This window comes from Lachnoclostridium sp. An118, assembly GCF_002160985.1.
In the GTDB taxonomy this organism is placed as follows: Bacteria; Bacillota; Clostridia; order Lachnospirales; family Lachnospiraceae; genus Claveliimonas; species Claveliimonas stercoravium.
In genome coordinates, this window is record NZ_NFLQ01000002.1 from 1 (window position 1) to 57671 (window position 57671).

54 protein-coding genes (1 of these 54 running past the window's edge) are annotated in these 57671 nt (G+C 53.3%); 50 read left to right on the forward strand and 4 right to left on the reverse strand.

Going from position 1 to position 57671, the window contains the following annotated elements:
- Positions 1–261: 261 nt before the first annotated feature.
- From istA (B5E62_RS01725) to istA (B5E62_RS01740), 3 genes are all read left to right on the forward strand, one after another.
- Complete coding sequence (gene istA / locus B5E62_RS01725) at positions 262–1875, forward strand: IS21 family transposase (RefSeq protein ID WP_143468790.1); 1614 nt, start codon at positions 262–264, stop codon at positions 1873–1875.
- Positions 1862–2599 (forward strand): ATP-binding protein, encoded by a 738-nt coding sequence (locus B5E62_RS01730; protein ID WP_087173043.1) that lies wholly within the window; start codon positions 1862–1864, stop codon positions 2597–2599. Before istA (B5E62_RS01725) ends, B5E62_RS01730 begins: the two co-directional genes overlap by 14 nt.
- 641 nt (positions 2600–3240) lie before the next feature.
- A complete protein-coding gene (gene istA / locus B5E62_RS01740) occupies positions 3241–4776 on the forward strand; it encodes an IS21 family transposase (RefSeq protein ID WP_087173045.1) in 1536 nt (511 codons plus the stop codon).
- Here istA (B5E62_RS01740) and istB read toward each other — a convergent pair.
- On the reverse strand, positions 4764–5540 hold the full coding sequence (gene istB, locus B5E62_RS01745) for an IS21-like element helper ATPase IstB (RefSeq protein ID WP_087173046.1): 777 nt from the start codon (positions 5538–5540) through the stop codon (positions 4764–4766). The two genes, istA (B5E62_RS01740) and istB, sit on opposite strands and share 13 nt — an antisense overlap.
- Positions 5537–7099: an IS21 family transposase gene (gene istA / locus B5E62_RS01750; protein WP_087173047.1), complete on the reverse strand. Its 1563-nt coding sequence runs from the start codon at positions 7097–7099 to the stop codon at positions 5537–5539. The genes istB and istA (B5E62_RS01750) overlap by 4 nt, the downstream gene beginning before the upstream one ends.
- Before the next feature lie 223 nt (positions 7100–7322).
- Here istA (B5E62_RS01750) and B5E62_RS17390 point away from each other — a divergent pair, with 223 nt between their 5' ends.
- From B5E62_RS17390 to B5E62_RS01800, 12 genes are all read left to right on the forward strand, one after another.
- Complete coding sequence (locus tag B5E62_RS17390) at positions 7323–7451, forward strand: hypothetical protein (RefSeq protein WP_275532570.1); 129 nt, start codon at positions 7323–7325, stop codon at positions 7449–7451.
- Entirely contained in the window at positions 7441–8178 is a 738-nt protein-coding gene (locus B5E62_RS01755; RefSeq protein WP_087150789.1) for an ATP-binding protein, read from the forward strand. The genes B5E62_RS17390 and B5E62_RS01755 overlap by 11 nt, the downstream gene beginning before the upstream one ends.
- A gap of 712 nt (positions 8179–8890) precedes the next feature.
- Entirely contained in the window at positions 8891–9193 is a 303-nt protein-coding gene (locus B5E62_RS01760) for an ATP-binding protein (RefSeq protein ID WP_143468791.1), read from the forward strand.
- Positions 9180–9755, forward strand: a complete 576-nt coding sequence (locus B5E62_RS01765; protein WP_143468792.1) for a hypothetical protein — start codon at positions 9180–9182, stop codon at positions 9753–9755. Before B5E62_RS01760 ends, B5E62_RS01765 begins: the two co-directional genes overlap by 14 nt.
- 90 nt (positions 9756–9845) lie before the next feature.
- Positions 9846–10460 carry a GerMN domain-containing protein gene (locus B5E62_RS01770; protein WP_087173050.1) on the forward strand — a complete coding sequence of 205 codons (615 nt, stop codon included), beginning with the start codon at positions 9846–9848 and terminating at the stop codon, positions 10458–10460.
- Positions 10461–10477: 17 nt separating this feature from the next.
- Positions 10478–11659 carry a MerR family transcriptional regulator gene (locus tag B5E62_RS01775; RefSeq protein WP_087173051.1) on the forward strand — a complete coding sequence of 394 codons (1182 nt, stop codon included), beginning with the start codon at positions 10478–10480 and terminating at the stop codon, positions 11657–11659.
- A gap of 142 nt (positions 11660–11801) precedes the next feature.
- A complete protein-coding gene (gene rfbA, locus B5E62_RS01780) occupies positions 11802–12698 on the forward strand; it encodes a glucose-1-phosphate thymidylyltransferase RfbA (RefSeq protein ID WP_087173052.1) in 897 nt (298 codons plus the stop codon).
- A 44-nt stretch (positions 12699–12742) separates the two neighbouring features.
- Positions 12743–13774 (forward strand): dTDP-glucose 4,6-dehydratase, encoded by a 1032-nt coding sequence (gene rfbB, locus B5E62_RS01785; protein ID WP_087173053.1) that lies wholly within the window; start codon positions 12743–12745, stop codon positions 13772–13774.
- Complete coding sequence (gene rfbD, locus B5E62_RS01790) at positions 13774–14715, forward strand: dTDP-4-dehydrorhamnose reductase (protein ID WP_087173054.1); 942 nt, start codon at positions 13774–13776, stop codon at positions 14713–14715. Before rfbB ends, rfbD begins: the two co-directional genes overlap by 1 nt.
- 15 nt (positions 14716–14730) lie before the next feature.
- Positions 14731–15339 carry a dTDP-4-dehydrorhamnose 3,5-epimerase gene (gene rfbC / locus B5E62_RS01795; RefSeq protein WP_087173055.1) on the forward strand — a complete coding sequence of 203 codons (609 nt, stop codon included), beginning with the start codon at positions 14731–14733 and terminating at the stop codon, positions 15337–15339.
- A gap of 59 nt (positions 15340–15398) precedes the next feature.
- A complete protein-coding gene (locus B5E62_RS16870) occupies positions 15399–15554 on the forward strand; it encodes a hypothetical protein (protein WP_162610243.1) in 156 nt (51 codons plus the stop codon).
- A gap of 186 nt (positions 15555–15740) precedes the next feature.
- A complete protein-coding gene (locus B5E62_RS01800) occupies positions 15741–17348 on the forward strand; it encodes a glucosyltransferase domain-containing protein (protein WP_162610244.1) in 1608 nt (535 codons plus the stop codon).
- A gap of 2 nt (positions 17349–17350) precedes the next feature.
- Here B5E62_RS01800 and B5E62_RS01805 read toward each other — a convergent pair whose 3' ends face one another.
- Positions 17351–18331, reverse strand: a complete 981-nt coding sequence (locus tag B5E62_RS01805; protein WP_087173057.1) for a glycosyltransferase family 2 protein — start codon at positions 18329–18331, stop codon at positions 17351–17353.
- Between the two features lie 240 nt (positions 18332–18571).
- On the opposite strand from B5E62_RS01805, the gene B5E62_RS01810 reads away from it, so the two are divergent.
- The 33 genes from B5E62_RS01810 (at position 18572) to B5E62_RS01970 (ending at position 53909) form a co-directional block, all read left to right on the forward strand.
- Positions 18572–19975, forward strand: a complete 1404-nt coding sequence (locus B5E62_RS01810; RefSeq protein WP_087173058.1) for an undecaprenyl-phosphate glucose phosphotransferase — start codon at positions 18572–18574, stop codon at positions 19973–19975.
- 24 nt (positions 19976–19999) lie between these two features.
- On the forward strand, positions 20000–21127 hold the full coding sequence (locus B5E62_RS01815) for an LCP family protein (RefSeq protein ID WP_087173059.1): 1128 nt from the start codon (positions 20000–20002) through the stop codon (positions 21125–21127).
- Between the two features lie 9 nt (positions 21128–21136).
- Complete coding sequence (locus B5E62_RS01820) at positions 21137–22471, forward strand: O-antigen polymerase (protein WP_087173060.1); 1335 nt, start codon at positions 21137–21139, stop codon at positions 22469–22471.
- On the forward strand, positions 22455–23369 hold the full coding sequence (locus B5E62_RS01825) for a glycosyltransferase family 2 protein (RefSeq protein WP_087173061.1): 915 nt from the start codon (positions 22455–22457) through the stop codon (positions 23367–23369). Before B5E62_RS01820 ends, B5E62_RS01825 begins: the two co-directional genes overlap by 17 nt.
- Positions 23370–23451: 82 nt before the next feature.
- Complete coding sequence (locus tag B5E62_RS01830) at positions 23452–24909, forward strand: LCP family protein (protein ID WP_087173062.1); 1458 nt, start codon at positions 23452–23454, stop codon at positions 24907–24909.
- Between the two features lie 48 nt (positions 24910–24957).
- Entirely contained in the window at positions 24958–26556 is a 1599-nt protein-coding gene (locus tag B5E62_RS01835; protein ID WP_087173063.1) for a cohesin domain-containing protein, read from the forward strand.
- A 140-nt stretch (positions 26557–26696) separates the two neighbouring features.
- On the forward strand, positions 26697–28523 hold the full coding sequence (gene glmS, locus B5E62_RS01840) for a glutamine--fructose-6-phosphate transaminase (isomerizing) (RefSeq protein WP_087173064.1): 1827 nt from the start codon (positions 26697–26699) through the stop codon (positions 28521–28523).
- Positions 28524–28564: 41 nt separating this feature from the next.
- Positions 28565–29665 carry a UDP-galactopyranose mutase gene (gene glf, locus B5E62_RS01845; protein ID WP_087173065.1) on the forward strand — a complete coding sequence of 367 codons (1101 nt, stop codon included), beginning with the start codon at positions 28565–28567 and terminating at the stop codon, positions 29663–29665.
- A gap of 112 nt (positions 29666–29777) precedes the next feature.
- Positions 29778–31040: a S1C family serine protease gene (locus tag B5E62_RS01850; RefSeq protein WP_087173248.1), complete on the forward strand. Its 1263-nt coding sequence runs from the start codon at positions 29778–29780 to the stop codon at positions 31038–31040.
- Positions 31041–31218: 178 nt separating this feature from the next.
- Positions 31219–32454 (forward strand): serine hydroxymethyltransferase, encoded by a 1236-nt coding sequence (gene glyA, locus B5E62_RS01855; RefSeq protein ID WP_087173066.1) that lies wholly within the window; start codon positions 31219–31221, stop codon positions 32452–32454.
- 64 nt (positions 32455–32518) lie between these two features.
- Complete coding sequence (locus B5E62_RS01860; RefSeq protein ID WP_087173067.1) at positions 32519–32797, forward strand: metal-sensing transcriptional repressor; 279 nt, start codon at positions 32519–32521, stop codon at positions 32795–32797.
- Positions 32798–32946: 149 nt separating this feature from the next.
- Positions 32947–33240 (forward strand): spore coat associated protein CotJA, encoded by a 294-nt coding sequence (locus B5E62_RS01865; RefSeq protein ID WP_164488596.1) that lies wholly within the window; start codon positions 32947–32949, stop codon positions 33238–33240.
- Positions 33240–33512 carry a spore coat protein CotJB gene (locus B5E62_RS01870; protein ID WP_087173249.1) on the forward strand — a complete coding sequence of 91 codons (273 nt, stop codon included), beginning with the start codon at positions 33240–33242 and terminating at the stop codon, positions 33510–33512. Before B5E62_RS01865 ends, B5E62_RS01870 begins: the two co-directional genes overlap by 1 nt.
- A gap of 3 nt (positions 33513–33515) precedes the next feature.
- Entirely contained in the window at positions 33516–34118 is a 603-nt protein-coding gene (locus tag B5E62_RS01875) for a manganese catalase family protein (RefSeq protein WP_087173068.1), read from the forward strand.
- A 159-nt stretch (positions 34119–34277) separates the two neighbouring features.
- Positions 34278–35483, forward strand: a complete 1206-nt coding sequence (locus tag B5E62_RS01880) for an FtsW/RodA/SpoVE family cell cycle protein (RefSeq protein WP_087173251.1) — start codon at positions 34278–34280, stop codon at positions 35481–35483.
- Positions 35484–35587: 104 nt separating this feature from the next.
- Positions 35588–36427 (forward strand): DegV family protein, encoded by an 840-nt coding sequence (locus tag B5E62_RS01885; RefSeq protein ID WP_087173069.1) that lies wholly within the window; start codon positions 35588–35590, stop codon positions 36425–36427.
- A 58-nt stretch (positions 36428–36485) separates the two neighbouring features.
- Positions 36486–36728, forward strand: a complete 243-nt coding sequence (locus B5E62_RS01890) for a hypothetical protein (protein WP_087173252.1) — start codon at positions 36486–36488, stop codon at positions 36726–36728.
- Between the two features lie 257 nt (positions 36729–36985).
- Positions 36986–37426, forward strand: coding sequence for a division/cell wall cluster transcriptional repressor MraZ (gene mraZ, locus B5E62_RS01895; RefSeq protein WP_087173070.1), 441 nt, complete (start codon positions 36986–36988; stop codon positions 37424–37426).
- An 11-nt stretch (positions 37427–37437) separates the two neighbouring features.
- The gene (gene rsmH / locus B5E62_RS01900) at positions 37438–38373 is read left to right on the forward strand and encodes a 16S rRNA (cytosine(1402)-N(4))-methyltransferase RsmH (RefSeq protein WP_087173071.1); all 936 of its coding nucleotides are present in this window, start codon (positions 37438–37440) and stop codon (positions 38371–38373) included.
- A gap of 37 nt (positions 38374–38410) precedes the next feature.
- The gene (locus B5E62_RS01905; protein ID WP_087173072.1) at positions 38411–38968 is read left to right on the forward strand and encodes a hypothetical protein; all 558 of its coding nucleotides are present in this window, start codon (positions 38411–38413) and stop codon (positions 38966–38968) included.
- 57 nt (positions 38969–39025) lie between these two features.
- Positions 39026–40843: a peptidoglycan D,D-transpeptidase FtsI family protein gene (locus tag B5E62_RS01910; RefSeq protein WP_242957685.1), complete on the forward strand. Its 1818-nt coding sequence runs from the start codon at positions 39026–39028 to the stop codon at positions 40841–40843.
- A gap of 76 nt (positions 40844–40919) precedes the next feature.
- Complete coding sequence (locus B5E62_RS01915) at positions 40920–42644, forward strand: peptidoglycan D,D-transpeptidase FtsI family protein (protein ID WP_087173074.1); 1725 nt, start codon at positions 40920–40922, stop codon at positions 42642–42644.
- A gap of 83 nt (positions 42645–42727) precedes the next feature.
- A complete protein-coding gene (gene mraY / locus B5E62_RS01920; RefSeq protein ID WP_087173075.1) occupies positions 42728–43684 on the forward strand; it encodes a phospho-N-acetylmuramoyl-pentapeptide-transferase in 957 nt (318 codons plus the stop codon).
- A 22-nt stretch (positions 43685–43706) separates the two neighbouring features.
- Positions 43707–45065: a UDP-N-acetylmuramoyl-L-alanine--D-glutamate ligase gene (gene murD, locus B5E62_RS01925; protein ID WP_087173076.1), complete on the forward strand. Its 1359-nt coding sequence runs from the start codon at positions 43707–43709 to the stop codon at positions 45063–45065.
- Between the two features lie 13 nt (positions 45066–45078).
- A complete protein-coding gene (locus tag B5E62_RS01930; RefSeq protein ID WP_087173077.1) occupies positions 45079–46164 on the forward strand; it encodes an FtsW/RodA/SpoVE family cell cycle protein in 1086 nt (361 codons plus the stop codon).
- Between the two features lie 53 nt (positions 46165–46217).
- Positions 46218–46961 (forward strand): cell division protein FtsQ/DivIB, encoded by a 744-nt coding sequence (locus B5E62_RS01935; RefSeq protein WP_087173078.1) that lies wholly within the window; start codon positions 46218–46220, stop codon positions 46959–46961.
- Positions 46962–47130: 169 nt separating this feature from the next.
- Complete coding sequence (gene ftsZ, locus B5E62_RS01940; RefSeq protein ID WP_087173079.1) at positions 47131–48360, forward strand: cell division protein FtsZ; 1230 nt, start codon at positions 47131–47133, stop codon at positions 48358–48360.
- Between the two features lie 229 nt (positions 48361–48589).
- Positions 48590–49378, forward strand: a complete 789-nt coding sequence (locus B5E62_RS01945) for a sigma-E processing peptidase SpoIIGA (protein WP_087173080.1) — start codon at positions 48590–48592, stop codon at positions 49376–49378.
- A gap of 23 nt (positions 49379–49401) precedes the next feature.
- Entirely contained in the window at positions 49402–50142 is a 741-nt protein-coding gene (gene sigE, locus B5E62_RS01950; RefSeq protein ID WP_087173081.1) for an RNA polymerase sporulation sigma factor SigE, read from the forward strand.
- Between the two features lie 50 nt (positions 50143–50192).
- On the forward strand, positions 50193–51800 hold the full coding sequence (locus tag B5E62_RS01955) for an MBL fold metallo-hydrolase RNA specificity domain-containing protein (protein WP_087173082.1): 1608 nt from the start codon (positions 50193–50195) through the stop codon (positions 51798–51800).
- Positions 51801–51988: 188 nt separating this feature from the next.
- Entirely contained in the window at positions 51989–52768 is a 780-nt protein-coding gene (gene sigG, locus B5E62_RS01960; protein WP_087173253.1) for an RNA polymerase sporulation sigma factor SigG, read from the forward strand.
- A 128-nt stretch (positions 52769–52896) separates the two neighbouring features.
- Entirely contained in the window at positions 52897–53556 is a 660-nt protein-coding gene (locus tag B5E62_RS01965) for an HAD family hydrolase (protein ID WP_087173083.1), read from the forward strand.
- Positions 53557–53645: 89 nt separating this feature from the next.
- Positions 53646–53909 carry a glyoxalase gene (locus B5E62_RS01970; RefSeq protein ID WP_087173084.1) on the forward strand — a complete coding sequence of 88 codons (264 nt, stop codon included), beginning with the start codon at positions 53646–53648 and terminating at the stop codon, positions 53907–53909.
- Between the two features lie 46 nt (positions 53910–53955).
- Here the strand turns inward: B5E62_RS01970 and B5E62_RS01975 are convergent, their stop codons facing one another.
- Positions 53956–54384 carry an FMN-binding protein gene (locus B5E62_RS01975; protein WP_087173085.1) on the reverse strand — a complete coding sequence of 143 codons (429 nt, stop codon included), beginning with the start codon at positions 54382–54384 and terminating at the stop codon, positions 53956–53958.
- Between the two features lie 144 nt (positions 54385–54528).
- Here B5E62_RS01975 and pth point away from each other — a divergent pair, with 144 nt between their 5' ends.
- Together pth and mfd are read left to right on the forward strand one after the other, a co-directional pair.
- On the forward strand, positions 54529–55113 hold the full coding sequence (pth, locus tag B5E62_RS01980) for an aminoacyl-tRNA hydrolase (RefSeq protein ID WP_087173086.1): 585 nt from the start codon (positions 54529–54531) through the stop codon (positions 55111–55113).
- 4 nt (positions 55114–55117) lie between these two features.
- Positions 55118–57671, forward strand: the 5' portion of a protein-coding gene (gene mfd, locus B5E62_RS01985) for a transcription-repair coupling factor (protein WP_087173087.1). 785 nt of this gene lie beyond the right edge of the window; 2554 of the gene's 3339 nt are visible here — the first part of the coding sequence; it begins with the start codon at positions 55118–55120; its stop codon lies off the right edge, out of view.

Consider the following 57671-nt stretch of genomic DNA (forward strand, 5'->3'; position numbering starts at 1 on the left):
GAAATGATACAGCAGAGATGCCGGATCAAATCGAAAAGTTGAAGTTGGAGCATTTTACTTTAATAAATATTAAATGAATGCTTCATAAAAAGGTAGACGGCATTTTATAAAGCGCTTACGGCTCAAACAGACGGTTTTGCGGAGCAAAACGGATGCGATGCGGAGCGAGCGGACTTAACCTGTAGATATTGAAATCTGCGGGTACCTTATAATGATTAAGGCCATTGGAAAATGGTACGAATCATTTAAGGAGGATGCCTTATGTTAGATTACAAGAGCATCATTATCAAACGGTACGCACTGGGCCTGAGCTACAAGGAACTGGCTGAAGAATTCAGTGCAAGCAAATCTGGAATCAACGACTTCATCCGCGCTTTTGAAAGGTGTGAGAAGCTGTCGTATCCGCTTCCGGAAGGGATCACGAATTATGCAATCTACGAGCTGGTATACGGCCATGACCCAGGTACCAACAGACGGAATGACAGTTATGAACAACCCGATTTCCCAACTATCTTTAAACAGATGAATGAGCGGAAGAACATGACGCTCGTTTACTTGTGGAGCCGCTACCAGAAAGACTGTATAGCAAAAGCGGCAAAGCCATACCAGTATCGACAGTTCTGTGAACTGTATGGTCGCTGGTGCAGAGAGAACTGTGAAACCCTGCATATCCAGGCTGTAATCGGTCAGAAGATGGAAGTTGATTTTGCAGGTAAAACCTTTGAGTTGATCGATAAACTTACTGGCGAGATTACGACCATTGTTGTATTTGTAGCTGTTCTGCCCTATTCGCAGTACATCTATGCAGAAGGGATGGTATCTTCCTGTGAACCGCAATGGATTGAGGTCAATAACCACGCTCTTGCCTATTTTGGCGGCGTGCCTACGATTGTTGTTTGTGATAATTGTAAACAGGCAGTTTCCGCCAATAAAGACTGGATCGATCCGGATTTGAATAAGGATTATGCTGCATGGGCTGATCATAACCACACCGTGATACTGCCAGCCAAAGTCCGTAAACCGAAGTGGAAAAGCAGTGTGGAAAATGCTGTAGGTATTCTTGAAAAAGGCTTTTTCCATGATTTAGAAGAAAACCGCTACTTTTCTCTGGAGCAATTCAACAAAGATCTCTGGGAGAAACTGGATGCTTTGAACCATGAAAACTTCAAAAAGAAGGATTACAGCAGATACGATCAATGGCTGGAAGAACGCAGTGAGCTGCTTCCTCTTCCGGCTGTCCCCTACGAATACATGGAAAGACGGACTGCAAAAGTATCAGCGGATTTTCATGTGCGCTTCGATAATGCTTATTACAGTGTGGATAAAGCATATCTGCACAAGAGTGTTCTGATTGCTGCCTCTGCAACAACAGTTAATATCTATTCCATGAAAGGCAAACTCATCGTCAGCTGGCGAAGGGCTTCCCGCAGGGGTGAATGGCTGACAGATCCTGCACATCTGCCCGAAAGCTACAAACAGATGTCAGAATGGAATGCTACTTATTTTACCAGGAAAGCCATGACAGTAGGTCCGAATACGGTCAAAGTCATAGAACACATACTGAGAAGCCGTGAACATGAAGTTCAGACGTACCGCCTGTGTATAGGTATCCTCAACTACACAAAGAAGTACAGCAAGCTTGCTTTGGAAGATTGCTGCAAGCTGGCAATTGATACGAATCATATCTCGTATTCCTTTATTAAGAATTCAATTGCTGCCGTTGCTGAAGAAATCGGAAGTGCCGGTTTCAATACAAAGCTCAACGAAGAACGTAACAAAGGGGCGTTTGTCATGAGCCCGCATGCCGGGGACATTGACCGGCTTCTTTCCAAGAGCAGTAAACTTGCCGGGGAGGTGCGCGATGAAGAAGCTTGATCGAATCAATGAACTTGTAGATGAGCTCAATGAACTGAAGCTTGGATGTATGGCCGCTTCGCTTGATTCGCTGTATCACTCGAAATCCTTTGATGAGTTGGATGCCGTGTCATTGCTAGAGCAGGTGATCGGACCGGAATACCAGAACAAAACATCGCAGAGATTTCAGAACAGACTGAAACGGGCGCATCTTGCAGGAGGACCTCAATCATTGGATAAGTGTAAAGATTCTACAGAAAGGGTCTACCTGCCTTCCGATATCAACGCTACGCTGTCATCGCTGGATTTTATCCGTGAAGGTCTCAACGTCTGTATTCTCGGCCCCTCCGACAGCGGAAAATCGTATCTGGCCAAAGCACTTGGAATACAGGCCTGCCTGAATTACAGAGCAATGTATCACCACTGTGAAGAATTCCTTGAAACGATGGTTGCCCTGAAACAGGCTGACTATTCGAAATATCAGAAGAAGGTACGCTTCTACTTGAAGCTGGATCTGCTGATACTGGATGATTTCCTGCTTCACACCATAACAGATGAACGCGAGATCAAAGTTCTCTTTGAAGTCATGGAAAAACGCAGTGAATTGTCAAGGTGCACGATTGTATGCTCTCAGAGAGAGCCGAACAGCTGGGCATCGATGATCCTCAATGACGAGGTATCAGCCAATGCGATACTGAAACGGGCAACGAAGCACTATACCGTAGTGATCCAGCCCAGGAACTAATTTATAATAGCAAGTGTTTCAGGGCGTCCGTTATGCTCCGCACAGCGTCCGCTCTGAAACGCATCGGAGTCCGCTAGGCTCCGCAGAATGCAGTAAATTACTATATTCTAGGAGAATGGTTCTTGGGTGCAATTATATTACTGTATATTTTATACCCAATATTACTGTGGGCCTTTAAAAAATCAGAAATTTTGACAACGGTTATCATCTTTTGTTTGTATATATGGGTACTGTATACAGATGTTTTTCGGATAGATAGTTTCAGAAATCTGATATCCTGTGTACTTAGCTTTGAAGTTGGTATGCTTTTAATGAAATACTTTCATATCGTCCAGAAAAATTATTTATTTAGTACATCTGTATTGTTTCTGGTATTGATTTGCCTTGTCCGCTTTCCGTTTGGAACTAACGTGGGCAATCATCTGTTTGGCATATTGCTTTTTATCATTTTATGTTGGAGTGGGCAGCGAATCATGAAGGTTGCAGATTGTCGGGCTAAACGGACACCTGTGCCATATTCGGCGGACAGTCTGAGACATAATTAGCGGACAAGTAGGGACACATTAACCGGACAATAGATCTTCAGATATAATAAGCGCATCTCCTTAAAATGGAGAAATATTATATCTGGAGGTCCTACTATGGATTACAAAAAAGTACTACGGCTTCACTTTGTGAACCATCTTAGCTGCCGTGAGATTGCCGAAAGCTGCGGCGACTGCAGCAAAACAACTGTCAACGAGTTCCTGAAACGCTTCAGGGAGAATCCGGAGCTTTCATACCCTTTACCGGCAGATGTCACGAATGAACACATCGGAAACATGCTTTATAAAAAGCCTGGTGTATCGGCGGATCAGCTACTCTACCGGGATTTTAACAAGGAAGCTGCCTACAAGGCTCTGGCCCGCAAAGGAGAGACCCTGAAGCATCTGTGGCAGAAATACAATGCCATAGGTGTCGTAGATGGAAAGAAGCCAATGAGCTATCGCCAGTACTGCAGGCGTTACAGCGAATGGGCTGATTCCAAACAGCTGACCTTCCACATCCAGCGTTATCCCGGTGTCAATCTTGAACTGGACTATGCGGGGAAGCAGCTCTATCTGCATAATCACCAGAACCCGGATGAGACCACAAAGGTCACGATCTTTATCGCTGCCCTCACCTACAGTGATTATTTTTACGCTGAGGGAATGACCGAATGCGATATCCGGAACTGGATCCGGGTCAACAATAATGCTCTGTCCTATTTTGGCGGCGTGACGCCGACAATCACCCCGGATAATTGCAAAGTAGCAGTTGCCCGGAACAAAGACTGGATCAGCCCTGTCTTGAATAAAGATTTCCAGGCATGGGCAGAACATAACAATACGGTTTTAACCCCTGCCAAAGTGAAATCCCCCCGCTGGAAACCAGTTGTGGAAGGCCACGTAAAGATCATTACCATGCACATCCTCATGGATATGGAAAATATGGTCTTTTATTCGCTGGATGATTTAAACCGTGTCCTGATGGAAAAGGTGGATGCCGAGAACCGGAAGCCTTTTGAGGGGCTCACCTATTCCCGGTATGATCTCTTTACAACAGAAGAGAAGGAGACTCTCCTGCCTCTTCCGCCCAGCCGTTTTGAATATCTTGAACGAAAGACTGTTAAAGTAGCACAAGATTTCTCCTTCACCTTCGACAAGGTCCATTATAGCATGCCCCGGAAATATCTGCGACAGGAACTTGAGATTCGGGCAGGGGAAAAAGAAATCTATGTCTATAACAAACACGGCGACTTCATCCGGACGCATAAGCGGAGCTACACACCGAAAGACTGGGTGATCATCCCCTCGGATATGCCTGCCGAATACAAAGACTATGGCTATTGGACGGTGCCTTATTTTCAACAGAAAGCATCTGCTATCGGACCCAGCACCCGTGCTTTGATCGATGCAGTCATTCGAAAATACGCTTATCCGGTGCAGTCATTCCGAAGCTGCTTTGGTATTCTGCGGTATGCGGAGAAGTACTCGCCGGAAGCCCTGGAACGTTGCTGTAAAGACGCCGTTTTAGCTGGGAGATGCAACTATTCCTATATCTGTGAATATTACGGTGCGGCGGAGCCGCCAGTCCGGTGTGGCGAGAGCCACCTGTCCGGACTAACGGAGCCACCTGTTGATAGTTACTCAGCCTGAGCAGGATCCAAGCCATATACCTCCCTCATGGAAAGGTCTCTTGATGGATCGATGCTCTCAATGTTGATTTTATATGAATCGTAAGAAATACGATCCATGATGGCATCTGCAAGAGTGCTCTCACCGCTGCAGATCTGCTGGTACCACTCGCTTTCCCGGAACTGGGAGCAGAAGATGGTCGATGACTTTTTCCTGCGTTTGTGGATCAGTTCAAAAAGATTTCTGGCTTCGGACTCGGTCAGCTTGAGCAGGAGCCATTCATCAATAATTAACAGAACTGGTTTCGTGTACTTCTTGAGTACGCTGGTAAATGTACCGGCATCCCTGGCTGCCTGTAGATCCAGCAACAGATCCGGAAGGCGGACATATTTCACAGTGTAATAGTGTTTACATGCCTCCATACCGAAAGCACATGCCAGATAGGTCTTACCGCTTCCAGTTGCGCCGGTAATAAAAATGTTGCGGTACTCTGAGATATATTCACAGGTTGCCAGACGGCTGATCAAAGCTTTGTTCAGTTTCCGGCCGGATTGATAGTCAATGGCTGCGATGCTGGCGTCTGGCTGTTCCAGTTCTGCCTGACGGATCAGCCTTTTCAGACGGTTGTTTTTACGATTGGTATATTCAACATCAACCAGCATGCCGAAGCGGTCTTCAAACGGGACTTCTCTCATAGTTGAATCATCCATCTGGATCCGAAAGGCATCCGCCATGGATGACAGGCGCATCTCGATCAGTTTATCAATGGTACTCTGATTGGTCATGATCTTTTACCTCCGTAGTATCTGGCACCTCTGGTAATACCATGTGTCTGTGCCCCAGTCTCTGATAAAGAAGATTCCGGATTCTGGGATACGTATTGGGAATCCTCTTTCATGGCAGCTAATAGGTTTTTGATACTTTTATAACTGAGTGTCCTGGAATACAGAAGCGCTCTATTGCAAGCCTCTTCCAGTTTTGCGGGAGAATGCTTCTCAGCCAGCTTCAGCAGCCCCATACAGCTTCTGTAAGTCTGCTGTTCCACCCTGCCGGAAGTCAGGATTGCATCAACCACCTTCCTTGTGTTGACTCCAATCGAATCTGCCCATCTGCGGAAACGGTCACCATTCCATTCCAGATATTTCTGATGGTCTGGCGGCATATGCTCCGTTACTGTGGAGTACTGACCGCTCCTGCCATGGAGACGGCGATGTGAGGCGATCCGATTGTGATGATAAAATATTTCAATCGTTGTTTCTGTCATGCGCACATCGACCTTATCTTTGATATACTGATAAGGCACAGAGTAGTACATCTTGTCTACTGCGATGTGATAGTTGAACTGGACAGTGGCCTGTTTCCACTCAGCCAGTTCGAAGGGTGTGGCAGGCAACGGCGCCAGCAATGGCTTTTCTTCCCCAAGAAATAAACTGAGCCTGCTGCAATCCTTCTTTTGGAACTTCCTGGCATTGTAGGCATCCAGCTTTTCACGGATCGCAGCATTTAATTCTGCAAGGGAGAAAAACTGTTCATTGCGGAGGGCCGCTGTGATCCATGTGGAGATCTTTCCAACGGAACCTTCTGCATTTGGTTTATCCTTGGGTTTCCGGACTCTTGCCGGAATGATGGCGACATTATAATGTTCTGCCATCTCATGATAAGTAGTATTCAGTGCGGTCGTATACCAGTCGCTTTTCGAATGATTCACTGCCGTAGAACAGTTATCAGGAATAAGCATCGGTGTAACGCCGCCGAAGAATTCAAACATCTGGATATGCGCTTTGATCCAGTTGTCTGTCTTCTGGTTCAGGTATGCCTTTACAAAGGCATACTGGCTGTAAGTAAGGACTCCTACAAATACCCATGCATCTGTGATCTCACCAGTGTCTGGATCGATGAGCTGTGCCGGATCACCGGCCCAATCTACTTCGATCTGCTCACCCGGTTTCCGTGGGATGTGCATGGTTGCCCTGCGTTTTTCTTCATCTTTTTGGATGTAGTAACAGGACTGAGAATACATGAGAGGTTCTTCATTGTTCATGCGACATTCCTCACAGTATTCTACCCATAGGAGTTTCTTGTTGACTCCATTACGCAGGAGTTCTCTGCGGATGTAGTCATAATCAGGCATCCGTTTATTGGTTGCTGATTTTGTCTTGGGGAAAAGCATTTCCTCAAGTGTACTGTCGGTCATGTCATGATCCAGTGGCCAGGAAAGTTTTATTTCCGCAGCCCTTTTGATGACCTTGGCAACTGTGTTACGGGATACACCGCAACTATGCGCGATGTTCCGTTCACTGAATCCTAAGCTTTTCAGGCGAAGGATTTCTCGATATTGGGTCATAATGGTGACCTCCTTTAACTGTATTCACATCTGGCGATGTGTTCTTACAGTATAAAGGAAATCTATGTAATAGAGCCTAATGTGGCTCTGAATTACCGGAATATGTGGCTCTCATTCTCCGGAATGGTGGCTCTCAAAGTCCGGACAGGCGGCTCAAAGGGCCCCGGAATAATCAATCTGTAACACAATCTCAACTTACCATAAAGAGCCGCTGCAAAGTACAATGCCACAGAGCAGTCCCAACGAAGATGCTGCAACAGCCGTATCCGGCGCCTACAAAGATGATGACAGCAAGTATTCCCTTAAGAACCTGCTGAAGCGTCAGGAAACGGAGGCAGGCAATGAAGAATAAGACTACTGATATCTATGAGATGTTGGACACACTATCCCTGCCGGTAGCCGCCCAGCGTTTCGCAGAACTGTCTAAAAGCCCTGAATTCGGCAGCTATACCGCTTTGCAGTTTATCCGTGAGGTTCTGGAGCCTCAGTACATAGAAACACTCAACAACAGGTTTGAAACAAATCTGCGGCTCAGCAGCCTGATCAATAAAGGTGCTTTGGCCGAGAATCTGAAAACCGGCAACGGACGCATCTACAATGATGCCACCGTTGAACAGATCCTGAAATTTCATTTCGCTGAGAACCGGCAGAACGTCGGGATCTATGGAGTCACCGGTGCCGGCAAGTCTTATTTCCTGTCTGCCTGTTGTGTGGAAGCATGCAGACGTAATTACCGTTGTAAGTTCGTAGACTATAGTGACCTGCTGGACGAACTGATCGTCCTCAACCGCCAGGAAGACCTGAACAAGTATCGTAAGAGGATCAGGTACTATGCACGGATCCAGCTGCTGTTCATTGATGATTTTGCCATAAGCAGGTATTCAGAAGAAGGGATCAAGATCCTGTATCATCTCATAAAACTTCGGGATGACCTTGGCACCTCCACACTCTTCAGCTGTCAGTATTCTCCAGATGAGTGGGGAAATCAGCTGAGTGACGAAAAGGAATGCTACGGTAAGCTTGACGGGATCAGACGCAGACTAACGACAGGATTTACTGTACTTATTGAGAAAGCATAGCTTTCTTCTGGAACGCCGATCAATACTGATCAGTGGGGCGGAGTACCCTCTGCCCTGCTGATATCCCAGGCTGTCCGTTTAATATGGCCCGGACTGTCCGGGAAATGCGGCCCTGCTGTCCGCAGAAAGTGGCTGTTTGCAAAGGTTGATAAGATAAATTCTTGTATAAAAGCAATTAGCAAAATTTCATTTGAAATTTTTTTGCTGCAACATATTGTTGTATATGCAGTCCTGAATTTTAGAAATCCTGTTGAAACATGGAAGTCGTTGATTTTAATCTTGTTTACTATCTTGATGACTTTTATAGCGGCGCAAGGTCTGCATGTTATTGTTTCAACTTTTATATCAGGAAATCTTTATCAGTCGTTTGAAAACTTTCTGTATGAAAAACTGATTAAATGAGTCTGCAAATAAAAAGTCAAGCAGAAATTAATGAACTTTGAAAATGTGGATGCTTCCTTTGTTCTCGAACAGTTAAGCTGGTGTTTCTGATCATTACGCTCATTTGTGTAAGAAGCCTTAGGCTGTAGGCAGAAAGAGTAATTTTGTAGAAGAAATTATTGTTAATAAAAAGTGGAGAGTATTTACTGGCAGATTAGTCAGGCGTGTGTTGGATATGAAAAATCTGTCTACAGGAATCAAAACATCTGCCATTATAAAAAGATTATTTCTTTTGAGTATAAATGGAACGGTAATATGAGATGAGCCGGAGATCCATCTTCATCCGGAATGGCAGTTTGTGTTTGCCGAACTGATCGTTTTGCTGCACCGAGATTTTAATATGCATATTCTGATCAACACACATAGCCCATATTTCCTGAATGCTATAGAAGTCTACTCTGAAAAATATGATCTGGCGGACAAATGCAGATACTATCTGGCGGAAATGGAGGGAAACTACTCCTGCATAAATGATGTGACAGATAATGTAGAGAAGATTTACAAACAGTTGGCGAGGCCTCTTCAGGATTTAGAAAATTTGAGGTATCAGGATGGACAGAATGAGAGAATTTGATATATTAAAAGAATGCGCATCAAACCTGAAAGAGTTATCAAAAGATACCAGTATATCTGGAAGAGAGTGCTATATGACCGAGTCCACCGAGCAGGTCATTGACTTTGACAAAGTTAAGACCAGATATCTGAACTCTTTAGAATTATCGGAAGAAAACGCGTCTTCGGTAGACGGCATTATTTGTAAGGATGATGATGTAATATTTATTGAGTTTAAAAACGGAAATATGCGGAATGAGAAAAGAAAAGTAAAAGACAAAATACGGGACAGCCTGCTGATATTTGGAGATATCACTGGTATGGGAATCGCGCATATGAGGGAATATGGAACCTTTATCCTCGTATATAATGAGGACAAAAATCCTTTGACCGACCAAGAAAAAAGAGCACGGAGAGATGGAGAATCTTCGCCATCTCTTGTAAAAATCGCAAGATATTTTTCTGACAAGGCGGAGGAAGAATTTATCCGTTTTGACTTAGAGAGATTTAAGAAACTGTATTTTAAGAAGGTTTATACATATTCTAAGGAAAGGTTTGAAAGGTATATATCAAATATAACTTAGCCGAGAATTCACACTAACTACACTGGACATAACCCTCAAATCCGCTTATAATCTACTCAGAACACTCTTTACAAACGGAGGACAAGCATCATGAGATCCAAACTGATAACAGCATTTTTACTTTTAACTCTTGTCTTTTCTCTGGCTGCCTGTGGCAGGAATTCCGGAGACAGCCAGGAGACTTCCGACAGCTCGGATACCCAGACGGAGGAGCAGAAAGAAGAGGAACCGGAAGAGACAGAAGAGCCGGAGGCGGAAGAGGAGCAGCCTTCTCAGGATACCACGGATACAGATACCCAGACTCCTGCCCAGGACTCGGCGGCTGAGGCGGCGACGATCACGGTCTATTACAGCAATGCGGACGCCACTGCTTTTGAGTCTTCTGAAGTGCAGATAGCGTCTCTCTCTCCAGAGGCTGTTCTTGGGGCCCTTGTTTCTCAGGGAGCGCTGACAGCCGACGTGGCGGAAAATTCATTTACCATGAGTACAGTGGAGGGAAAGGCGAGCATAGAGCTGGATCTGAACAGTGCCTTTGCTACATATGTCTCCAACATGGGAAGTACAGGAGAGTACTATACGGTTGGCGCTCTTGTGAACACATTCCTGGACGCCTACGAGTGCGAGCAGATCCGGATCACGGTGGATGGGAACGCGCTGTCCACGGGACATGCCGAGTATCCGGGGTATCTCTCCAGGTTTGAATAAGACTTGCGGAGCAGGATATGAAGAAACCAGGCTACTATTCTTCAGGCGAGTTCGCCCGCATGGCTCAGGTGACCCTGCGGACGATCCGCTACTATGACAAACAGAACATTTTAAAGCCCTCGTATGTGACTGATGCGGGGGCGCGTTTTTATACAGACGGGGATTTCGCCAGGCTGCAGCAGATACTCCTTTTGAAGTATCTGGGCTTTTCTCTGGACGATATCCGGGAGATGACCATTGCGGACACGGATTATCATTTTATGCTCAATTCCCTGGATATCCAGAAGAAGCTGGTGCAGGACCGGATTGAGCAGATGCAGCTTGTGGAGCAGGCCATCGAGGATACGACCACGGCTATCCGGGAGGAGCATGCCGTGGACTGGAGCCGTATGCTGGATCTGATCCACCTGACAGGTATGGAGAAGAGCTTTAAGAACCAGTATAAGAGCGCCACCAATATCTCGGCCAGGATCAATCTGCACAGCCTCTATTCCCAGAACAGGCAAGGATGGTTTCCATGGATCCACGAGGAGCTGCGTGTTGAGAGCGGGATGAAGATACTGGAGCTGGGATGCGGGGACGGTACTCTCTGGACGGAGAACAAAGAGAAGTTACCGGCTGATGTGTCAGTCACGCTCTCTGATGTCTCGGAGGGTATGCTGCGGGATGCCCGGCGCGCCATAGGAACGGAGGATACCAGGTTTGCTTTCAACAGCTTTGACTGTCATCATATTCCCTATGATGATGAGACTTTTGACCTTGTGATCGCAAACCACGTGCTTTTCTACTGCCAGGATATTCCGGCTGTCTGCCGGGAGGTGAGGAGAGTGCTAAGGCCCGGCGGCAGGTTCATCTGCAGCACCTATGGGCGGGAGCATATGAAAGAGGTCAGCCAGCTTGTCCAGGAGTTTGACCAGAGGATTGTCCTGTCTGCGGACAAGCTGTATGAGAAGTTTGGCAAGGAGAACGGGAAAGAGCTGCTAGGGGAGAGCTTTTCTGAAGTGGAGTGGCGGCAGTACCAGGACTGCCTTGTTGTCACGGAACCGGAACCTCTTATCTCTTATGTGCTTTCCTGTCATGGAAACCAGGGACAGTATATCGGAGAAAAATACAATGACTTCCGGGCGTTTGTGAAAAAGAAGACTGTGGAAGGGTTCAGGATCACAAAGGATGCCGGGATTTTTGTTTGTGCAAAATAACCAAATTATTACAAAATGTTAAAAAACACTTGAAGGTGACCTAAGGTCACCTTTTATAATGTGATTAAACTAATAAGATACGGCTTATCAGAAATACTATTTACCAGGAATACCAGATACAGGGTACCAAGGAGGTTTTATAATGAAGGGTATTATTTTAGCAGGAGGATCCGGCACACGCCTTTATCCTCTCACCATGGTTACATCCAAGCAGCTTCTGCCTATCTACGACAAGCCGATGATCTACTATCCCATGTCGGTTCTCATGAACGCAGGCATCCGGGATATCCTGATCATCTCCACGCCCCAGGACACACCCAGATTTAAGGAACTGCTGGGGGACGGGCATCAGTTTGGCGTGCAGCTTTCCTATGCGGTGCAGCCAAGTCCGGACGGACTGGCCCAGGCGTTTATCATCGGTGAGGAATTCATCGGCGACGACACAGTAGCTATGGTGCTGGGAGACAATATTTTTGCGGGACACGGACTGAACAAGAGACTTCGGGCCGCCGTAAAAAATGCAGAGGAAGGCAAGGGAGCCACAGTGTTCGGCTACTATGTAGATGATCCGGAGCGTTTCGGTATCGTGGAGTTCAACAAGGAAGGGAAAGCGATCTCCATCGAGGAGAAGCCGGAGCATCCGAAGAGCAATTACTGTGTCACCGGATTGTACTTCTATGACAATAGAGTGGTAGAGTACGCCAAAGGCTTAAAACCCGGCAAGAGGGGAGAGCTGGAGATCACAGATCTGAACCGCATTTATCTGGAGGACGGACAGCTCAACGTGGAGCTTCTGGGACAGGGCTTCACCTGGCTGGACACAGGAACCCATGAGAGCCTGGTGGACGCCACCAACTTTGTCAAGACCATGGAGACCCATCAGCACCGCAAGATTGCCTGCCTGGAGGAGATTGCCTACTTAAATGGCTGGATTTCCAGGGAGGACGTGATGGAAGTGTACGAAGTCCTGAAGAAGAACCAGTACGGCCAGTACCTGAAGGATGTCCTGGATGGCAAGTACCAGGAGAACCTGTACTAATTGAGAATACGAAAAAGCAAGCAACATAAAGGAGAAAAAACACTATGAATATTATTGTAACCGGCGGAGCCGGATTTATCGGGAGCAATTTTGTGTTTCACATGTTAAATAAGTATCCGGACTACCGGATCATCTGTCTGGACTGTCTGACATACGCAGGAAATCTGTCCACACTGGCACCTGTTATGGACAATCCGAATTTCCGTTTTGTAAAGGCCAGCATCACAGACCGCGAGGCAGTATATAAATTGTTTGAGGAAGAGCATCCGGATATGGTGGTGAACTTTGCTGCTGAGAGCCATGTAGACCGTTCCATCGAGAACCCGGAAGTGTTCCTTGATACAAACATTAAAGGAACTGCAGTGCTTATGGATGCTTGCCGCAAATACGGCATCAAGAGATACCACCAGGTGTCTACAGACGAGGTGTACGGCGATCTGCCGCTGGACCGCCCGGATCTGTTCTTTACAGAGGAGACACCGATCCACACAAGCAGCCCCTACAGTTCTTCCAAGGCGGCAGCAGACCTTCTGGTGCTGGCTTATCACAGAACATACGGCCTGCCTGTGACTATCAGCCGCTGCTCCAACAACTATGGTCCTTATCATTTCCCGGAGAAGCTGATCCCGCTGATGATTGCCAACGCGCTGAACGACAAGCCTCTGCCGGTATACGGAAAAGGCGAGAATGTCCGGGACTGGCTCTACGTGGAAGACCACTGCAAGGCCATTGACCTTATTATCCACAAGGGACGTGTGGGCGAGGTTTACAATATCGGCGGCCACAACGAGATGAAGAATATTGATATCGTAAAGATCATCTGCAAGGAGCTGGGAAAGCCGGAGAGCCTTATCACCTATGTGGAGGACAGAAAAGGACATGACATGCGCTATGCCATCGATCCTACAAAGATCCACAACGAGCTTGGCTGGCTGCCGGAGACAAAATTTGCAGACGGTATCAAGAAAACCATCCAGTGGTATCTGGACAATAAGGAGTGGTGGGAGACCATCATTTCCGGCGAGTATCAGAACTATTATGAGCAGATGTACGGAAACCGGGAGGAGATCAAATAATGAAAGTATTTGTGACGGGTGTGGCAGGACAGCTTGGGCATGATGTGATGAATGAGCTGGCTGGCCGTGGCTATGAAGGCATCGGCTCTGACATTAAGGAAGAGTACAGCGGCATTAAGGACGGCACTCCGGTGGAGTCCATGCCTTATGTGCCTATGGATATCACAGACCAGGCATCTGTGGAGAAAGTCCTCACGGAAGTAAAGCCGGATGTAGTCGTGCACTGTGCAGCCTGGACAGCGGTGGATCTGGCCGAGGATGAAGATAAAAAGGAAAAAGTGCACGCCATCAACGTGGACGGCACAAAATATATTGCGCAGGTATGCAAAAAACTGGACTGCAAGATGATCTATTTAAGTACGGACTACGTGTTTGACGGCCAGGGGGAGACTCCCTGGGATCCGGACTGCAAGGACTACAAACCGCTGAACGTGTACGGAGAGACAAAGCTGGCGGGAGAGCTGGCTGTGTCTGAGACACTGGAGAAGTATTTCATTGTGCGTATTGCCTGGGTGTTCGGCAAGAACGGAAAGAATTTCATCAAGACCATGCTGAACGTGGGTAAGACCCACGACACGCTGACTGTGGTGGATGACCAGATCGGCACGCCTACGTATACATTTGATCTGGCAAGACTTCTGGTGGACATGCTGGAGACAGAGAAATACGGTTACTATCACGCCACCAACGAGGGCGGCTACATCAGCTGGTACGATTTTACAAAAGAGATTTTCCGCCAGGCAGTGGAGATGGGACACACAGAGTACAGCGAGGACCGTCTCACAGTGAAGCCGGTGACCACGGCAGAGTACGGCGTGTCCAAGGCCGCCCGTCCCTTCAACAGCAGGCTGGACAAGAGCAAGCTTGTGGAGAACGGATTTACACCTCTCCCCACATGGCAGGACGCTTTGGAAAGGTATCTGAAAGAGATTGAATTTTAAGGAGGCTTAACGGCAATGGGACAGATCAAAGTTGAGAGAAATGCAGGCGGCATCCAGGGGCTCTGCGTCATCGAGCCGGCAGTGCACGGGGACGCCAGAGGATATTTCATGGAGACGTACAACCAGAGAGACATGGAGGAGAACGGCCTTGACATGGTCTTTGTGCAGGACAACCAGTCCTGCTCCACAAAGGGTGTCCTGCGTGGACTTCATTTCCAGAAGGAATTCCCCCAGGGCAAGCTGGTGAGAGTCATCAAGGGCTCTGTATTCGATGTGGCGGTGGATCTTAGAAGCGGCAGCGAGACATACGGCAAGTGGTTCGGCATTGAGCTGACAGAGGAGAACAAGAAGCAGTTCTACATTCCCGAGGGCTTTGCCCACGGATTCCTGGTGCTCAGCGATATTGCCGAGTTCTGTTACAAATGTACAGACTTTTATCATCCGGGAGACGAGGGCGGACTTGCCTGGAATGATCCGGAGATTGGCATAACCTGGCCTCAGCTGGAGGGCGAGTATCAGGGCAGCGCTTCTGCGGAGGGGTATCACCTGGCGGACGGCACGGCGCTGAACTTAAGTGACAAGGACCAGAAGTGGGCTGTGCTGAAGGATACGTTCCACTTTTAAGGCCTTTCATTCGCAAAGTAAATAGTGTATGATGAATGGCAGGAAGGAGGCGTTTATCTATGAGACAGATAAAGCATCAGACCGTCACGTATCAGATCATGCACGGAGACCGGCTAACGGCTTCTGTGGATACGAAAGGAAGATGCAGGATATATGAGCCGGGATTCCTGCCATTTTCGCTGTATCTGGAAGAGGAGGAACCTTTTGTCTGCTGAAGGATGGGAGCGGCGGTCAGAGCGGTGGGGCTTAACCAGATCAGTGAGGTGGAGAGGGAATGGTTTGGGGCCAGAGAGGTTGACTGGGAAATGTTCTGCGGGAGGCTGGAGCTATTGCGGAGAGTCTGAGGACTTTTCGTAAATACCGTATGAGAGAAAACAGGTGAGGGTATAGAAATGTGTGAGATGAAAAAGTGGATGGCGGAAAACAGAAGGATTATTTTGGTGTCCCTGGCTGTGGTTCTGGCAGCTTTCGGTGTGATGCTTACCTGCAATACGCTGGCGATCGATGAGGAGAAGTCCATTATTGCGGGGGAAGGCTACCAGGTGTGGATCGCCCAGGGGCGCTTTATGATCCAGCTTTTCAATGAACTGTTTACAGTGAACGGCCGTTATGTGCCGTTTCTCTGGGATCTGCTGGCTGTTTTGACATGGTTTGGATCCGGTGCGATCTTTGCATATTCCCTTCCTGGCATACGCTGTGGAAAAAGCGGGGCGTTCGGGCTTTTCTGGTTTTTGACCTATTATGGGACGCTGCCCTTCGTGGTGGGAGAAGTCCTTTCCTTTTCCATGTACAGCTTTCAGGTGGCGCTGGGAGCAGTGGCTGCGGCAGTCAGCTTTTATCTGACTGTGAAGCTGGTTGAGGCGGAGAGGGAAAATGAGAAAAAGACAGGACGATTTCTGAGTGGATTTCTGGCAGCCGTACTTCTTCTTATGATGGGGACCGGGACCTTCCAGGCCATTGTATCCTTATATATCGCGGCTGTCATCCTGTACTGCCTTCAGAATGTGCTGGCAGGTGATCTGAAGATCGGCAGGACCGTGCTGTGGTCGGCACTGATCTGTGCGCTGGCCGTAGTCTTATACTTTGCGGTCAACAGATGCGTGCAGGCGGCTACGGGAATAGCGGCGGATTATACGGACTCCTATATAGGATGGTCTGATGAGAGGGGCGTGCTCTGGGCGGCCTTTATGGCTGTCGCCAATGTGGCCAGAGTATCCTTTGCCATCACAATTCAGGATGTGTCTATTTACGGCGGCGTGGTGATCCTGGTCAATACAGTGCTGTTTATCATCTGGTCAGTGGTTACATTTTTCAGGGCCAGGGAAAAGGGAAAGAAAGGCCGCATCCTGCTTTTGACAGTCGCACTTGTCCTGTCACCGTTCATGATCTATATACTGATGGGCACCTACAAAACCCATGGCAGGATGCTTCTTGCTCTGCCCCTGGTCGGGGCGGCGCAGCTGAGTTTTATCCTGGGTGATGTGTGGAGAGCGGATGGACGGCGGTGGCTCTCAAGGGCCGGCAAATATCTGGCCGTGGCAGTTGCCGCATACTGTCTGTGGCTCAATGTCCGCAACATGAATGCCGTATACTACTATGACTATCTCCGGTATCAGCAGGACAGAGTGACGGCTAATGAAGTGATGCATGACGTGATAGCGGAAGGCTGCGACTACCACAGCAAGCCCATTGTCTTTGTGGGAGCCCGTGTGTCGGATACGGCTGGATTTTGGGAGAGCTCGGATAATCTCGGTATAGACGGCTCCTTTTTTGTCTGGAATGGAGGACATATCGCAAGGATCAGAGAGCTGCTGGTGACAGAGGGGTATATGACTGTGTCGCCGACGACAGAGGATATTGCGTATGCTCTGACGTACACAGAACAAATGTCCCCCTGGCCGGGACCAGGGGGGATCACGGATACAGACCGCTGTATTATTGTATATTTCAGTGAACCCACTGAAGAGTGGTACCAGGTCAATGGTCTGAACCCGGCGGATTACCAATAAGACTATTTTGAAAAAAGCCTCCTGCTGAACCAGTCCTTTGCGTAGGCAAAGGTATGCGCGATCAGCTCCAGCTCGATGGTCACATAGTTTCCAAGGTGGCGGAGCCGGAAGGGGACTTTTTTCTGTTCCGGGAGAGTCTGGAATCCCTCCTTCAGTCCTTCCCGGTAGTCTTTGCCGAAGCCGATCTTCGCAAAGAAGAGGGATTTGACAAGCCATCCAAGAGCCAGGGGCACGCAGTTGAGGATCAGCTGCGCCAGGGGCATGTTCTTATAGTTGAGGTACACGCTGTTCCTTGCGGACAGCTTTACCTTGAAGGAATTGTACTTGGAACCGCTGGTGCCGCTGCCCACATGGTAGACAAGGGCAGTGGGGCAGTACATGTTCTTATAGCCGTAGATCTTTGCCCGGTATCCCACATCGATGTCCTCCAGGTAGGCGAAGTGGGACTCGTCAAAGTATCCGATTTTCTCGAAGGCGGAGCGACGGTAGATGGCGGCTCCGGCGCAGGCGGTGAAGATCTCATCCGGCTGGGTGTAGTTGGACACGGGCCTTCCGGTGCCCCGGCAGACGCCCCAGCCCATGAGGGTGTAGAGGTCCCCGGCGCTGTCTATGAGCTCCGGGTGGTACATCTGGATCATCTTGCTGCTGACGGAGAAGATTTTTTTTGACCTCCGGATCGCGCGCACCATCTCCTCCACATAGTGAGGATCCACAGTGGTGTCGTTGTTCAGGAGGATGACATAGGGAGTGCGGGAGGCCCGTATCCCTTCATTCACCGCCCGGCTGAACCCGTAGTTCTTGTCCAGGGCAATGCAGCGGATTTCGGGGTAAGTCTCCTTCATATATTCCATGCTCCCGTCGGAGGAAGCGTTGTCTACCACGATGATCTCAAATCCCCTGTACGTCTGCTTGTCCAGTGACTCCAGACAGGGCTTCATGAAATGCTTTCCATTGTAATTCGGAATGACGATCGTAACCTGCATAGTCTGTTTCCTTTGCTTTTGTTCTTTCAATAATTCATGTTAAATACCTATTGATTATACCAGAGGCGGCTGTGAATTGCCAGATGAACTTCATGAATATTTCAAAAGTGTTAAATAAATGTTAAGAAAAAATACGGGGTGAAGTCTTGTTCAATCACTATATTTAGTGTATGATAGAACAGGATTTGATATCAGTATGTCAAATAATGAGATGTTTTATATAAAATCGAGGAAATGATCATGATAAAAGATAATCAAAGGTTCTGGAATGGGCTCCATGTAGTGCTGGACGCCTGCGTTATTGGCATGTCCTATGTGCTTGCCTGGTATATCCGGTTTAAGTTTGGCGTGTTTGCGCCCTCGCCCTGGTATCTTTCGCTACAGGAGTACTGCCGTGTGCTGATTTTTGTGATCCCGGGCTATCTCATCCTGTATTACATTTTCCAGCTCTACACTCCGAAGCGGGTCCAGGGGCGGCGTCTGGAGATCTGGCACATCACCCAGGCCAATGTGATCGGCCTGATGGGGCTGATCCTCATCCTCTACCTCGTGAAAGAGCAGAATTTCTCCAGGAGCATGCTCTTTGTGTTCTTCTGCGTGAATATATTTGCAGAGGCGCTGATGCGCAATATGATACGCATCCTGTTGCGCAGCATCCGGAAAAAGGGGCTGAACCAGAAGCAGATCCTATTGATCGGCTACAGCCGGGCGGCGGAGGAGTATATCGACAGGGTCGTTGCCAACCCGTCCTGGGGTTATACGGTCCGGGGGATCCTTGCGGACAATGTGCCCAGAGGGACAGAGTACAAAGGGATCAAAGTGCTGGGGCGGATTGACAATCTGTCCATCATCCTGCCGGAAAACCGACTGGACGAGATCGCCATCACGCTTGGGCTGGCGGAGTACCACAAGCTGGCAAGGATCGTCAGCATGTGCGAGAAGTCCGGCGTGCACACCAAGTTCATCCCGGATTACAACAACATCATCCCAACAAAGCCCTATACGGAGGACCTCCTTGGCCTTCCGGTCATCAATATACGCCACGTGCCTCTGAACAACCGGCTGAATGCCTTTATGAAGCGGTGCGTGGACCTTTTTGGCGCGGTGGTGGCTCTGATCCTCTTCTCGCCTGTCATGGCCGCGGTTGCTGTGATTATCAAAGTCACATCCCCGGGCCCCCTGATCTTTAAGCAGGAGAGGATCGGTATGAGGAACAAGCCTTTTTATATGTACAAATTCCGCTCCATGGTCGTGCAGGAGGCTTCCGCTGAGAAGAAGGCCTGGACCACCCAGAACGATCCCAGGGTGACGCCCATCGGGCGTTTTATCCGGAAGACCAGCATCGATGAGCTGCCCCAGCTTGTCAACGTGCTGAAGGGTGACATGAGCCTGGTAGGCCCCCGCCCGGAGCGGCCCCAGTTTGTGGAGCAGTTCAAGGAGGAGATCCCCAGGTACATGGTAAAGCACCAGGTGCGCCCCGGCCTGACTGGCTGGGCCCAGGTCAACGGCTACAGGGGGGATACGTCCATACGGAAACGGATCGAACACGACCTCTACTATATTGAGAACTGGACCCTTGGGTTTGATTTCAAGATCATCATCATGACCTTCTTTAAGGGGTTTGTCAACAAGAATGCTTACTAGACAGCTTGAGATACAGGAGAAAGAATGAGCAGAAAGAAGAGATTACAGAAGAAACTGACCCGCGAGGAGAGGCGGCAGCTTCGAAAGAGAAAGAGAAGAAAACGGATCATCGTGCTGATCATCGAGCTGATCGTCCTGGCAGTGCTGGGAGTGGTCGCCTATGGAATGTTCAAATTGGACAAGCTGGACTTTAACATCCTGGACCAGAGCAGACTGGATGTGTATAAGGATACGGGCCCTTACACCAACATCGCCCTGTTCGGGCTGGATTCCAGGGATGGAGAGCTGGAGGGAGGTGTCCAGAGCGACACCATCATGATCGCCAGCATCAACAATGAGACCAGCGATGTGAAGCTGGTGTCTGTCTACAGGGATACCCTTCTCCAGCAGGCGGACGGTACATACGAGAAGGCCAATTCGGCTTACAATACCGGCGGTGTGGAGGACGCCATCAGTCTTCTGAACCGGAATCTTGATCTGGACATCCAGAATTATGTCAGTGTGAACTTTAATGCCCTCGTGGATGTGATCGACCTTCTGGGAGGGGTTGAGATTGACATGACAGCCGAGGAAGCCTTCTGGTGTAATGGCTATGCGTCTGAGACCGCCCAGGTGACCGGAAAAGAGATGACGCAGATCGAGGAGACGGCAGGCACTCAGCTGCTGGACGGAGTCCATGCGGTGGGGTATGCCCGGATCCGTTACACGGATGGAAACGATTTTAAGAGGACAGAGCGGCAGCGCATTGTCCTTGAGAAGGTGATGGAGAAGGCAAAGAGTGCCGGCTTCTCCACCCTGAACAAGATCGTGGATGAGGTTTTCCCGCAGATATCGACAAGCTTTTCATCTACAGACCTGCTGGGCTTTGCCGCAAATGCGCTGAATTACAATATTGTAGATACGTCCGGCTTCCCGTTTGAGGTGACCACATCGGAAAATGTGAGGAACCACAGCGGTTCCTATGTTGTGCCCATCGATTTTTCGGCCAATGTCAGCCGCCTGCATGAATTCCTCTTCGGGGAGGAAGACTATACGCCATCAGAGACAGTGGAGCAGATCGACAATGACATTATTTATCTCACGGGAGTCGATGAGAGCACGACAGCGATGCAGTCAGACTTTACGGAGTCAGAGGATACAGGAGAAGAGTAGGAAAGAAATATGAAAGACAACGAGAAGGTGTTTCGAAATTTCATAGTGGAGGCAGTGGTGTGCGCGGTTTTTTATCTCTGCAGCTTCCTTGCCTCCAGAGGGGGAGCGCATATGCTGAGCTCCCTCCTTCTCGTTCTGTACGCTCTGGGCGTCTACATCTGCAGGTTCAGAACCACCGGGAACCTGGTGGACATGAAGGGACTGTTTGCCCTGGCCTGGGTCGGAGGGCAGGGCATTGCCTGCCTGCAGCTCAGCAATCTCCAGACAGACTGGAGCGTTTGGACGTGGGCCGCCTTCTTCCTGGCCTACATCGGCTTCTGCCTGGGATATCTGCGGAAGAAGCCTGCGCCGGAGCGTGTGGAGCTGGAGAAAGATGACCGGAAGGCGGGAAGGCTGCTGGTCTGTGCGTGCGGGCTGGCCGCTGTCTCCTGGGTCTGCTTCCTGACCGAGTTCCTGGCTGTGGGTTTTATACCCCTCTTTTCGGATGAGCCCCACGCCTACTCCTATTTCCATGTGTCCGGCGTACACTATTTTACCATCAGCTGCATCCTGGTCCCGGCGATCACGGTCCTTTACTGGAAGGTGAGAGAGGAGAGGAGCAGGAGAGACTATGTGCTGCTGGGGATGGTGAATATAACGGCAGTGGCGGTGCCGGTGCTTTGTGTGTCCCGGTTTCAGCTGCTGTTTGCCGTAGGGTTCGCTGTTGTGGTCTATATTCTCACCAACAGAAACCTGAACTGGAAGGTGCTGGTGCTCCTGCTGGTCATCATGGTCCCTGTCTATGTGGGCCTCACTGTGGCCAGAAATCACGATGTGGAGTATCTGAACGGCATTTTTGATATGAAGGACAAGGGCACGCCTATCTTTGTCACGCAGCCCTATATATATGTGGCCAATAATTTTGAGAATTTCAACTGTCTGGTGGAGCAGATCGCGGAGCATACCTACGGAGTGAGGATGCTGTTCCCTGTGTTTGCCCTGACAGGACTGAAATTTGTCTTTCCTCAGCTGACGGCAAGCCCTATCTATATCACCAAGCCGGAGCTGACGACTTTGACCATGTTCTACGATGCCTACTATGATTTCGGGATAGTGGGAGTGCTCCTTCTGGCGCTGGCAGTCGGATTTGCCGCAAGGAAGCTGACGGTCTGGATCCATGAGAGCGGGAACCCGGTGGCCTGCCTCTTTTACGGACAGATCGCGATCTATCTGGGACTGGCCTTTTTTACCACCTGGTTCAGCAACCCTACCACATGGTTCTGGCTTGCCCTCACCACGCTGATGTATCTCTTTGTCGGATACCGGAAAAAAGAAAGGAGGATGGCGGATGGCGGAAAAGATTGAAGTGATCATACCGGCCTACAGACCGGGAAGGGAGTTTGAAAAGCTGATACGCAGGCTGAAGAAGCAGACATGTCTCCCGGATACAATCCATGTGATCAACACGATATCAGAGCGGTTCCCTGCCAAATTCTGCATGGAGCAGGGGATCAGGGTGACCCATATTGAAAAAGCGCAGTTCGACCACGGCGGTACCAGAGATATGGGGATACGACAGTCGGATGCGGATATCGTCGTCTTTATGACCCAGGACGCGGTCCCTTTTGACAAATATCTGATCGAGAATCTGATAAAGCCCTTCGAGAGAGAAGATGTGGGGGCGGCGTACGCCCGGCAGCTTCCCAGAAAGGACTGCCGTGTGATCGAGAGATATACCAGGTCCTTTAACTACCCCGAAAAGTCCAGGCTGAAGGGAAAGGAGGACCTGCCGGTCCTTGGGATCAAGACCTTCTTCTGCTCGGACGTATGCGCGGCCTACAGCAGGAAGGTCTATGAGGAGACAGGCGGCTTTGAGAAGAAGACCATCTTTAATGAAGACATGATCCTGGCGGGGCATATGATAGAAAAGGGCTACAAGATCGCCTATGCGGCCGAGGCCAGAGTGATCCACTCCCACAATTACACGGGAGCGCAGCAGTTCCACAGGAATTTCGACCTGGCCGTCTCCCAGGCAGATCACCCGGAGGTGTTCGAGGGTGTCGCCTCAGAGAGCGAGGGGATCCGGCTTGTGAAGAGCACGGCAAAATATCTGCTGCGGGAGAAAAAGGGGTGGCTGATCCCCGGGCTGATCTGGCAGAGCGGCTGCAAGTATCTGGGGTACCGGCTGGGGCGCAGATACAGGCAGCTCCCTGGCTGGCTCATAAAAAAATGCACCATGAGCCAGAGTTATTGGGAAAAGTAATTGCAGTTTTTGGGAAAATCATGTATAGTATAGAATGATATATTCGGAAATCATGTAGTTTTTTAGCGAAAGGATTTTAGTAATGGCGAAAGAAAGAAAGCATTACCGGCGCGGGCGCAGAAAGAAGAACCGTGGCTTTGCTTCCTGGTCTCTGGGGAAAAAGATCGCATCAATAGCCGGAGGCACCTTTTTAGTAGTGGCGGCAGCGGGAGCAGTATTGCTGGCCAGCAAGCTGGCAAAGATCGATACAGTGGAGCTGGACGCGGATAAGCTGAATATCTCTGAGGAGGCGAGAGAGAGGGGGACGGGATATCTCAACGTTGCCCTTTTTGGCGTGGATTCAAGAGAGGGTGAGCTGGAGACGGATACGAGGAGCGATACGATCATGATCGCCAGTCTCAACCGCGAGACTCTGGAGGTGAAGATTTCCTCCGTGTACCGCGACACGCTCCTGCAGCAGAGCGACGGGACCCTGAACAAGGCGAACTCGGCCTATGCCTACGGAGGTCCGGAGGCGGCCATCGCTATGCTCAACGAGAACCTGGATATGGATATAGAGCACTATGTGACGGTAAACTTTAATGCCCTGATCGATGTGATCGATGCGGTGGGCGGTGTGGAGATTGATGTACAGCCAGAAGAAGTGGATTATATAAATGGGTATGCGACAGAGATAATTAAAGTTACCGGAAAGGGTTCCGGCGGTGTCAACGAGCCGGGGCTTCAGACTTTGAACGGTGTTCTTGCGACAGCCTATTCCCGTATCCGTTACACGGCCGGCGATGATTTCAAGCGTGCGGAGCGGCAGAGAGAGGTACTGACAAAAGTTATAGAAAAGCTCCAGGGAGCCAGCCTTTCCCAGATCAACAAGATCATAGACAAGGTGTTCCCGGAGGTGTCCACCAACTTTACTCTCACAGAGATCCTTGATTACGCTCTGGATGCTTTCGACTACAAGCTTGGGGAGACGACAGGATTTCCTTTCGACAAATCGACAGATACATTGAACAATATAGGCAGCGTGGTCATCCCTGTGACACTGGAGAGCAACGTGCAGCAGCTCCATGAGTTCTTCTTTGGGACAGAGACTGGATATACGCCTTCTTCCACTGTGTCTACCATCAGCGGAAATATCGTGGCAAAAGCCGGTGACCGGCAGGCCGACACAGACGAGGACAGCCAGGCCATCATGGAGCAGCCGGATGATTCCTACTATGACTATGAAAGCAGCTCCGGCGGCTATGACAGCAGCGGAAGCTCCGGCAGCGGCGGAAGCGGAGACTGGTCTGGCGGAAGCTCCGGCAGCGGTGGAAGCGGAAGTGACAGCAGCGGCGGCACGGGCGGCAGCGGCGGAAGCGGAAACGATGGAAGCGGCGGCACGGGCGGCAGCGGCGGAAGCGGAAGCGATGGAAGCGGCGGCACAGGCGGTAGCGGTGAAGGAGCATCAGAGAGCGGCGGTTCGTCCGGCGGCGGAGAGGATCCCTCCAACGGCGGTACATCCGGCAGCGGCGACGGCGGAAATGCAGCAGTTGGATATTAGACCTTGCTGCAGCCGGAAATATAACGAATAAAAAAGAGGAAAAGAACGATGAGAAGATTGAGAAAAGCATTAATGGCATTGATGGCGGTGTGTATGCTGGTTTCAGGTTTTTCCTTTTCTGCATACGCATCTTCGGGTCAGCTCCGCTTTTCCGACCCCTCCACGACTGTGGGGGCCGAGGTAGAAGTGACGGCTACGTTTACCGGGACAGTGGCGGTGCAGTCGGCCCAGGCGACTCTCACCTACGACACGTCCATGCTGCGTTTTGTGTCGGGAAGCCAGGTGACGGACAATAACGGCACCCTGTCGCTGAGCGGTGCGGGGGACGGAACTTCCACGCAGCTGAACTTTACGATGACCTTCCAGGCTCTCCAGGAGGGTACCACAGTGATCGAGATTTCCTCCGCATCGGGAACGGATGTGGACGGTGATTCCATCGACGTGACAAGAGGGCAGTCGACTATCACCATCGGCCCGGGCGATCCTTCGCTTATCCAGGACACCTCGTCGGCGTCAGCCACCGGGGTCTCGGTGGAGGTGAACGGCACATCCTACGTGGTTTCCGGCGATTTCTCCGATGCGATCATCCCGGGAGGGTTTGAGCGCTCAGAGATGCAGTTTGAGGGGCAGACCTGCACGGTGGTCACACAGGCTTCCAGCGGTGCGACGGCCATGTACCTTGTTCCGGCAGCCGGCGGAGACGGCGACTTTTTCCTGTACAATACAGATGACGGGAGCTTTTCCCCCTTTGAGGAGATTGAGCTCTCCACAGACCGGTATCTGATCCTCCTGCAGGATGACGGCACGGTGGATATTCCCGGCGGCTACCAGGAGACCACCCTCACCCTGAACGGCAAGGAGTTTCCGGCGTGGCAGAATACGAACAATACAGAGTACTACCTGGTGTACGGCCTGAACAGCGATGGCAACAAAGTGCTCTATCAGTACGATACGACAGACGGAACCTACCAGAGGTATGTGAGGCCTCTGTCCATCTCCACAGATGAGTCCGGACAGGCGGACGGCATCCTGGGATCTGCCCTGCAGTTTATCCAGGATAACCTGCGCTGGGTCCTGGTTGCAGCCTGCGTGCTGTTCGTGCTCGTGGTCATCATCCTCATCGTGGCCCTTGTCAAGCTCCATCACCGCAACCTGGAGCTGGATGACCTCTACGACGAGTACGGCATAGACCTGGATGATGAGCCGGAGGAAGTGCCTGAGAAGAAAAAGAAAGACAAGAAGGCGGATAAAAAGTCCAGAAAGCAGGATAAGCTGGCTGCGGACGAGGAGTCTGAGTTCGACGACGGGTTCGAGGATTACGAGGACGATGACTTTGAGGACGGCTTTGACAGTGAGGATGAATACGATCTGGACGGTGAAGACGAGGACAGCTACGAAGAGGAAGAGTATGATGATGAGGACTTCGACGAGGATTACGACGCCTTTGTAAGAGGGGCGAAGCGCTCCTATGACGATGTGCCCCGCCGCAGCCGCCGCGCGGATGACGAGGAGGATATTGACGATCTGGACGCCCTGCTGAACGCCAGGGTGAGGGAGCCGGCCAAGAGGCCGAAGAAGACACCCGAGAGGCGCAGCCATGCGGAGGAGGACGACACCTTCAAGATGGATATCATCGATCTGGATTAACAGCTTTACTTAAAAATAAGGGGAATGTGGGATGCCGCATTCTCCTTTTTCTTTACACGTGGATGGATTTTTGGTACAATACAGCTTGATAGTGCAAAAAAAACGGATTTATGTACAAATCAGGATAAGGAGAGACAAGTATGTGTGGAATAGTCGGATATATCGGAGATCAGCAGGCAGCACCTATCCTGCTGGACGGACTGGAAAAGCTGGAGTACAGAGGATATGACTCGGCGGGCATAGCGGCCTATGACGGGCAGGAGATGCATGTGATGAAGGCCCAGGGGAGACTGAAGGTCCTAAGTGAGCTGAGCCATGGCGGAGAGCTGCTGCCCGGGACCCTGGGGATCGGACACACAAGGTGGGCCACCCACGGAGCGCCCTCTGACACCAATGCGCATCCCCATTTCAATCAGGACAGGACCATAGCCGTGGTACACAACGGCATCATCGAGAACTATCTGAAGCTGAAGAAGAAGCTGGAGAAGAAAGGGTATGCCTTTGTGTCGGAGACGGACACAGAGATCATCGCCCAGCTGCTGGACTACTACTATGACGGGAACCCCCTGCGGGCCATCACAAAGGTGATGCACCGGATGGAGGGCTCCTATGCCCTGGGTATCATTTTCAGCGATCATCCGGATGAGCTCTATGCGGTCCGCAAGGACAGCCCGCTGATCGTGGGACACACAAAGGGAGGCAGCATCATCGCCTCCGATGTGCCTGCGGTGCTGAAATATACAAGAGATGTGGTCTTTATAGAAAACGAGGAGATCGTCCGCATGACCGAGGACCAGATGGAGTTCTTCAATGTGGACGAGGAGCCGATAGAGAAGGAGACGGTCCACATCGACTGGGATGTCAATGCGGCGGAAAAGGGCGGATATGAGCACTTCATGCTGAAGGAGATGTACGAGCAGCCGAAGGCCATTACAGATACCTTCTCCCCCAGGCTGAAGGACGGACGGATCGTCATCGAGGAGCTGGGTATGAGCGACGAGGACATAAAGGCTGTGCGCAAGATCATGATCGTGGCCTGCGGCTCTGCCTATCACACAGGCATGACCAGCAAGTATGTGTTTGAGGGGCTGGCCAGGATCCCGGTGGAGGTGGACCTGGCCTCCGAGTTCCGGTACAGGGACCCCATCCTGGAGGAGGGAACTCTCCTTATCGTGGTGAGCCAGTCAGGGGAGACGGCAGACACGCTGGCAGCCCTGCGGGAGGCAAAGTCCAAGGGCGTGCGGGTGCTCGGCATCGTCAATGTAGTGGGAAGCTCCATTGCCAGGGAGGCGGACAATGTGATGTACACCTGGGCCGGCCCGGAGATCGCCGTGGCCACCACCAAGGCCTACTCGGCCCAGCTCATCGCCCTCTATCTGCTGGCTATGAAGTTTGCCCATGTGAGGGGGGAGCTGTCCGATGCGGGGCTGGCTGAGATGATCGAGGAGATGAAGGAGCTGCCTGCCCAGGTGGAGATGATGCTGAACAACCAGAACAAGATACAGAAATTTGCCAACCGCTATCTGGCGGCCAGGAGCATTTTCTTCATTGGGAGAGGGATCGACTACGCTATCTCCCTGGAGGGGTCCCTGAAGCTGAAGGAGGTCTCCTACATCCACTCCGAGGCGTACGCTGCAGGGGAGCTGAAGCACGGGACCATCTCCCTCATCGAGGAGGGGACGCTGGTGTGCGCTGTGCTGACCCAGGAGGAACTCTACAAGAAGACCATCAGCAACATGGTGGAGGTCAGGACGAGGGGAGCCTTTGTCATGGCTGTCACAAATGTGGACAATACCGAGGTGGAGAGAGCGGCGGACTATGTCGTCTACATCCCCAGGACAAACAGATATTTTACCAATTCACTGGCCATCATCCCCCTGCAGCTCTTCGGCTACTATGTGGCTGTAGGCAGGGGCTGCGATGTGGATAAGCCGAGAAACCTTGCCAAATCTGTCACAGTGGAGTAAGATAGCAGCAGTACGAAGGAAAGTAAAAGAGGAAATTGCTGATGAAATACGATTATCTTATAGTGGGAGCCGGCCTTTTCGGGGCTGTGTTCGCGCGGGAGGCCATGGACAGAGGGAAGACCTGCCTGGTGCTGGACCGGAGGGACCACATCGGGGGAAACATTTACACAGAAGAGGTGGAGGGCATCCAGGTGCACCGGTACGGGGCCCATATTTTCCACACTTCGGACAAAAACATCTGGGATTACATCAACCGGTATGCGGAGTTCAACGGCTATATCAACTCCCCGGTGGCAGTGTACAGGGACGAGCTGTACAATCTCCCCTTTAACATGAACACCTTCAGCCGGATGTGGCACATCCGCACGCCCCGGGAGGCGAAGGAGATCATAGCTGCCCAGATCGCGGACCTTCACATAGAGGAGCCGAGGAACCTGGAGGAGCAGGCCCTCTCCCTTGTGGGGCGGGACGTGTATGAGAAGCTGGTGAAGGGCTACACGGAGAAGCAGTGGGGAAGAGACTGCAAAGACCTGCCGGCCTTTATCATCCGCAGGCTGCCTCTGCGGTTCACCTACGACAACAATTATTTCAACGACAGATACCAGGGGATCCCCGTTGGCGGCTACACCCGCATCATCGAGAAACTCCTGGAGGGGGCGGATGTCCGGACAGGGGTGGACTACCTGAAGGAGAGGGAGACTTACGAGGGCGCCGCCGGGAAGGTCATCTTTACAGGTATGATCGATGAGTATTACGGCTACCGGCTGGGACCTCTGGAGTACAGGAGCGTCCGGTTTGAGACGGAGGTGCTGGACTGCGACAACTACCAGGGCAACGCGGTGGTCAACTACACGGACAGGGAGGTGCCCTGGACCAGGATCATCGAACACAAGCATTTTGAGTTCGGAACCCAGGAGAAGACCGTGATCTCCAGGGAGTATTCCTCTGAGTGGAGAGTGGGAGAGGAGCCCTACTATCCGGTAAATGATGAGAAAAATTCCGCTTTATACCGAAAGTACGCTGCCCTGGCCGCGCAGGAGGAAAAGGTGGTCTTTGGCGGCAGGCTGGGGGCTTACCGCTATTATGACATGGATAAGGTGATCGCCAGTGCACTGGAGCTTGTGCAGAGAGAGCTGGTATGAGAAGAGATGCAGACGTGTTTTAACGTTATTTAATCAATCCATCACAGTTTAAACACAATTATAGGTTAGACTACAGTCATAGAAAGCAAAAGATATGAAAGGAGTCTGCATTATGGATAACCAGTACAACTACTACAATCCGGGGTCGGATGATCAGAATATATGGGATGAACAGCCAGGCGGGAAGCAGCCGAAGAAAAAGGGGAACGGCGGCTCGAAGAAGTGGCTGTCCATCATCAGCGGAGGGCTTGTCTTTGGCATCGTGGCCTGCGCGGCGTTCCAGGCGGGAAATGTTATTGTGGACCGGGCGACCGGGGAGGATACAAAAGAGGTGCGCCAGACATCCACGGCCACTCAGCTGAACCAGACCTCCAGCACGGTGACCTCCGATGTGTCGGGCATTGTGGAGCAGGCCATGCCTTCCATTGTGTCTATCACGAATATGAGCATCCAGGAGGTCCAGAGCTTCTTCGGACAGACCCAGGAGCAGGAGAGCGAGAGCCTCGGCTCCGGCATCATTGTCCAGCAGTCCGACACGGAGCTGCTCATCGCCACCAACAACCATGTGGTGGAGGGGGCGGACACGCTGACCGTCACATTTGCGGATGAGGAAAATGTGGAAGCCAACATAAAGGGAACAGACCCATCCAAAGACCTGGCCATCGTGGCTGTCCCCCTGGAGTCCATCAAGGATTCTACGATGGAGTCTATCGCCATCGCCACCCTCGGGGACTCCAATGAGGTGCAGGTGGGAGAACCGGCCATCGCCATAGGCAATGCCCTCGGCTATGGACAGTCAGTGACGACAGGCATTATTTCCGCCACAAACCGTCAGATCGACATGGATGGTTTTAACAGCGAGCTGATCCAGACGGACGCTGCCATCAATCCGGGCAACAGCGGCGGAGCCCTGCTCAATGCCAACGGCGCTGTCATCGGCATCAATACAGCCAAGATCAATTCCACCGTGGCGGAGGGAATGGGCTACGCTATCCCCATCTCAGACGCCAGCGAGGTGCTGACTGCTCTGATGAACAGAGAGACGAGGACAAGGGTTTCCGATGAGGAGAGGGGATATCTGGGCATTACAGGACAGGATGTCTCCTCTGATATCGGCGAGGCCTACAATATGCCCACGGGAGTCTATATCTCTGAGGTCACAGAGGGAAGCGGCGCTGACCAGGCGGGGCTCTCCAAGGGCAGCATCATCACCGGCATGGAGGGCGTCACTATAGACAGCATGGAGACGCTGCAGGATCAGCTCTCCTACTATGCGGTGGGTGAGACGGTGGAGCTGACTGTCCAGGTTCCCGCCAGCGGCGGCCAGTATGAAGAGCAGACCGTCTCCGTGACCCTGGGACCTGATCCAAACTAAAAACAGAGCCCGGCAGAAGGACGGCACAAAGGAGTGTGGCAGAAATTGACGCCATACTCCTTTTTTTGCCGGGAGATATATGGTATAATAACCACATCGTAATGACCACATCGTGGTTGAGATACCTGTTAAAAGGAATGCACCAACAGCCCCAGGCTGGTTATAAGGAGGAGACAGAATGTACAGCTTTGAAGAAATCCAGAAGACAGACAGCGAGGTGGCGGAGGCGATCCGGCATGAGATGGAGAGACAGAACTCCCACATTGAACTGATCGCCTCTGAGAACTGGGTGAGCAAGGCGGTCATGGCTGCCATGGGAAGCCCTCTGACCAACAAATATGCGGAGGGCTATCCGGGAAGGCGCTACTACGGCGGCTGCGACTATGTGGATGTGGTGGAGGACCTGGCCCGGGAGAGGGCCAAGGAGCTGTTTGGCTGCGGGTATGCCAATGTGCAGCCCCACTCCGGCGCGCAGGCGAACATGGCCGTGTTTTTTGCTATGCTCCGGCCCGGCGACAAGATCCTGGGTATGAACCTGGATCACGGCGGACACCTGACCCACGGCTCGCCGGTGAACTTTTCCGGAAGCTATTTTGAGACATCTTTCTACGGGGTGGGGGACGATGGCTTTATTGATTACGATGAGGTCCGAAGGACCGCCCTGGAGGAGAAGCCCAGGATGATCATCGCGGGGGCCAGCGCCTATGCCAGGAAAATTGACTTTAAGAAATTCCGGGAGATCGCGGACGAGGCGGGAGCCTATCTTATGGTGGATATGGCCCACATTGCCGGCCTGGTGGCGGCGGGCCTCCACGAGAGTCCCATCCCCTATGCGGATGTAGTGACTACTACTACCCACAAGACGCTGCGGGGCCCGAGGGGCGGTATGATCCTGTCCAGCCAGGAGGCGGCGGACCGGTTTCATTTCAACAAGGCGGTATTCCCGGGGATCCAGGGCGGCCCTCTGGAGCATGTGATCGCCGGGAAGGCAGTGTGCTTCAAGGAGGCGCTCCAGCCGGAGTTCAGAGCCTACCAGGAGCAGGTCGTCCAGAATGCCAGGGCCCTGGCCGAGGCGCTGATGGCAAGGGGGATGAAGCTGGTGTCCGGAGGGACGGACAATCACCTGATGCTCATGGACCTGAGCGGCGAGGACGTGACAGGGAAAGAGCTGGAGAAGAGGCTGGATCAGGCCGGCATCACATGTAATAAGAACACCATCCCCAATGAACCCCGCTCACCCATGGTCACAAGCGGCATCCGCCTCGGAACGCCGGCTGTCACCACCAGGGGAATGAGAGAAGATGATATGGAGCAGATCGCTGAGGCCATCAGGCTGGTGCTGGCGGGCGAGGAGAACATGGACAGGGCCAGGGCGATCGTGGAGGGCCTTACGAGAAAGTATCCCCTGATCTGACCTGGTCCCGGGAGCAGCACGTGCGGAACAGGGGCGGTCAGCGGTGACGAAAGGAAAGACAGACATGAAGACAAAACACAGAGATGAAGAAGAACTGAGGAAGCTGATGAACCGTCTGAACCGGGTGGAAGGGCAGGTGCGCGGCGTCAAGAAGATGCTGGAGGAGGAGCAGTACTGCGTGGATATCCTCACTCAGGTTTCGGCCATACAGGCCGCACTGAACGCATTCAACAAAGAGCTCCTGTCCAGCCATATCCACTCCTGCGTGGTGGAGGAGATCCAGAAGGGGAATACGGAAGTGGTGGATGAGCTCTGTGAGTCCATCAAAAAGCTGATGAAATGATTTTCGCTGTGAGACAGTAAATCCCGAGAATCCCGAGAAGGGGAGTTCTGCAAGGCGGGGCGGCCGCCGGGCAGGACTCCCCTTTGTCACATTTTCCCGGACCTTCCATAAAATAATAGTGCAGATCATATATGGAAGGAGCAATCTACATGCCGAATTACCGTTATCAGGCGCAGGATTGCCAGAGATGGCAGGGCCGGGGATGCCCCGGCCAGGGAATGCAGCAGGGGATACAGAGGCGGGAAAATACGCAGCAGACGTCCCTGCGGCAGGGCGCCGTGTGCAAGAGGGACTCTCAGCAGCTCGCTGATATGCCTGTCGCAATGGCCTATGTGCCGTGGCAGGAGTGGTATGGGATATTTGACCTGGAAAAAGCGCTGTGCTGCGGGACGATCTTTGAGGAGCTGAACAAACCATTTACAGGAGCGGGAGGGAGACGATGATGGCAGACAACAGACCGTGCAGGAGAGACCTGCTCCACTGGATCAACGTGGTCAGCTTCGCGCTGAATGACACCACCCTCTTCCTGGACACCCATCCGGGGGACCGGGAGGCGCTGGCCTTTTTCGACGAGTGCCAGGCGAAGAGAAACCGTGCGCTGAAGGAGTATGCCAAATACTACGGCCCTCTCACGATCGATACGGCGGATGCCTCGGAGACAGACAGGTGGAACTGGATCAATGAACCGTGGCCGTGGCAGGAAGGGGGATGCTGATTTATGTGGAATTATGAAAAGAGGCTGCAGTACCCGGTAAAGATCACCCAGACCAACCCGAAGCTGGCACAGGTGATCATCAGTCAGTTCGGAGGCCCGGACGGGGAGCTGAGCGCTTCCATGCGGTACCTGTCCCAGAGATATACCATGCCCTACAAGGAAGTGACGGGCATACTGACAGATATCGGTACGGAGGAGCTGGCCCACATGGAGATGATCTGCGCGATCGTCTACCAGCTCACGAAGGATCTGTCCGCCGAGGAAATCGAGCGGTGCGGGTTTGACAAGTACTACGTGGACCACACGCTGGCTTTGTGGCCCCAGTCAGCCGGAGGCGTGCCATGGAGCGCCACCACCTTTCAGTCAAAGGGGGACCCTGTCACGGATCTGCATGAGGACATGGCGGCAGAGCAGAAGGCAAGGACCACCTATGACAATATCCTCCGCCTTGTGAAGGACCCGGAGGTGGCTGACCCTATCCGGTTCCTGAGGGAGAGGGAGATCGTCCATTACCAGCGCTTCGGTGAGAGCCTGCGCATTGTCCAGGACCATCTGGACAGCCGCAACTTCTACGCCTTCAACCCGGCCTTTGACCTGGGAAAATAGGAGGAAGCATCCGGCCCGCGGGAGAGCCCCTCTGGAGGGGGACTCTTCTCCGGGCTTGTTTTTATCTCCTGTTGCCGTTATAATATATGCGTCGGTGCAGACTGGCACAAGGATTGGAGTGTAAATGTAATGGATAACAGAAACAACAAAGTCACGCAGATGCCTGACCGCCGCGGGGAGAGCGGCCGCCCGGGGGGAGCCTCCGCCAGATCGGAGAAGGTGCGGGCGAGAGTGAAAAACAGTATACGGTATTTTGATTACAGTCTGGTGGCCTCCATGGTCTTTCTGATCTGCTTCGGTCTGGTCATGCTCTACAGTGCCAGCGCCTATGCGGCCCAGGTGGATTATGGGGACAGCATGTACTATTTTAAGAGGCAGATCCTTTTCTGCCTGGCAGGAGCGGTGGGCGCCTACCTGATTTCCCTTATCGATTATCATATATGGTCAAAACTGGCGAAAAGGATCTTTTTTCTTTCCCTGATCCTGATGGCTCTCGTGCAGACTCCGCTGGGGAAGGAGGTAAACGGCGCCAGGCGGTGGCTCCGGCTTCCTTTTAGTCAGCAGCTGCAGCCCTCGGAGCTGGCCAAGATCGCGGTCATCCTCTTTATCCCTGTGGTGATCTGCCAGGTGGGAAAGCAGATAAACACGCTGGCGGGGATCGTGAGAGTGCTCTGCTGGGGAGCCCTGTCAGCGGCCTGCGTCTTTTTCCTGACAGAGAATCTGAGCACGGCTATCATCGTGTTCGGCATCTCTTTTCTGATGGTCTTTATTGTCCACCCGAAGAAAGCCCTGTTCATCGTGCCTGTGGTGGCGGGCGTGGCGGCGGTCCTGCTCATCCCCATGCTCCTGGGGCCCCTCGTGGAGGCGGGGGATTTTGAGGGGAATTTCCGCCTTGGAAGACTCCTGGTCTGGCTGGATCCGGAGAGGTACTCTTCCGGCATCGGATACCAGGTGGTGCAGGGGCTCTACGCGGTGGGCTCCGGCGGCTTCTTTGGCAAGGGACTTGGAAACAGCGCCCAGAAGCAGTTTATCCCTGAGGTGCAGAACGATATGATCCTGTCGGTCATCTGTGAGGAGTTGGGCGTGTTCGGCGCCATCATGGTGCTCCTCCTCTTCGGGCTCCTCCTGTACCGCCTCATGGTGATCGCCCAGAACGCACCGGATATGTACGGCGCCCTTGTGGCCAGCGGCATCTTCTGCCATATAGCCCTGCAGGTGATCCTGAATGTGGCGGTGGTCATCAATCTGATCCCCAACACGGGTATCACGCTGCCCTTTATCAGCTATGGCGGAACATCCATCCTGTTCCTCATGGCAGAGATGGGACTTGCCCTGGGGATCTCCAGGCAGGTCAGGATGGGGTGAGAGGATAAAACTCTTTTCAACTGCGGATTATTGTGCTATGATATATAAAGTAGTTTTTGATACTACGTATAATAGCAATAGATAATGCGGAGGATTGAACGGAAATGAGTTTTAAGATTATTGTGGACAGCTGTGGAGAGCTTACGGAGGAGATGAAGCGCTCCGGATATTATGAGACGGCTTCGCTGAGCATTGATATTGACGAGCATCACATAGTAGACGATGAGACCTTTGACCAGAAGAGGTTCCTGGCTCTCATCGCACAGAGCCCCAACTCACCAAAGTCCTCCTGCCCCTCGCCTGAGACCTACATGGCGGGATACCGCTGCGAGGCTGAGCGCGTCTATGCGGTGACTCTGTCGGCTGAGCTCAGCGGCTCCTACAACAGCGCCGTGCTGGGGAAAAATCTGTACCATGAAGAATACGGAGAGAAGGATATCTATGTCTTTAACTCCCGGTCTGCCTCCGTTGGAGAGACGCTGATCGCCCTGAAGATACAGGAGTGTGAGGAGGCTGGCATGGAGTTTGAGGAGGTAGTCCGCACGGTGGAGGGCTACATTGAGGGACAGCACACGTATTTTGTCCTGGAGACACTGGAGACGCTCCGAAAGAACGGACGCCTGAAGGGGATCAAATCACTGATGGCCTCCGCGCTGAACATAAAGCCTGTCATGGGTTCCACCCCCCAGGGGACCATCTGCCAGCTGGGGCAGGCCAGAGGCATGAAGAAGGCGCTGGAAAAGATGATAGACGAGGTTGCCCGGGGCGTGAAGAGGCCGGAGGAAAAGGTACTGGCCATCAGCCACTGCAACTGCCCGGAGAGAGCCGGGAGGGTGAAGGAGCTGCTCCTTGAGAGGATGCGGCCCAGGGATGTGATCGTCCTGGATACGGCCGGTATCAGCAGTATGTACGCCGCTGACGGCGGGATAATCGTAGTTGTATAATCCGGCCTTTTATGGTAAAATGGCACTAGCTTAAGAGCGACAGAAGGAGTGCATGAAGATGAGCCAGGAGAAAGTGGACAGATATAAAAAGGAAAAAGCCAACCGAAAGAAGATCATGAAAAAGGAGAAGGTCCAGTATATTATCCGCCGCTGCGTGGTCGCGGTCCTTGCCGTGGCCCTGGTGGGGTGGATCGGATACTCTGCCTTTAGGGTGTACGAGGACAGCAGGCCTGTGGAGACCGCTGAGGTGGACTATAACGCGATCACGGATTACGAGACCAGCCTGAACACAGAAGAATAGCATGGAGACAGGAAAGAAGACAGGAAAGACCTGTCTTTTTTTTGTGTGCCGGCGATGAGTCAGAGCCCGGGGCTGCCGGAGCTCCCGGCGGCCGCCGTGCCTGCGCGGGCGGGCATCTGTTTATTTTGATTTTTGCAAAAAAAGGGTTGAAATCACCTGTGAAGTGGTTTACAATGGTCTCAAGTGGTAGAAAGTGGTGAAAAGTGGTACAAAGTGGAGCGAAAGTGGCAGACCACTTTGAAAGAGGGTGAGTTCTGATGTTGAAAGGAGAGTACAGTCATAATATCGACCCTAAGGGGAGGGTGATCATTCCAGCCAAGTTCCGTGACGATCTGGGGGAGCATTTCGTCATAACAAAAGGCATGGAGAACTGCCTGTACGTGTATCCGGAAAACGAATGGACCGCCTTTGAAGAGAAGCTTAACGCCTTACCAACGACCACAGACAAAAAAGCCCGTGCCTTCGCACATTTCTTTCAGGGAAGTGCGAATGACGGCGACCTTGACAAGCAAGGTAGAACATTGATCCCACCAGCCCTGCGCACCTACGCAAAGCTCGAGAAGGAGGTTGTGTTTATCGGTATGGGGAAGCGTGCCGAAATCTGGGACAAGGCCAGATGGGATGAAAAGAATGCTGAACTGGAACTCACGATCGAGGATATCGCATCTGACATGGAGGAGAGTGGATTCAGTATCTAGAGGGAGAAGATATGGAATTTAAACACAGGTCAGTATTGCTTGAAGAAACTGTAAATGGATTAAACATCAGGCCGGACGGCATTTACGTGGACGGAACGCTTGGTGGAGGCGGACATGCGTACGAGATATGCAGACGCCTCGGTGACAAGGGGAGTATTATAGGAATAGACCAGGATGAGGCCGCCATCGAGGCGGCGGGCATCCGCTTAAAGGACTTCGGGGAGAAGGTCACGATAGTCCGGAGCAACTATTGTGAGATGAAGTCCGTGCTCCAAAGATTAGGCATTGACAAGGTCGATGGGATCGTGCTCGACCTGGGCGTATCATCTTATCAGTTAGATACGGCAGAGCGGGGATTCTCCTATCGCGAAGATGCACCCCTGGATATGAGGATGGACAGGCGTCAGACAATGACGGCCAGGGACATTGTCAATGACTACAGTGAGAAGGACCTCTATCGCGTTATAAGAGATTACGGGGAGGATAAGTTTGCCAAGAATATTGCCAAACATATCGTGATCGAGCGCGAAAAGAGGTCCATTGAAACTACCGGACAGCTGACGGAGATCATCAGGGGAGCCATCCCTATGAAATTCCAGAAAAAGTCCGGGCATCCGGCAAAGAGGACATTTCAGGCTATCCGTATCGAGCTGAACAGAGAGCTGGATGTGCTGAAAAATTCTCTGGATGAGATGATCGATCTGCTGAATCCGGGCGGAAGGCTGTGTATCATCACCTTCCATTCCCTGGAAGACCGGATCGTAAAGAGTGCATTTAAGAAAAATGAAGACCCCTGCACATGCCCGAAGGATTTTCCGGTGTGCGTGTGCGGAAAGGTGTCAAAAGGGAGTATTTTAACTAGAAAGCCAATCCTGCCGGGCCCGGAGGAGATGGAGGAGAACAGCCGCTCCAAGAGCGCGAAGCTCCGCATTTTCGAGAGAGGCTAGGCAGAGGGCGGGGAGTATATAGAAAGGGGAATATCAGATGGCAGCAGGGAGAGCGGCATCCAGAAGGACAAGTACATACAGAAGAAGCGCCGCTGATACCCGTTCTATGTACGTGTACGGGAACACGGTGGCAAAGCCGGATCACGAGCCCCGGCGGCAGGAGGAGCCGTACCGGGAGCCCCGGCGGAGGAGGAGCAGCCGCCGGAGCCGGCAGGTCCGCCAGAATCAGCGCAGAGAGCTGCGGGTCGGGAAGAGATATGTGATCTTCCTCTCAGTGGCGGCGGTGATGGCGCTCTTTATCTGTGTGAACTATGTGCGCCTCCAGTCGGAGATCACCAGCCGGTCCAGCAGAATTACGGCGCTGCAGGAGGAGCTGGCTGACATGCGGGAGGAGAATAACACGAAATACAATTCTATCGTTGACTCTGTCAATCTGGACCAGATAAAGCAGAAGGCGGAGAGCGAGATGGGAATGGTGCCCGCCCAGAGCGGACAGATCGTGGAATATGACAGTCCTGAGGGGGATTACGTGAAACAGTATGAGCAGATACCGGAGAGCGGTATTATTGCCAGCGCAGACAATGTACAGGACTAAGGTGTAAAGATGACCAAAAAAGTAAAAAAATTATTGCGGAAGAAATTTCCCAAATTCATGCAGAAAAAGCTAGTTATCCTCTATGTGGGGATCATACTAGCTTTTGCTGGTCTTGTGGTGAGGATCACCTATATCAACGCCTCCAGCGGAGAGGAATACACAAAGATCGTGCTGGACCAGCAGCAGTACGACAGCAGGGTCATTCCCTACAAGCGGGGAGACATTGTGGACAGGAACGGCACCAAGCTGGCCACCAGCGAGCGGGTGTACAATGTAGTCCTGGATGTGAAGGCCATGCTCAGTGACGAGGATTACGTGGAGCCCACAAAGCAGGTGCTGAAGGACTGCTTTGGCATAGAGGAGGAGACCGTGGACAGCCTCATAGAGGACAGCCCGGACAGCAGGTACAGCGTCCTTGTGAAGGGGATCGACTATGAGACGGCCCAGAAATTTAACGAGATAGACGAGGATGATGAGAACTATCCGGATGTGCAGGGGATCTGGCTGGAGGATGACTACCAGAGGACCTACCCCTACAGCACCCTGGCTTCCGACGTGCTGGGATTTACCGTGGACGGAAACGTGGGGAACGGGGGCATAGAGGGGTACTACAATTCCACCCTCAACGGCACCGACGGCCGGGAGTACGGCTATCTGGACAGCGGCTCCTCCGTGGAGCGGACCGTGAAGGAGTCGGTGAACGGGAAGACCGTGGTGTCCACCATCGACCTGCAGGTGCAGAGCGTGGTGGAAAAATACATCCAGCAGTTTAACGATGAGAGGAAAAACAACGCCACCCCGGGAGAGGGAAGCAAAAACACGGCGGTCATGGTCATGAATCCCCAGAACGGGGAGATCCTGGCGGAGGCCAGCTATCCCAATTTTGACCTGAACAACCCCAGGGACCTGACGAAGTATTATACCCAGGAGGAGCTTGATGCCATGAGTGACGAGGAGACGCTGAACGCCCTCAACAATCTGTGGAAAAACTTCTGCGTCACAGACACCTACGAGCCCGGCTCCACTATCAAGCCATTTACCGTGGCGGCGGCCCTGGAGACGGGAGCCCTCACCGGGGATGAGACCTTTTACTGCGGCGGTTCCCTTCACATAGGAGACTACGATATCCACTGCATCAACCGGGACGGCCACGGGACCCTGACTGTCAAGGGTGCTGTGGAGAACTCCTGCAACGTGGCCCTGATGCAGATCGGGGAGATGATAGGAGCTGTGGATTTCTCCAAATATCAGCACATTTACGGCTTTGGCGAGATGACGGGCATCGACCTGCCTGGAGAGGCGGAGACCTCTGCCCTCCTCTACACGGCGGACAATATGGATGAGACCAGCCTTGCCACAAATGCCTTTGGGCAGAACTTCAATGTGACCATGACCCAGATGATGGCGGGCTTCTGCTCCCTCATCAACGGCGGCTATTACTATGAGCCCCATATCGTAAAGCAGATCCAGGATGAAAACGGCAATGTGATCGAGAATGTGGACCCTGTCCTTGTAAAGCGCACTGTCTCAGAGGAGACCAGCACCCTGGTGAAGGACTACATGCGGGGCGTGGTCCTGGAGGGCAGCGGAAAGCTGGCTGATCTGGAGGGCTATGAAGTGGGAGGAAAGACGGGAACAGCCGAGAAGCTTCCCAGAAGCGAGGGCAAGAACCTGGTCTCCTTCATCGCCTACGCACCCCAGGAAAATCCGGAGATAGCCATCTATGTTGTCATCGACGAGCCCAACGAGTACGATCAGGCCCAGAGCTCCCTGGCCGTACAGATGGCCAGCGATATCATGAAGGAGATTTTCCCCTACCTGGGTATCACCCAGACGGCTGCTGCGGATGCGGGAGATGCCGCGCAGAGCCAGTAGAAAACAGTATAGAGGGAGATGTATAACCTCACAGAAGCACTCATAAATTGTAGAAAGGCTTTTGTGAGGTTTTTTTGTGCGCAACCGGACATATAATAAGAAGAAACTCTTCATTGTCTTTCTGGCGGCCCTGTGTATCCTCCTTTTTCTGGCCGGACGCCTTGTCTGGCTCATGATATTTGAGGCGGACTACTACCAGGCGAAGGCGGAGGCGCTCCACCAGCGTGAGAGGGAGATCAAGGCGGCCAGGGGGAGGATACTGGACGCCTCGGGCAAGGTGCTGGCGGACAACCGGACCGTGTGTACCATCTCTGTCATCCACAGCCAGATAACAGACCCGGAGGCGGTGATACGGGCTCTGTCCCAGACGCTGGAACTGGAGGAGAGCGAGGTCAGGGAGAAGGTGGAGAAGGTCTCCTCCATGGAGAGGATCCGGACAAACGTGGAGAAGGAGACGGGGGATATCATACGGAACATGGGGCTTGACGGGGTGAAGGTGGATGAGGATTTCAAGAGGTATTATCCCTACGGCGACCTGGCCTCCACGGTGCTTGGATTTACCGGAGCGGATAACCAGGGCATCATAGGCCTCGAGGTGAAGTACGAGGAGTACCTGAAGGGGCAGAACGGCACCATACTGACCACCACCGACGCCCGGGGCATTGAGCTCTCGGGGGAGGCGGAGGACCGGGTCGAGCCGGTGGCCGGAAATGACCTGCAGACGAGCCTGGACTGCAATCTGCAGATGTATGCCCAGCAGATGGCGGAGAAGGTGATGGAGGAGAAGCAGGCGGACGGCGTCTCCATCCTCCTTATGGACCCGCGGGACGGGGAGGTCATGGCCATGGTGAATGTGCCCGAGTTTGACCTGAATGATCCCTTTACCCTGAACACGGGGACAGACGCATCCGCCCTGTCGGACGAGGAGAAACAGGATGCCCTGAACCAGATGTGGCGGAACCGATGCATCAATGACACCTACGAGCCCGGCTCCACCTTTAAGATCATCACTGCGTCGGCGGCCCTGGAGGAAGGAGTGGTGGAGCTGGATGACACCTTCAGCTGCCCCGGCTACCGGGTAGTGGAGGACCGGAAGATACGATGCCACAAGGTGGGCGGCCATGGCCAGGAAACCTTTGTGGAGGGAGTCATGAATTCCTGCAACCCGGTGTTCATTGATGTGGGCCTGCGCCTGGGAGCGGACACTTTCTGCGATTACTACCGGCAGTTCGGCCTCCTGGACCTGACCGGCGTGGACCTGCCGGGGGAGGCCGGGACCATCATGCACAGGCGGGAGAGCATCGGCACGGTGGAACTGGCCACCATGTCCTTTGGCCAGTCCTTCCAGGTGACGCCCATCCAGATGGCGGCCACGGTCAGCTCCCTCATAAACGGCGGCTTCCGGGTGACGCCCCATGTGGGTGTCCGGGTGTTGGATGAGGATGGGGAGGAGGAGCTGGAGCTGGACCGGGGAAAGAAGGACCGCATCGTATCAAAGGAGACCTCTGAGACCATGCGCATGATCCTGGAGAAGGTAGTGGCGGAGGGGTCGGGGAAAAACGCGGCCATAGAAGGCTACCGCATCGGAGGGAAGACAGCCACCTCCCAGACACTGCCGCGGAGCGCCAATAAGTATATATCCTCCTTCATCGGCTTTGCTCCGGCAGATGACCCACAGGTGCTGGGCATGTGCATCATCTATGACCCCCAGGGCGTCTACTATGGCGGGACCATTGCGGCGCCGGTGATACGGGAGATTTTTGAGAACATCCTCCCCTATCTTGGCGTTGAAAAAGAGTGAGAAATGAAGTATACTGAATGGAGCCATGGACTGCCCGGCAGTCCTGTGCCAGGAAAATAACGAAAGAGACGAGAGGTGTATCTATGGACTATACAATTTTTGTGCCAGTGCTCATTTCTTTTGCGCTGAGCGTGATCATGGGCCCGGTCGTGATCCCGGTGCTCCGCAGGCTGAAAATGGACCAGACAGAGAGGGAGGAGGGAGTGAAATCCCATCTCAAAAAGGCGGGTACGCCCACTATGGGAGGCGTCATCATCCTGACCGCGGTGGTGCTCACATCGGTCATCTATATCGGGAGATACCCGAATATCATCCCCATCTTATTTGTGACCCTGGGCTTCGGCCTCATAGGATTTCTGGATGACTATCTGAAGGTGGTGCTCAAGAGGTCTGACGGTCTTTTCCCCAGGCAGAAGATGGCCCTGCAGATCCTTGTAACGGCAATCTTTGCCTTCTACCTCGTAAAGTTTACAGATGTGTCCCTGACCATGCTCATCCCCTTCTCGGGCGGCAGATATCTGGACATAGGCTGGCTGGCCATTCCCCTTCTCTTTGTGGCGGTGATCGGCACGGTCAACGGGGTGAACTTTACGGATGGCCTGGACGGTCTGGCCTCCAGCGTGACAGTGCTCGTGGCCACCTTCTTCACTGTGGTGGCAGTGGGCACAAAGAGCGGCATTGAGCCGATCACCTGCGCGGTGGTGGGAGCCCTTCTGGGCTTCCTCCTGTTCAACGTGTACCCGGCCAGCGTGTTCATGGGAGACACAGGCTCCCTTGCTCTGGGCGGCTTTGTGGCCTCCACGGCCTACATGCTGCAGATGCCCATCTTTATTGTCATCGTGGGCCTGATCTATCTGGTGGAGGTGCTCTCTGTCATGATACAGGTTACATACTTTAAGAAGACCGGGGGCAAGCGCTTTTTCAAGATGGCGCCCATCCACCATCACTTTGAGCTCTGCGGGTGGTCGGAGACAAAGGTCGTGGCAGTGTTTTCCATCATCACTGCCATCCTCTGCCTGATCGCTCTCATGGCCATGTAGCAGGAAGGAGAGGACTAGTATAATGGATATAGCAGGAAGAGAAGTACTTGTGTTTGGTCTGGGGATAAGCGGTATAGGCGCCGGCACCCTGCTGGAGAAGAGAGGAGCCTGCGTGGTCCTCTACGATGGCAATGACAAGCTGGACAAAGATGAGATAAGGAGGCAGATGGGAGAGGGCAGCGGCGCCAGGATCATCACCGGCCCCTTTCCGGAGGAGCTGCTTGGCGAGCTGGACCTTGTGGTGCTCAGCCCCGGCGTCCCCACGGACCTGCCTGTCATAGAGAGGATGCGGGAGGAGCGGATAGAGGTCATCGGGGAGATCGAGCTGGCTTACCTCTTCGGGAAAGGAGAAATACTGGCCATCACAGGTACAAACGGGAAGACCACCACCACCTCTCTCCTGGGTGAGATAGCAAAGAACGCCTTTGACAGTGTCTTCGTGGTGGGAAATATAGGAAATCCCTACACCACGGTGGTGGACGAGACCAGGGAGGACTCCGTCATTGTGGCCGAGATGAGCAGCTTTCAGCTGGAGAGTATCGTCACCTTCCGGCCCAGGGTGTCCGCCATCCTCAACCTGACACCGGACCACCTGAACCGGCACCACACGATGGAGGCCTACATCCAGGCCAAGGAAAATATCACAAGGAACCAGACGGAGGAGGATCACTGCATCCTCAACTACGAGGATGAGGTGCTCCGCCGGTTCGGAGAAGGGCTGCGGGCGAAGGTGATCTGGTTTTCCAGCGCCAGGAAGCTGGATACAGGCATTTATCTGGAGGACGGTCATATAATATACAGGGGAGCCAAGGGAGCGGAGGAGACGCTGTGCGGCGTGGATGAGCTCCAGCTTCTGGGCACACACAACTATGAGAATGTGATGGCGGCCTCCGCCATGGCCATCGCCTACGGCGTTCCCATGGACGTGATACGGGATACAGTGAAGGCCTTCAGGGGCGTGGAACACCGGATCGAGTTTGTTGCAGAAAAGGAGGGCGTGGCCTACTACAATGACTCCAAGGGCACCAACCCGGACGCCGCCATCAAGGCGGTCCAGGCCATGAGGCGGCCCACCGTGCTGATCGGGGGAGGCTACGACAAGCAGTCCGACTACAGAGAGTGGATCGAAAGCTTTGATGGGAAGGTGAAGCTCCTCGTGCTCCTGGGAGACACCAGGGAGAAGATCGCCGCCCAGGCAAAGGAGTGCGGTTTTACCGACTATGTGTTTGCGGACAGCTTCGCTGAGGCGGTCCAAAGAGCGGCATCCGCCGCCGCGGCCGGGGACGCGGTCCTTCTGTCCCCCGCCTGCGCAAGCTGGGATATGTTCAAGAGCTATGAAGAACGGGGAGATAAATTCAAAGAGATTGTAAATTCCTTGTAAGGGAGAGCATAGGTTGCCGGGTTCATCCAAAAAGAAAAAATATGACTACACGCTGCTTGCGGCGCTGTCTCTTCTCCTCCTGGCCGGGCTTGTGATCCTGCAGAGCACCAGCGCCTGGAACGGGGAAGTGAAATTTAACGATCCTTATTATTATCTGAAAAAGCAGGTTTTTGCCACAACCATCGGGATAGCGGCCATGTTTGTGACGGCCAATATGGACTACCATGTCCTGCGCCGTTTCGCCCTGCCGGCCTACCTGGCGGCGGTGCTTTTGTCCGTCGCTGTCCTTCTTGTGGGAGATGAGTACAACGGGTCCAGAAGATGGCTTTCTTTGGGCCCGTTTTCTTTTCAGCCCTCGGAGTTTGCCAAGGTGGCAGTCATCCTCTTTCTGGCCGACCTGGTGACAAAGTGCGCGGACAAAGTAAAGAAGATGCGGGTCATGGCAGGGATCATGATCCTCATCCTGCCTGTTGCCGGCCTTGTGGGGGCCAGCAACTTGAGCACCGCCATCATCATCCTGGGGATCGGTGTGGTCCTCGTGTTCATCGCCAGCCCCAGGTACGGACAGTTTGTCTGGATGGGAGTCATAGGCTGCGCCTTTCTGGCTGTCTTCCTGGCGCTGGAGAGCTACCGCCTGGAGCGGCTTGCCATCTGGAGGAACCCGGAGGCCTACGAGAAGGGCTACCAGACCCTGCAGGGACTCTATGCCATCGGCTCGGGAGGCCTGTTCGGCAGGGGGCTTGGGAACAGTGTGCAGAAGCTGGGCTTTGTCCCGGAGGCGCAGAATGACATGATCTTCTCCATTATCTGCGAGGAGCTGGGACTTTTCGGGGCGGGCTTTATCCTGCTGCTTTTCCTCATCCTGATCTGGCGGTTCTACGTCATCGCCAGCAAAGCACCGGACCTGTTCGGAGCCCTCATTGCCGCGGGGGCGATGGGACATATGCTGATCCAGGTGATCCTCAACATCGCGGTGGTGACCAACACCATACCAAACACCGGGATCACGCTGCCCTTTATCAGCTACGGAGGCACATCGGTGGTCTTCCTTCTCCTGGAAATGGGGCTTGTGCTGAGTGTGTCATCTCTGGTAAAATAACAGGAAAGCGCCGGGCGCTGAAAGCATCCGGCAGAAAATACAGGAGGCTTTACATGAAGCAAAAGAAGAATAAGGGGTATAAAAAATCCCATAAAATATACGCGCTGACCGTCATTGTCCTGGGACTGGCCATTATCCTGCTTGCCCTGTTCCTTCTCTTCTATGTGCAGCGGATCGAAGTGGAGGGCAACGAGTACACGGACAGTCAGGAGATCGTGGACCTTGTGGAGGAGGACCCGCTTTCCATGAACTCGCTGTATCTTCTGTACAAGTACCGCTTTACAGACTACGATATGCCGGGAAGCCTGGACTCCATGAAGGTGTCCCTTGCAGCTCCCTGGTCCGTGAGGGTGACTGTGGACGAGAAAAAGATACTGGCCTATGTGCAAAACGGCGAACAGAACGTGTACTTTGACGAGGAGGGGCTGGTGGTGAAGATGGACAGCGAGGTCCTGGAGGGAGTGCCCTGTGTCGAGGGACTGGATGTGTCCGGGGCAGAGCTCTACAAGACTCTCGGGAACGGGGACGAGGCCCTGTTCCGGTCCATCCTGGATGTGACCTGTCAGGTCAGGGAGTTTGAGCTCTCCCCGGACCGGATCGTGTGCAGCGGAGAGGACATCCAGCTCTGGTTCGGGGAGATATGCGTGCTCCTTGGAGACGATATCACCGCGGACAAGATCGCTCAGATTTCCCCCATCCTGGCCAAGCTGGAGGGGCGGCGGGGAACGCTCCATCTGGAGCACTTTGAGGAGAAGGGGGATGCTGTCTCCTTCAGCCCGGATGTGCTGCCCGAGTAAATGCCCTGTTTTCTACATAAAAATGAGCGGAAATCCATAAAAATAGAGAAAATTCTATTGATATTTTGCACAAAAGCTTATATTATATAGTATATATGGCGGGCTGTCAGTCCGCCGTTATGGGATGTATAATTATATAATAAGGATAGAAACAAAGGAGGAGAAACCCTTGCTAGAAATTAAAACAAACGAGTCAGAAGCGGCGGCAAAAATCATTGTTGTTGGAGTTGGAGGCGGCGGAAACAATGCTGTCAACCGAATGATCGACGAACAGATCGCCGGCGTTGAATTTATCGCTATCAATACAGACAAGCAGGCCCTGCAGTTATGTAAGGCGCCCACACTGATGCAGATCGGAGACAAGATCACCAAAGGACTCGGCGCTGGCGCCCGTCCGGAGATCGGAGAGAAGGCGGCAGAGGAGAGCGCGGAGGAGATTTCCGCTGCTCTGAAGGGCGCTGATATGGTATTTGTTACATGCGGTATGGGAGGCGGAACCGGAACCGGCGCCACACCCGTTGTTGCCCGCATCGCAAAGGAGCAGGGCGCTCTGACAGTCGGCGTTGTCACGAAGCCCTTCCGTTTTGAGTCCAAGACCCGTATGAACAATGCTCTGCAGGGGATCGATAAATTGAAGGAGAACGTGGACACGCTCATTGTCATCCCCAATGACAAACTCCTGGAGGTAGTAGACAGACGCACGACTATGCCGGAGGCTCTGAAGAAGGCGGATGAAGTGCTGCAGCAGGGTATCCAGGGCATCACGGACCTGATCAATGTTCCGTCCCTTATCAACCTGGACTTTGCGGACGTGCAGACAGTCATGACGGACAAGGGTATCGCCCACATCGGAATCGGACAGGGCCGCGGCGACGACAAGGCGCTGGAGGCTGTGAAGCAGGCTGTTGCCAGCCCGCTGCTTGAGACTACTATTGCAGGGGCTTCCCATGTTATCATCAATATTTCCGGTGATATCACCCTTATGGACGCGTCAGATGCGGCTGAGTTCGTGCAGGATCTGGCGGGAGAGGATGCCAATATCATCTTTGGTGCCATGTACGATGATTCCAGAGCGGACGAGGCAACCATCACCGTCATTGCGACAGGCTTACATAATGTAGGCGGAACCTCCTCCAAACTGAAATCCAGGCTGGAGGGCCGCTCCGGGATGGTACCACCGGCCAGCAGCTATGACAGGCAGCTGAATCCTGCCCACACATCACATGCGTCCCACACGACCCATGCTCCGAGGCAGGAGGCGGGAGCGATGCCGTCCAACAGCGGAGGCGGACTGAAGCGTCCGATGGGAGGGACCACCCCTTCACTGGATACACCGAGGACTCCTACCAGCAAGGTGAAGGAGCAGTCTATCAAGATCCCGGATTTCTTTAAAAAGTAAAGAGCAAAGCCTTTTCAGGAGGCCGCACAGAGTGTGCGGCCTCTTTTTTCTGCCTTTTTTTCGAAAACTTCTGTATTTCTGCGGAAACCATATTTTTCTGTCGAGAAAATCTGCCGCCCGCCCGGCACCATCTGACAAATTTTGAAGCCCTCTTCTCTTTATAATAATTCCTGCCCGGGTACGGCGAAGCAGTACGCGATATCTGCACGAAAGAGAAAGAAGGTGTGATGTGGAATATGAACTGTATATAGACGTTTTTTTTCTTGAAAATTTTATGATGGACCACATACTGCTCCTCCTTGTCAGACGGATACTGAAAAGCCCTGCCACGCTTGGACGTATCGCTCTAGGAGCACTGACGGGAGCTCTGCTCATGTGTGTGGTGACCGCCTGGCCGCTTCCCTGTCCGTTCATAAAATTTTTTCTGTTCCACGGTGTGGTCAGTGTGGTCATGCTGCGGGCAGGGCTTGGGATACCATGGGGAAGGAGGATGGTGTACGCCCTCTGTCTTCTGTACGCATCCGGCTTTCTCGCGGGCGGAATCATGGGATATCTGTCCCAGTACGGAGGCTGGGTGGAGGTGGGAAGCCTCTTTTTTGCTCTGGCTGTGGGAAGCTACTATCTTGCCTCCGGCGTGCTCTGGCTCGTCTCTCTCGGACTGGGGCGCGGCCGCGGCCGGTGCCGGGCAGACCTCTTCTGGGAGGGCAGGAGGGTGACGCTGATGGCTCTCATCGACACCGGAAATTCCCTGACAGACCCCTTTACCGGGGACCCTGTCAGCATCCTGGAGAGGGCGGCGGCGGAGGAGCTGTTCCAGGGCCGTATGCCTGATGCGCTGCGGTATATCCCGTACCGCTCGGTTGGAAGGAAGGATGGAGTGCTCCCGGCCGTGAGGCTGGAAAAGCTCTGTATATATGAGAGGGGCCCGAGGTGGATCACAGGGCCTCTGGTGGGGATCAGCGGGGACGCGGTATCTTCAGACGGAACATACCGGATGCTCATCCATCCGGATTTATAGTATAGATTGGAGGAGAGAAAGACATGATGATAAAAGTTGCAGTGCCGGATCAGTTTAAACTCAAGGTGATACCGAATTTCAGGACACTTTTTTTCCCGGAGAGGGGAGACGTGCACTATATCGGCGGCTCGGACATCCTCCCGGCGCCGCTGGAGGCTGGGGAGGAGGCCAGGGCCATAGGGATGCTGGGGACCGGGGAGGACAAGGCGGCCAGGAAGCTGCTCATCGAGCACAATCTCCGTCTTGTGGTGTACATAGCCAAGAAGTTTGACAATACGGGGGTGGGTGTGGAGGACCTCATCTCCATTGGGACTATCGGCCTCATCAAGGCCATCAATACCTACGACCCGAAGAAGAAGATCAAGCTGGCAACCTACGCCTCCCGGTGCATTGAAAACGAGATACTCATGTATCTGCGCAGGAACAACAAGACCAGGATGGAGGTGTCCATCGACGAGCCCCTCAACGTGGACTGGGATGGCAACGAGCTGCTCCTGTCGGACATCCTGGGCACGGAGGAGGACACCATCTACCGGGACCTGGAGCAGGAGGCGGAGCGGAAGGTGCTGGGGAAGGCGCTGGAGAGGCTCACCAGCAGGGAGCAGACTATTGTGCGCCTCCGGTTTGGTCTTGGGGTGCCCGGAGGGGAGGAGAAGACCCAGAAGGAGGTGGCGGACGTGCTGGGCATCTCCCAGTCCTACATCTCCCGCCTGGAGAAGAAGATCATGCAGAGGCTGAAGAGGGAAATGGTAAAATATTCATAGCCACAGCCCGGGTAAAATGATACAATAAAAACAAAAAGGGGTTGAGGTATATGAAGCTTACTTTTATCGGCGCGGCCCACGAGGTGACAGGAAGCTGCCATCTTCTGGAGGCCTGCGGGAGGCGGGTCCTCATCGACTGCGGGATGGAGCAGGGACCGGACCTGTATGAGAACCAGCAGCTGCCGGTGACGGCGGGGGAGATCGACTATGTGCTTCTGACCCACGCTCACATCGACCACTCGGGAAATATCCCTCTCCTGTGCAAGCAGGGCTTTGCGGGGGAGGTAGTCACCACCTTCGCCACCTCGGACCTGTGCAGCATCATGCTGCGGGACAGTGCCCACATCCAGGAGTTTGAGGCCCAGTGGAGGAACCGGAAGGCACGGCGCAGCGGAGGAGAGCTGTACGAGCCGGTATACACCATGGCGGACGCGGACGCGGCCATCCAGCTCTTTGCCCCCTGCGATTATGGGCAGACTATCGACCTGTGCCCGGGCATCAGGGTCCGGTTTGGCGACATGGGCCATCTCCTTGGCTCTGCCAGCATCGAGGTGTGGGTGACGGAGGGGGACGTGACAAAGAAGGTGGTGTTCTCAGGTGATGTGGGAAATACCAACCAGCCCATCATCCGGGACCCCCAGCCTGTGAGGGAGGCGGACTACGTGGTCATTGAGTCCACCTACGGCGACAGGCTCCACGGGGATGAGATACCGGACTATGTGGGAGAGTTTACCCGCATCCTGCGGGAGACCTTTGACAGAGGCGGCAATGTGGTCATTCCCTCCTTTGCTGTGGGCAGGACCCAGGAGCTGCTCTATTTTATCCGGGAGATCAAGGAGAAAAACCTTCTGCCCGAGTATCCCTCCTTTGAGGTCTATGTGGACAGTCCCCTTGCCATAGAGGCGACCACTGTCTTCAACAAGAACGTCAGGTCCTGCTTTGACGAGGAGGCCATGGCTCTTGTGGAGCGGGGCATCAATCCGCTTGTCTTCCCGGGACTGAAGACAAGCATCACCACAGAGGAGTCCAAGCAGATCAACCTGGACGAACGGCCCAAGGTCATCATCTCCGCCTCGGGCATGTGCGAGGCGGGGCGGATACGCCACCACCTGAAGCACAATCTGTGGCGCAGCGAGTGCACCATCTGCTTTGTGGGCTACCAGGCTGTGGGCACCCTGGGCAGGAAGCTGCTGGAGGGAGCCCAGGTGGTGAAGCTTTTTGGAGAGACGATCTCAGTCAACGCCAGGATAGAGTCCATCAGGGGTATCAGCGGCCATGCGGACATGAACGGCCTGCTGGCCTGGCTGGAGGGCTTTGAGAGAAAGCCGGACCGGGTCATCGTGGTCCACGGGGAGGATACCGTGACGGAGAGCTTTGCCCGGACCGTGGAGGAGAAGACGGGCTGCCCTGCGTTTGCACCCTTTTCAGGCGGCTGTATCGACCTGGCCACGGGACAGATTCTGACAGAGGGGCAGCGAATCCCCAGGAAAGCGCCCGAGAAGCCGGCCAGGGCGAAGGCGAGAGCGGCCTTTGAGCGTGTGGTGGCCGCTGCCAGACATCTCATGGAGGTGGTCATGAAAAACGAGGGCCTCTCCAACAAGGACCTGGCAAGATTTGAGACCCAGATCCAGAACCTGGCGGACAAGTGGGACAGATGATCCGCTAAAAAGGCTGTCCGCCAAAAGGGAAGAAAAAAGTGAAAAAAGTGATGTGAAGTTTTGGCCCTTTGTCAAGGGCTAAAACTTTTTTTATTTTCCCCTGCGCCGGTATAAGCCCGGGCCGGATTGAGAAAAATCAATACTGTACGAGATCAGATGATGACGGAAAGCAAGGAGGTTTAAAGATGATGGCACAGGGGAAGGTTGAAATCTGCGGGGTGAACACGTCAAAGCTCCCGCTCCTTACAGAAGAGGAAAAGGAGGAGCTGCTGGTCCGCATAAAGGAGGGGGACGAGGAGGCGAAGGACCGGTACATCAAAGGGAACCTGCGCCTGGTGCTGAGCGTCATAAAACGCTTCTCGGCCAGCAGTGAAAACCCGGACGACCTGTTCCAGATCGGCTGTATCGGACTCATCAAGGCGGTCAACAATTTTAATACAGACCTGGATGTGAAATTCTCTACCTATGCGGTCCCCATGATCATCGGTGAGATCCGGCGCTATATGCGGGACAACAATTCCATCCGGGTGAGCCGCTCTCTGCGTGACACGGCCTACAAGGCGATCTATGCCAGGGAGAGCTACATGAAGCAGCACTTGAAGGAGCCGACGGTCCAGGAGATCGCCAGGGAGATAGGGATCTCAGGGGAGGATATCGTTTTCGCGCTGGACGCCATACAGGCCCCTGTGAGCCTGCAGGAGCCGGTCTACAGCGACGGCGGGGACGCTCTCTATGTGATGGACCAGATCAGTGACAAGAAGAACCGGGAGGAAAAGTGGATCGAGGACCTGTCCCTGGAGGCTGCCATGGACCACCTGAGCAGCAGGGAGCAGTACATCATAAGGCTGCGCTTCTTTGAGGGGAAGACCCAGATGGAGGTGGCCGAGGAGATACAGATCTCCCAGGCGCAGGTGAGCCGTCTGGAGAAGCATGCACTGAAGGTCATGCGTCAGTACCTGAATGGCTGACGGAGCACAGGAGCAGGGCGGGGAAGAAGGAGCGGCGAAAAACAGCAGGATATGCAAATACCCGTTGAAATTTCAGCCGCTTCATACTATGATAGGGGAGAAGAAAAGGAAAAGGAGTGCCGTGTATCATGAGAGGCTGTATATTTGATTTGGACGGAACATTGACGAATACATTGGAGTCACTGACTTATTCTGTAAATCTTACGCTGAAGGAGATGGAGCTTCCCTCCATTACCATGGACCAGTGCAGAAGGTTTGTGGGAGACGGTGCCAGGAAGCTGATAGAGAGGACGCTGGAGGCCTGCGGGGACAGGAGCCTGAGCCGTCTGGATGAGGGGATGGAGATTTACGGCAGAATATTCCATGACAACTGTACATATCATGTAACACCCTACGATGGGGTCATGGAGATGCTGGCAGATCTGAGGTCCATGGGCATGCGCCTGGCGGTGCTGTCCAACAAGCCCCACGGGCAGGCGGTGGATGTGGTGAGACAGATATTCGGGGACGGAGTCTTCGACTTTGTGCAGGGGCAGAGCGAGGAGCTGCCGAGAAAGCCTGACCCGGCCGGGGTCTTGTACCTGCTGGACAAGATGGGTATCAAAAAGGAGGAGTGCGTCTACGTGGGCGACTCGGAGGTGGACGTGGCTACTGCGAAGGCAGCCGGTGTGACCGGGCTTGCCGCCACGTGGGGCTTTCGGAGCAGGCAGGTCCTTGAGGAGGCGGGAGCCGGCGTGCTCATCGACCATCCCGGGGAGCTGGTGGATTTCCTGCGAGGCCGCGGATAAAGCGGAGCCGCGGTATGGATAAAGAAGAAAAGGACAATGAGAGCATACGGGACATAGAATGAAAAAGAAAGAAGGGAGGAGAAAAAAGCATGTATGAGTATGATGAAGAATGTCTGCAGGTGTTTCTTGACAGACAGGGACAGCTGTTTGACGAGCCGGTGGCCGGGACCTTAGAGGAGGCGGAGGCTTTCCTGGAGGACTGCATGGCCGTCGTGGTGGACAGCATCCAGGATGTGGCAAGCTATTTCCAGGAGGAGGGCGTGGACGTGGAAGGCATGTCCCTCGAGGAGCTGGAAGAAGCATCAGAGGTCTTTGCCCTGCCAAGCGGCAAATACCTGATCGTGGAAGGATAGGAAAACGGAGCCGCCCGGTGTGGGCGGCTCCGCTGCTTGTATCTTCCTATTTTTCCGCTTTTTTCAGCGCCTCTTCGATGGCGTCCACGATGACCTGGGAGGTGTAGGCTGAGTCGGAGGAAAACTCCAGGTTGTCAAGAGACTGTGTCTGGCAGATCTGCTCCGCGATGTCCTCCATGGCCGGCTGGGCCAGGGGGAGCATGGCAGCGGCCGCCTCATCCATGTTGGTGAAGCGGATGGAGCTGATACCTGTGTCGTCCACTGAGACTTCCACTTCCAGGTCTGTATTGTTCAAGGTAAGGGAGGAGGTGTAGACGCCGGCTTTGTACTGGCCCGATGAGCTGTCTTCCTTCCCGTCCTTTGGGGAGAACATGAAGACCAGCAGCAGGATGAGAAGGACGGCCAGTACGGCGAAAATGACAGTGTAGATGATCTCTTTCATGTGGAGCACGACGATTTTTGTTCTGGAACTCATAAAAAGGCCTCCTGTACCATTATGGCGGTATTTTTATTCTCTATAATGTATGCCGGGGAACGGGAAAATATTCCCGGCTTTTGCGTGACAAACCGGCCTTCTTCCTGTAGAATGGAGAGAGTGTGAAAGGAAGGGTGAAAGACGATGTATATCATAGCAGGACTTGGAAACCCGGGACAGCCCTACGAGGGGACGAGACATAACGCCGGGTTTGATGTCATAGACGTGCTGGCCCGGGAATATAATATCTCCGTAGATTACCGGAAAAACAGAGCTCTCATCGGCAAGGGCATCATAGAGGGGCGGAAGGTCATCCTGGCCAAGCCTCAGACCTACATGAACCTGAGCGGGGAGAGCATCCGGGGACTGGTGGATTACTATAAGGCTGACGAGGAGTCGGAGCTCATTGTCATTTACGACGACGTGAGCCTGGACCCCGGTCAGATAAGGATACGAAAAAAAGGCAGCGCCGGCGGCCACAACGGGATCAAGAGCATCATCGCCCACCTGGGCACGGAGGTGTTTCCCCGGGTCAAGGTGGGTGTGGGCCAGAAGCCAAGACAGTACGATCTGGCGGACTATGTCCTGGGACATTTTTCCGGGGAGGAGAGAGAGCGGATGGCGGAGGGCTACCGCCACGCCGCGGAGGCGGTGAAGTACATGGTGACAGACCGTGTGGACGAGGCCATGAACGAGTACAACCGCAAGGTGAGACCAAAGGAGCAGTAGAGATATGAAAGCGCTGACAATGCCGCTTGAGGAGCTTGCGGAATTCGAGGAGATAAAAAAAGAGCAGAAAAAGGGAAAGGGTGTCCTGCAGCTGTCAGGCTGTGTCCGCTCCCAGAAGACCCATCTTGTCTACGCCCTCTCCGGCGGGTCAAAAAGACGTGTTATCGTCTGCGCCAGCGAGTCCAAGGCAAAGCAGGTGTACGAGGAGTACCGCTTCCTTGACAGTGATGTCTGGTTCTACCCGGCCAAGGATTTTCTATTTTATCAGGCAGATATCCGCAGCAAGGAGCTGATGAGCCAGCGGATGTCTGTCATCCAGGCTGTGCTGGAGCAGGAGAAGGTCACGGTGGTGCTGAGCTTTGACGCCCTCATGGATGCCCTGCCTGTCCCCCGGACTGTGAGGGGGCAGGCCATATCCATTGAGAACGGGGCGGCCATCGATTTCCAGCAGGTGCAGCGGCGCCTGGCACAGGCCGGGTACGACAGGGAGTCCCAGGTGGAGGGGCCGGGACAGTTCGCGGTGCGGGGAGGCATACTGGACATCTTTCCTATCACGGAGGAGCTGCCCGTGAGGATCGAGCTGTGGGGAGACGAGGTGGACTCGGTGCGCACCTTTGACGTGGAGAGCCAGCGGTCTGTGGAGAACCTGGAGCAGGTCCTTGTGTATCCCTGTGAGGAGGCGGAAAAAGAGGGGGAGAGGGTCTCCTTCCTGGACTATTTTTCCGCGGAGGACACGATCCTCTATCTGGACGAGCCGGTGCGCCTCCTGGAGAAGGGGGAGGCGGTGGAGAGCGAGTTCGTGGAGGCCCAGGCCAGGCGGATGGAGAGCGGATACCAGGTCAGCGACGAGGAGATGCTCCTCTACCATGCCCGGGATATCGCAAAGAAGATGAACCGATACTCCTGCGTGGGGCTTTGCGCCCTGGAGGCCAGGTGCCCGGATCTTAAGATACGGGGGAAATACAGCCTGGAGACAAAGAGCGTCAATCCCTACAACAACAGCTTCGAGATGCTCACAAGGGACCTGAAGCGGCTGAAGAGAGAGGGCTACCGCGTGGTCCTCCTGTCCGGGTCCAGGACCAGGGCGAAGCGGCTGGCGGAGGACCTTCGGGATTATAACCTGAGCAGCTTTTACAGCGATGAGATGGACCGGGAGGTGGAGCCGGGGCAGATCATGACCGCCTACGGCCACGTAGCGGAGGGATACGAGTATCCCCTGCTGAAGTTTGAGGTCATCTCGGAGACGGATATTTTCGGAAAGGTAAAGAAGAAAAAGAAGCGCCGCACCTACGAGGGGAGGAAGATACAGAGCTTCTCCGAGCTGAAGGTGGGGGACTATGTGGTCCATGAAAATCACGGTATCGGCATCTACCAGGGGATCGAGAAGATCGAGGTGGACAAGGTGGCCAAGGACTACATGAAGATTTCCTACGCCCAGGGTGGCAACCTCTACATCCCCGCCACCCAGCTCGACCTGATACAGAAGTACGCTAACGCGGATGCGAAGAAGCCCCGGCTGAACCGGCTGGGGACCCAGGAGTGGACAAAGACCAGGACGAGGGTGCGGGGAGCGGTCCGGGAGATCGCCAAAGATCTGGTGGCGCTCTACGCGGCCAGACAGGAGCAGGACGGCTTCGTATATGGGCCGGACACAGTCTGGCAGAAGGAATTTGAGGAGATGTTCCCCTTTGAGGAGACGGAGGATCAGCTCACGGCCATCGAGGCTGTGAAGCAGGACATGGAGAGCCATAAGATCATGGACCGCCTCATCTGCGGAGATGTGGGATATGGAAAGACGGAGATTGCTATCCGGGCGGCCTTCAAGGCTGTCCAGGAGAACAAGCAGGTGGTCTATCTCGTCCCCACCACTATCCTGGCCCAGCAGCACTACAACACCTTTGTCCAGCGGATGAAGGAGTTTCCGGTGCGGGTGGATCTGATGTGCCGGTTCCGCACACCGGCTCAGCAAAAGAAGACCATCGAGGACACAAAGAGGGGGCTTGTGGACATTATCATCGGTACCCACCGGGTTCTCAGCGACGACCTGAAGTACAAGGATCTGGGGCTTCTGATCATTGACGAGGAGCAGCGTTTCGGCGTGCAGCACAAGGAGAAGATCAAGAAGCTGAAGGAAAATGTGGATGTGCTGACCCTGACGGCCACCCCTATCCCCAGAACCCTCCATATGAGTCTCATCGGCATCCGGGACATGAGTGTCCTGGAGGAGGCGCCGGAGGAGAGGATGCCCATCCAGACCTATGTCATGGAGTACAATGATGAGATGGTGCGGGAGGCTATTGAGAGAGAGTGCGCCCGCCAGGGGCAGGTGTACTATGTCTATAACCGGGTGGAGGACATTGCCGAGCTGACAGCCAGGATCCAGAGACTGGTGCCGGATGTGACCGTGGCCTTCGCCCACGGCCAGATGCGGGAGCACGAGCTGGAGAAGATCATGTACGCCTTCATCAACCGGGAGATAGACGTTCTTGTGTCCACCACCATCATTGAGACCGGGCTGGACATCCCCAATGTCAACACTATGATCATCCACGACGCGG

What these genes read in the sequence shown, in the direction of transcription:
- B5E62_RS01810 (WP_087173058.1), top strand. Translation starts at nt 18,572, where the DNA reads ATGATAAAAGATAATCAAAGGTTCTGGAATGGGCTCCATGTAGTGCTG.
- rfbA (WP_087173052.1), top strand. Translation starts at nt 11,802, where the DNA reads ATGAAGGGTATTATTTTAGCAGGAGGATCCGGCACACGCCTTTATCCT.
- istA (WP_087173047.1), bottom strand. Translation starts at nt 7,099, where the DNA reads ATGACCCAATATCGAGAAATCCTTCGCCTGAAAAGCTTAGGATTCAGT.
- B5E62_RS01800 (WP_162610244.1), top strand. Translation starts at nt 15,741, where the DNA reads ATGAAAAAGTGGATGGCGGAAAACAGAAGGATTATTTTGGTGTCCCTG.
- B5E62_RS01935 (WP_087173078.1), top strand. Translation starts at nt 46,218, where the DNA reads ATGAAGCAAAAGAAGAATAAGGGGTATAAAAAATCCCATAAAATATAC.
- murD (WP_087173076.1), top strand. Translation starts at nt 43,707, where the DNA reads ATGGATATAGCAGGAAGAGAAGTACTTGTGTTTGGTCTGGGGATAAGC.
- B5E62_RS01870 (WP_087173249.1), top strand. Translation starts at nt 33,240, where the DNA reads ATGGCAGACAACAGACCGTGCAGGAGAGACCTGCTCCACTGGATCAAC.
- B5E62_RS01820 (WP_087173060.1), top strand. Translation starts at nt 21,137, where the DNA reads ATGAAAGACAACGAGAAGGTGTTTCGAAATTTCATAGTGGAGGCAGTG.
- rfbC (WP_087173055.1), top strand. Translation starts at nt 14,731, where the DNA reads ATGGGACAGATCAAAGTTGAGAGAAATGCAGGCGGCATCCAGGGGCTC.
- B5E62_RS17390 (WP_275532570.1), top strand. Translation starts at nt 7,323, where the DNA reads ATGCCACAGAGCAGTCCCAACGAAGATGCTGCAACAGCCGTATCCGGC.
- rsmH (WP_087173071.1), top strand. Translation starts at nt 37,438, where the DNA reads ATGGAATTTAAACACAGGTCAGTATTGCTTGAAGAAACTGTAAATGGA.
- pth (WP_087173086.1), top strand. Translation starts at nt 54,529, where the DNA reads ATGTATATCATAGCAGGACTTGGAAACCCGGGACAGCCCTACGAGGGG.
- B5E62_RS01865 (WP_164488596.1), top strand. Translation starts at nt 32,947, where the DNA reads ATGCCGAATTACCGTTATCAGGCGCAGGATTGCCAGAGATGGCAGGGC.
- B5E62_RS01890 (WP_087173252.1), top strand. Translation starts at nt 36,486, where the DNA reads ATGAGCCAGGAGAAAGTGGACAGATATAAAAAGGAAAAAGCCAACCGA.
- B5E62_RS16870 (WP_162610243.1), top strand. Translation starts at nt 15,399, where the DNA reads ATGAGACAGATAAAGCATCAGACCGTCACGTATCAGATCATGCACGGA.
- mraZ (WP_087173070.1), top strand. Translation starts at nt 36,986, where the DNA reads ATGTTGAAAGGAGAGTACAGTCATAATATCGACCCTAAGGGGAGGGTG.
- B5E62_RS01850 (WP_087173248.1), top strand. Translation starts at nt 29,778, where the DNA reads ATGGATAACCAGTACAACTACTACAATCCGGGGTCGGATGATCAGAAT.
- B5E62_RS01955 (WP_087173082.1), top strand. Translation starts at nt 50,193, where the DNA reads ATGAAGCTTACTTTTATCGGCGCGGCCCACGAGGTGACAGGAAGCTGC.
- B5E62_RS01910 (WP_242957685.1), top strand. Translation starts at nt 39,026, where the DNA reads ATGCAGAAAAAGCTAGTTATCCTCTATGTGGGGATCATACTAGCTTTT.
- rfbB (WP_087173053.1), top strand. Translation starts at nt 12,743, where the DNA reads ATGAATATTATTGTAACCGGCGGAGCCGGATTTATCGGGAGCAATTTT.
- B5E62_RS01885 (WP_087173069.1), top strand. Translation starts at nt 35,588, where the DNA reads ATGAGTTTTAAGATTATTGTGGACAGCTGTGGAGAGCTTACGGAGGAG.
- B5E62_RS01970 (WP_087173084.1), top strand. Translation starts at nt 53,646, where the DNA reads ATGTATGAGTATGATGAAGAATGTCTGCAGGTGTTTCTTGACAGACAG.
- B5E62_RS01770 (WP_087173050.1), top strand. Translation starts at nt 9,846, where the DNA reads ATGAGATCCAAACTGATAACAGCATTTTTACTTTTAACTCTTGTCTTT.
- B5E62_RS01805 (WP_087173057.1), bottom strand. Translation starts at nt 18,331, where the DNA reads ATGCAGGTTACGATCGTCATTCCGAATTACAATGGAAAGCATTTCATG.
- B5E62_RS01730 (WP_087173043.1), top strand. Translation starts at nt 1,862, where the DNA reads ATGAAGAAGCTTGATCGAATCAATGAACTTGTAGATGAGCTCAATGAA.
- B5E62_RS01835 (WP_087173063.1), top strand. Translation starts at nt 24,958, where the DNA reads ATGAGAAGATTGAGAAAAGCATTAATGGCATTGATGGCGGTGTGTATG.
- B5E62_RS01875 (WP_087173068.1), top strand. Translation starts at nt 33,516, where the DNA reads ATGTGGAATTATGAAAAGAGGCTGCAGTACCCGGTAAAGATCACCCAG.
- B5E62_RS01815 (WP_087173059.1), top strand. Translation starts at nt 20,000, where the DNA reads ATGAGCAGAAAGAAGAGATTACAGAAGAAACTGACCCGCGAGGAGAGG.
- B5E62_RS01755 (WP_087150789.1), top strand. Translation starts at nt 7,441, where the DNA reads ATGAAGAATAAGACTACTGATATCTATGAGATGTTGGACACACTATCC.
- mraY (WP_087173075.1), top strand. Translation starts at nt 42,728, where the DNA reads ATGGACTATACAATTTTTGTGCCAGTGCTCATTTCTTTTGCGCTGAGC.
- glyA (WP_087173066.1), top strand. Translation starts at nt 31,219, where the DNA reads ATGTACAGCTTTGAAGAAATCCAGAAGACAGACAGCGAGGTGGCGGAG.
- istB (WP_087173046.1), bottom strand. Translation starts at nt 5,540, where the DNA reads ATGACCAATCAGAGTACCATTGATAAACTGATCGAGATGCGCCTGTCA.
- B5E62_RS01975 (WP_087173085.1), bottom strand. Translation starts at nt 54,384, where the DNA reads ATGAGTTCCAGAACAAAAATCGTCGTGCTCCACATGAAAGAGATCATC.
- B5E62_RS01965 (WP_087173083.1), top strand. Translation starts at nt 52,897, where the DNA reads ATGAGAGGCTGTATATTTGATTTGGACGGAACATTGACGAATACATTG.
- istA (WP_087173045.1), top strand. Translation starts at nt 3,241, where the DNA reads ATGGATTACAAAAAAGTACTACGGCTTCACTTTGTGAACCATCTTAGC.
- B5E62_RS01830 (WP_087173062.1), top strand. Translation starts at nt 23,452, where the DNA reads ATGGCGAAAGAAAGAAAGCATTACCGGCGCGGGCGCAGAAAGAAGAAC.
- B5E62_RS01905 (WP_087173072.1), top strand. Translation starts at nt 38,411, where the DNA reads ATGGCAGCAGGGAGAGCGGCATCCAGAAGGACAAGTACATACAGAAGA.
- istA (WP_143468790.1), top strand. Translation starts at nt 262, where the DNA reads ATGTTAGATTACAAGAGCATCATTATCAAACGGTACGCACTGGGCCTG.
- B5E62_RS01825 (WP_087173061.1), top strand. Translation starts at nt 22,455, where the DNA reads ATGGCGGAAAAGATTGAAGTGATCATACCGGCCTACAGACCGGGAAGG.
- sigG (WP_087173253.1), top strand. Translation starts at nt 51,989, where the DNA reads ATGGCACAGGGGAAGGTTGAAATCTGCGGGGTGAACACGTCAAAGCTC.
- glmS (WP_087173064.1), top strand. Translation starts at nt 26,697, where the DNA reads ATGTGTGGAATAGTCGGATATATCGGAGATCAGCAGGCAGCACCTATC.
- B5E62_RS01775 (WP_087173051.1), top strand. Translation starts at nt 10,478, where the DNA reads ATGAAGAAACCAGGCTACTATTCTTCAGGCGAGTTCGCCCGCATGGCT.
- B5E62_RS01765 (WP_143468792.1), top strand. Translation starts at nt 9,180, where the DNA reads ATGAGAGAATTTGATATATTAAAAGAATGCGCATCAAACCTGAAAGAG.
- B5E62_RS01880 (WP_087173251.1), top strand. Translation starts at nt 34,278, where the DNA reads ATGCCTGACCGCCGCGGGGAGAGCGGCCGCCCGGGGGGAGCCTCCGCC.
- rfbD (WP_087173054.1), top strand. Translation starts at nt 13,774, where the DNA reads ATGAAAGTATTTGTGACGGGTGTGGCAGGACAGCTTGGGCATGATGTG.
- B5E62_RS01860 (WP_087173067.1), top strand. Translation starts at nt 32,519, where the DNA reads ATGAAGACAAAACACAGAGATGAAGAAGAACTGAGGAAGCTGATGAAC.
- glf (WP_087173065.1), top strand. Translation starts at nt 28,565, where the DNA reads ATGAAATACGATTATCTTATAGTGGGAGCCGGCCTTTTCGGGGCTGTG.
- sigE (WP_087173081.1), top strand. Translation starts at nt 49,402, where the DNA reads ATGATGATAAAAGTTGCAGTGCCGGATCAGTTTAAACTCAAGGTGATA.